Below are 57,671 nucleotides of genomic sequence, written 5' to 3'. Positions count from 1 at the left end.
TTTTAGTGTTAGACGAAGCAGATAAAATGATGGATATGGGCTTTATTGGCTCCATTCACAGGATTTTGGAAATCGTCCCTCGCAAGCGTCAAAACCTGCTTTTTTCTGCAACCATGAGCGAGTTGGTGCAAAAAATTGCAGGCGACTTTTTGAAACATCCAACTACAATCGAAGCTTCTGAACAAGCTACCCCGGCAAGTACCGTAACGCAGGTTTTGTATGAAGTGCCGAACTTTAAAACAAAAATAAACCTGTTACAACATTTGTTGAAGGATGATGAGGTTTTTAATAGGCTGATTATTTTCTGCAAAACAAAAGCAGTTGCCGATAATATTTACAGCTTTGTGGTGCGCAGATTTGGCGAAGAGGCAGTTAGGGTAATTCATGCAAATAAAGGACAGAATACACGTATAAATTCTATTAATAGTTTTAAGGAAGGAAATATTAGGGTTTTAGTTGCTACAGATGTGGCAAGTAGGGGTATCGACGTAAGCGATGTAAGCCATGTAATTAACTTTGATGTGCCGATTATTATTGAAGATTATGTGCACAGAATTGGTAGAACGGGTAGGGCATTTGCCACAGGCGATGCAATTACTTTTAGTACCGAGGCGGATAAATATTATGTGCGAAAGATTGAAAAATTAATCCGCCAGTATATTCCTGTTGAGCCAATTCCGGAAGGTGTGTTTATTGAAGAAACACCTTACAATGAAAAGCAACACATTGCTCGCGAAATTGATAACCAAAAGCGTAAAGAAGACCCGGATTTTAAAGGTGCTTTTCATGAGAAGAAAAACGCTAAACAAATTGAGGAGCGAGAACGCGAAAAGGCTAGGGCAAAGGCAAAAAAAACTAAGGTTTTTAAAAATAAAAAACGTTTCGATAAGAAGTAATGAAATTCAGACTTACGCCATTAAACATAGTTGCAGCGTTAGCGCTAGCATTTTTTGTGGTTTCTTTCTTTCAGTCAAACGCAACTAGGGGTCATGTAGATTTTAGCGTATTATACAAGGCTATTTTAGGAGCAACTGTTGTGGTTGCTTTTATAACTGATATGATTTTTAGATTTATTTTTAAAGATTTGAAGCGGATATGGTTGGTAGAAATGGTATTTATTGCGTTAACGGTTATCCTTTTTTTATTATTACAAAAGTAAAACTTTAGTGGCTGTAAATTGCTTGGTAAAATGAGCATATTTGCAACCAAAAAATCAGTGAATTCATTTTATGAGACAAGCAGAAATTAAAATTACGGTAGAATTAGACGATAAAAATATGCCAGAGAATATTCTTTGGGAAAGTACAGATGCTGAAACCAAAGATCAAGTGCCTGTAAAATCAATGATTCTGGCTTTGTGGGACCATAACTACAAAAACTCTATGCGTATAGATTTATGGACTAAAGATATGCCGGTTGATGAAATGAAACGTTTTTTCTACGAGACTTTGCAAACCATGGGCGATAGTTTTTTGAAAGCAACTGGCGAAGAAAACATTGTAGAAGACCTACGCGATTATTGCGCTCACTTTGCAGAAAAAATGGGTATCGATACTAGAAAATAATCCAGTTTTCAGTTGGCAATTTCAACTTGAAACTTACCACCTTTAAATAAAACTTTAAAAATGTTAATCGTAAGAAAAACGAACGCTTATATCGGGCTAATACTAACCGCAATTGCTATTTCTGTAGCGCCAATGCTTAAAGTGCCTTTAAAAGGCAATTGGGTTTTGTACCAAGCAGATCCGCGTTTGCTTTACATATCAATGGCGGTTTTGGGATTAACTACAATGATGCTTTTTGTAAGAGCGTTAAGAGCGTTTAAAATTATGGCAATTGTTACTCTAATTTGGAGTGCCCTAATGGCCGTTGCGGTATATTTTAAAGTAAATAACTATTTCGGTTCAAAATTTTTTGATAAGGTTTTAGCTAAAACCATCCATTTTCAATGGGGCTGGGTAGTGTTGTTGGTTGGTGTTTTGCTATTGGTTTCAAGCGTAAAAAAGGTTCAGTTAGAAACGAAAGCGTAAATTTTAATCGTTAAGCAGTAAGGATTTATGTGCTTTTTTACGTTTGTAATGACTTTGTCTTAAATTTTTTTCGCCACTAATGATGCTGATGTTTCCATCAACTTCAAACATGGCAAGCTTAACATCTTTGTAATGTTCAACGCCATGTTCACGCATGGCTTCTTTCAATTCATCATCGCTAATTCCTAAACGACTTAACTTATCAAAGTTTAAAATCCCGTTGTGGATTAGAACTTCTGGATGCTGAAAAATGAAATTGCTAATCTTTTTGCTTTTAAAAGTTACCTTCTTAAGAATGTAGTTGAGGATAAAAAGCACAGCTGCAGCTGCCAATCCGCCAAACAAGCTTGTGTTGCTGCCAACCATCGCATTTTGCACCGCATTGCTAATGAGTAAAATCAACACCACATCAATCGTATTTAATTGCGAAAGTTCTTTTTTGCCTGTAAGTCTTATTGCCACCAGCATAAATACGTATACCGATAAACTTCTTAATGCAATATCTAAATATGGATTCATTTTGTTTAAGATTTTAGATTGACGAATTACGATTTAGTATTGAATAATTTAAACTTAGGGGCTTCGAAACGGTCAAGTTTCCAACTATTTAAAACTTCAACTCAGTTTGGCCTTTCTGCACAACCTCTCTTTCGTGCTGTAACAACCACTTTTTTCGCCAAAGTTCTCCTGCATAACCAACAAGTTTGCCATTGCTGCCAATAACTCTATGGCAAGGAATGGCGATAGCTATATTGTTTTTTCCGTTTGCGGCGGCGATAGCTCTTATGGCTAAAGGTTTGTGTGCCGAAAATTTGGCATAAGAGGTTATCTCACCATAGGGGATTTTTAAAAGGTTTTGCCAAACTTGTTGCTGAAATTCTGTTCCGCTTTGCGAAATTGGAAAAGTGAAGGTTTGTAGCATTCCTTCGAAATATGCTTTTAATTCTTTGGCGGCTAATTGGCTAATTTCGTTCTCTGCTAAGCCCGTTGTATCCCTAGCATGAAAAGTGATTTCAGAAACTGCATTTTCATCAGCCATTATAACTACTTCTCCAATTGGCGAATTGATTATGCTACAATATTTTTCCATCTCAAATACAATATTACAACAATACAACAATTTTCAGTACAACAATTTAGCAATAAAACTATCTTTGCTCCCAATGCAGTTTGCTACTCAAATTAAAGAACTTATAAGAAAAGAAATGCTATTGGAATGGCGTTCTAAATACGCTTTAAATGGTGTATTGCTTTACGTTGTTTCAACTGTTTTTGTATGTTTTCTGTCATTTGTTAGTATCGAAAAACTAACTTGGAATGCATTATTTTGGATCATCATGTTATTTGCTTCTATAAATGCTGTGGCAAAAAGTTTTCTTCAGGAAAGTAAAGGCAGGCATTTATACATCTACACCTTGGTAAGCCCAATCTCGCTAATAATCGCAAAAACAATATACAACAGTTTGTTAATGATTGGCCTAACGCTTGTTGCATTAATGTTCTATAGTATGGTGTTCGATTTTCCGAAAGAAGCAGACGTGCTGATGTATTTAGTAGCAACTATTATGGGCAGTTTAAGCTTTGCAACAATATTTACCATGGTGTCGGCAATTGCATCTAAAGCGGGCAACGGTGGCATGTTAATGGCCATTTTAAGTTTCCCAATTATTATACCGGTGCTAATAGTACTAATTAAATTAGCGAAAAATGCCATAGATGGTTTGGATAGGAGCGTAAGTTTAGATGACGTTGGTCTTTTGGCATTAATTAATGTAATGGTTATGGCTGTTTCGTTGTTACTATTCCCTTATTTATGGAGAGATTAAAAATGAAAAAGGCAGCAATATTTATAATTCTTTTGTTTGCCATCACTTCGGCAAATGCGCAAAAACTAACTTTCGCAGAACTAACTAGCACATTTACTCAACCGTCGATAGAAAAGTTGGAGGCTTTTTTAGAAAATAAAGGCTTCGATTATTTTAGAAGGGATGTCACCTCCGGAGGCAACGATACTTCTCGTACTTACAGACCAATAGATCGTTCTAAATATGCATTTTTTGATTTTAAAACCTATAAAAGTGATAAAACTAAACGTGTTTATAACTACCGAGTTAAATATGTAGTGTTTAACATAGATGATTTTAAAAGTTTTGGAGAATTGCTCCTTACCGAAAAGTATAAAAAGGTAGAGGGTAAGGCACTATCTTTCGAGAACGATAAATACTTGGTGGATCTGGAAGTAGTTAAACCTTCGGCTTTAGCGAGAGCTTACGCTATAACCATTACCAATAAACAATTAGGAGCTGCGTTAGCAGAAATAGAGTTCGATAAATTGCTACGTAAAGCAACAAATTAAATTCTAAGCAGCTCAATTATTAATTTGTCATTTAAACCTTATTTCTTTCATTTAGCCATTTTTACTTTGCCGATTAATTATTTAAGACAAAAATAGATTGTTACCTTTGCCTGATAAAAATCAGGTAATACAAAACATGGCTAAATCTTGGTGGAAAATTTTATGCGCATTATTGGTAGTTTATTCGGCAATTGCCGGATTGTATTTTCCACTAAAACCCGGAGTTGAATCAATTAATCACGGTAAACTAAATCCAAATCAAAAGCTAACTGTAGATGTAAATGGTTATAACACCAGATTTAATCAAGAACAAAACCTAGCGTTTTATCTGCAGGATCACAAGCAACTATTAAAAGCAGATTCTATAATTGTTGTAAACGCAAGCGAAGCGAAAGCTGTTTTTGTTCTTCCAGAGGCATTTGGCAGCAATACTTTACATTTAATTGGTACGGGTGAGAAAGATGGTTTAATTGTTTTAACCGAAGCCATTATAGTAGATAATGCTATGGTTAACAAGATTTATGGACTGCGTAAAGATGCCTTGCCAAACCAAAATATAAAAGCAGATTATTTCGGATTTCCTTACCAACATAACCTTTACGAAACTTCTCGCAATCTTTATTTTCACGTGCCAATGTGGTTCGGTATGATTGTGTTGTTTTCGATTTCGGTTTTCTTTAGCATAAAGTCCTTACTAACAAGTAGCGCCCTAGATGATATAAAAGCCGTCGAAAGTGTAAATATTGGGGTAATATTTGGTACGCTTGGCATTGTAACTGGAGCTGTTTGGGCTAAATTTACCTGGGGTGCATTTTGGAGTTTCGATGTGAAACAGAACTTTGCAGCCATTTCACTTTTGCTTTATTTCGCTTATTTAATTCTTCGCAATGCGATAGATGAGGAGCAAAAGCGAGCTAAAATAGCCGCCATTTATAATATTTTCGCTTTCCCAATGATGGTGGTATTGCTCTTCGTACTACCTCGATTGTCAGACTCCCTACATCCCGGCAACGGTGGTAACCCTGGTTTTAACGCTTACGATTTAGACAGCCATATGCGTATGGTTTTTTACCCAGCTGTTTTAGGTTGGATATTAATTGGATATTGGATTTACACGCTGTTGGTAAGAGTTAGGGTGTTAGAACAAAATAATTTAAATCATGATTAAGAAATTATCAAGCACATTTTTAATGTTACTGTTTGTTAGCCAATTATTTGCGCAAACTCAAGAAGCATCAGTTATGCAAAGCATCCATAACAATGGTAAAATATACGTTGTAGTGGCCGTAGTGCTAATAATTTTAATTGGTTTGCTGGTATATCTGTTCGCAATAGACAAAAGAATAAAAATGTTAGAAAAAAAATCTAACATCAAAAACTAATTTTAAACGGCATAGCCCTAATCTTTTGATGATTTCGGCAGTGTGTTTATCTTACACTAAGCAAATTTATACTTGCATAAATGCATTAATTTAATGCAATTTTGCAGCGTACAAAGAAAAAACCCAATTTATAAAACAATAAGTAATGGCTAATACAGCAGAAACAAGTTTTTTTACAGATGTCTGTAATAACTTTGATAGTGCCGCAAAATTCACCTCGCATCCAGAAGGTTTATTGGCTCAAATAAAAGCATGTAACAGTGTGTATCGTTTCCAATTTCCAATTCGTAGAGGAAACGGTTTCGAAGTAATTGATGCATGGCGTGTAGAACACTCTCACCACATGAGCCCTACTAAAGGTGGTATTCGCTATAGCGAAATGGTAAATGAAGATGAAGTTATGGCGCTTGCCGCATTAATGACTTACAAATGTGCCATTGTAAACGTTCCATTTGGTGGTGCAAAAGGCGGTATTTGCATTAACCCAAAAAATTATACAGTTGCCGAGTTAGAAACAATAACTCGTCGTTATACAACAGAATTAATCAAAAAGAATTTTATTGGTCCTGGTATAGACGTACCTGCTCCAGATTACGGATCGGGCGAAAGAGAAATGAGTTGGATTGCTGATACTTACATGGCAATGAACCCTGGTTCTTTAGATGCTTTAGGCTGCGTAACTGGTAAACCCATCGCTCTACACGGTATTCGTGGTAGAAAAGAAGCAACTGGTCGTGGTGTGGCTTTCGCCGTTCGCGAGTGTGTAAGCTTTGCCGATGATATGGCCGCTTTAGGTTTAACAGCTGGTTTGGGTGATAAAAAAGTTATCGTTCAGGGTTTAGGTAACGTAGGTTATCACTCTGCTAAGTTCTTAGCAGAATTTGGAGCAACCATAGTTGGTGTTTGCGAGTACGAAGGTGCTATCTACAAAGCAAGTGGTTTAAATATCGATGAGGTTTTTGCTCACCGTAAAAATACAGGTTCAATTTTAGGCTTCCCAGGTGCTACAGATTTCAAAAACTCTTTGGAAGGGTTAGAGCAGGAATGTGATATCCTAGTTCCTGCAGCTTTAGAAAATCAAATTACAGGCGCTAACATCCGTAACATTAAAGCAAAAATTATTGCTGAAGGTGCAAATGGTCCATGTACGCCAGAGGCTGAAGAAATTTTTACAGAAATGGGCGGTATCATCATTCCTGATATGTACTGTAATGCTGGTGGTGTAACAGTATCTTATTTCGAATGGTTAAAAAATCTTTCGCACGTTGCGTTTGGCCGCATGGAAAAACGTTATGCAGAAAACTCAAATGCAAACTTAATTAATACTTTAGAAAGCTTAACTGGCAAAACTATTCCTGACGAAAATCGCTTAATGATTGTTAAAGGTGCGTCAGAAATGGAATTGGTAAACTCTGGTTTAGAAGATACGATGATTCACTCTTACCGTGAAATTAGAGAAACCCTAAAAAACAAACCAGAGGTGAAAACATTAAGAACAGCAGCGTTTGTAAATTCGATTGACAAAATTGCAATTTCTTACATGAACTTAGGTATCTGGCCATAATAGGTTGCAACACATTATACAGTCCTCGTCATTTATTTGGCGAGGATTTTTTTTGCAAAGCAAATTCAGCTTCACTTTTTTAGGGGCAGTCCTGCTTTTCATTTCAATTTTTTTGTTAATGTTTATGCCTAGCTTGATTAGGCACCGCTACAAAAAAGATTTCCATTGCAATCAGGTTTTAAGTCATCGGCTGTGCAAGGCGCTAAAAAATTAAAATTGTACTGTAATGACAAACCTGCAAAAACAAAACTGCTATTTCCTCGTATATTGTATTAAACTTGTCAATCATGAAAAGGATCTTAATTCTATTACTAAGCTTAACCATTGCAACATCTTGCAGCAGCAACGAAAAAACCAAAGCAGATTTACCCACACCAGGACCAAAACAAAAAGTTGCTGTTTTTGCTGCGGGATGTTTCTGGGGAATTCAAGAAGGTTTTTCGCAACTTAAGGGAGTTGTAAAAGCAACTAGTGGCTACACTGGCGGAACTACTAAAAATCCAACTTACGAGCAGGTAAATACCGATGAAACTGGTCATGCCGAAGCAGTACAAGTAATTTATGATCCATCGGTTATCAGCTTTGCGCAATTATTGGAAGCTTTTTTTGTAATGCATGATCCAACTCAATTAAATAGGCAAGGACCTGATGTAGGAACAAGTTACCGTTCTATGGCTTTCTATAGTGATGACGCAGAAAAGAAACAAATAGAAACCGTTATAAAAAGATTAAATAGTAAAAGTTTGGCGGGTTTGGTAGTTACCGAGGTTAAGCCAATTGCAACCTTTTATCCGGCAGAAAAATATCATCAAAACTATTATCGCCTAAATCCTAATAACAGTTATATTGTTAACGTTTGCGGACCAAAAGTTCAAAAACTACGTAAGGCATTTCCAGAGCTTATCCAAGAAAAATACAAATAAGTCTCTTTTTCTTTTCTTTATATAGAATCATTAAAAACAACTTGTTTTTTACGTGTCGAACTATCAATATATTGTCACGATATACATTAGAAAGCCACGCAATTTTTTCGCGTAATATTGTTTAATTATCTTTGTTGGGTAGATTTTTAATTTAACCAACATGAGAAAAAGCGCAATTATTGGTCTAATTACCATTGCTCTTTGCATTGGCTTCTTAGTTAGCTTAAATGCAGACACGCAGAGCTATTCTAACTTTGCCGAGGCAGCAACTTCTAATAGGGAAGAACATGTAATTGGTAATTGGGAAAAAAGTAAAGGTACCTATTACGATGCGGTTAAAGATCCTAATCATTTCGCTTTCCACATGAAAGATGAAAAAGGTTTAGTTAAAAAGGTGGTGCTTAACGGTACAAAACCCCAAGATTTTGAACGTTCAGAAAAATTAGTGCTAATTGGCGAAATGAAAAACGACACCTTTTATGCATCTAAAATATTAATGAAATGCCCGTCTAAATACAATGACAATATGGTTGAAGTTAACCAAGATGGCACTGTAACACAAGTTAACAAGTCTTAATGGATATTCAGTTTATTGGAGAAAACCTCCTGCCAGGTAAAATTGGCCAGTTCTTTATCGTGCTAGCTTTTGCAGCGTCTTTATTATCTACAATCTCATATTATTTCGCGGTAAAAAGCAGAAACCAAAGCGATACCTCTTGGACAAAGCTTGGTAGAATTGGTTTTTTCGTGAACATAATTAGTGTAATAGGAATAGGAACAACCTTATTCTATCTTATTCTAAACCACTACTACGAATATAATTACGTTTATCAGCATTCTTCAAAATCATTACCTGTATATTATATTGTTTCGGCATTTTGGGAAGGGCAGGAAGGCAGTTTCTGGCTTTGGGCATTTTGGCAATCGCTATTGGGAGCTATCTTAATTTGGAAAGCTAAAACTTGGGAGAATGGTGTAATGACTATCGTAGCGTTTTCTCAGGTGTTTTTAACTTCTATGCTTTTGGGTGTAGAAATTTTTGGCTATCGTTTGGGTAGCTCTCCTTTTATTCTTTTAAGAGAAGCGAGGGATTTAAAGGTGTTTGCACCTATGGTTTTTAACGATCCAGAGAATTTCAAAAACTATTTAAAATTTATTACAGATGGTAAAGGCTTAAATCCATTACTGCAAAATTATTGGATGGTTATACACCCGCCGACGTTGTTTTTAGGATTTGCAAGTATGATCGTACCTTTCGCGTATGGTGTAAGTGCACTATGGCAAAGAAGATATAAAGAATGGGTTAAACCTGTTTTACCTTGGGCATTATTCGCCGTAATGATTTTAGGAACAGGTATTATTATGGGTTCGTTCTGGGCTTACGAAGCATTAAATTTCGGTGGTTTTTGGGCTTGGGATCCGGTTGAAAATGCTTCCATTATCCCATGGTTAACCTTAATTGGTGGCGTACACGTTATCATCGTTTATAAAAATACAGGTCATGCTTATTTTACGGCAATGGCTTTAATATTGATAAGTTTTGTGTTGGTATTATACGCGTCCTTTTTAACAAGAAGCGGTATTTTGGGCGAAACCTCGGTTCACTCTTTTACCGATTTAGGAATGTTTGGTCATTTAATTGCCTATAATGTAATATTCTTATTTATTGCTGTCTATTTCGTAGCATCAAGGTGGAAAGAGTTGCCAATTACACATAAAGATGAAGAAACTTATTCGAGAGAGTTTTGGATGTTTATTGGAGCACTAGTGGTAACGGTTTCTTGTATACATATTATTTTTGCTACTTCAGTACCAGTATTTAATGTTGCCTTTGGTACAAACATAGCCCCAAGAAAAGATGTAATCGCTTTTTATAATAAGTGGCAAGCACCTTTTGCGGTATTAATTGCTTTGATATCCGGCTTTTCTCAGTTTTTGAAATACAAACGAACTGATCCTCGGAAATTTTATAGCAGTTTAGTTTCTTCGGTAGTTTTTGCTATGGTAATTACTGGAGGCTTTGCTTGGTTAACTGGTGTTTACACCAACTTAATGTACGTTATTTTAACTTTTAGCTGTGTATTTTCAGTTTTGGCGAATGCCAGGTTATTAACATCAGCTTTTAGCGGCAAAGGAACTAAGTTAGTTGGCTCTGCAGTTGCGCACATTGGTTTTGCTATTTTGTTAATCGGCGCTTTAGTTGCGGCGGCTACTAGTAAAGTTATATCTATAAATGCAACCAACGAAATTGCGGTTAAAGATTTTGAGAAAGGCGAAAAACCTGGCGAAAATATAATGCTGTATAAAAACGAGCCTAAAAAAATGGGTAGGTATACAGTTACTTATGTAAGCGATACAACAGTTTTGCCAAATACTTACTATAAGTTGAACTTTAAGGTTTTTGCTGAGGATGGTAAAATTAAAGAGGATTTTGATTTGAATCCAAGAATCCAAGAAAATGCTCAAATGGGTGGAGCAATTCCATCTCCAGATACAAAGCATTATTTAACAACTGATATTTATACCCACATAACCAGCGCAGCAGTAAGGCAAGAAGAGCATGAGCCTCACGAAGGACATACAGAAGAGGAAAACTACAAAGCTCCGAGAGTGGAGATGGTAAGTGTTGGCGATACAATCCATACTAGTAGCGGTATTTTAACGGTTAAACCAATAAATAGTAAACCAGTTGTTAAGGATTTAACCCTGGCGCCTGGCGATTTAGCAGTTAGTTTGCCTTTAGAAATTAACGTTAGTGGTAAGGTTTATATGTTAGAACCTTTATTTATGGTTAAGGGAAGTAATGTATTTGATTTTGCCAGAAAAAACGACGAGTTGGGGTTACGTGTTAGATTTACCAAAATTATTCCGGAGCAAAATAAATTTGAAATCCAGATTTTTGAGAAACCACAACAGGCTAAGGATTGGGTAGTGTTTAAATCTATTGAGTTCCCTTACATTAATTTGTATTGGGTAGGAACTATTGTAATGGTTATCGGTTTCGTTATTTCTATTTTTAGACGACAAAAAGAGTTAGTTGGACGTTAAAGTATGAAAGTTGTTATTGTTGGATCGGGAAACGTTGCTACACATCTAGCCTTGGCTTTTTTAGATGCTGATATAGAGGTTTCTCAAGTTTGGTCTAATAATTACGGCAATGCTTTAAACTTAGCAATAAAGGTTAGTGCACAGGCGATAGAGAGCTTGAATGAAGTAGATAATGATGCAGATTTGCTTGTAATTGCAATTAAAGATGATGCCATTGCAGAGACATTAGCAAGACTAGTACATTTTAAAGGCGCTATTGTGCATACAGCAGGGTCAGTTAACCTAAATGTTTTCGGAAATAAAATTAAAAACTACGGGGTGTTATATCCTCTGCAAACCTTTTCGAAAGATAAGACCCTAGACTTTAGAATTATTCCACTTTGTGTAGAAGCAAATAATTATGAAACTTTAGCCTTTATTAAGGCGGTAGCAATTAAGTTGAGTGATAAAGTAGAGGAAGTAGATAGCGAACGACGTAAAGTTCTGCATTTGTCGGCAGTTTTTGCCTGTAATTTTACAAACCATTTATACGCGTTAGCAGCAAATTTATTAGCTGAAAACGATTTGAAATTTGATTTAATTAAACCGCTGATTAAAGAAACAGCCAATAAAATATTAACTACAACGCCTAAAAATGCACAAACTGGTCCTGCGGTTAGAAATGATGAACAAACCTTAAAAAGTCATGAAGCGATGTTGGTAAAACAGCCAGCTTTATTAGAAATATATAAAACTCTAAGTAATAGTATTAAAAAACACAATTAATATCAATTTGTGCTTTTAGCTAGTTACTTTTGCAAATAATTATGAGTATTTTCAAACTAAAAATAAATTTTGAGGAGGACGGCAAAACTCCGTTAGAGTTGCCTATTGCGGCAGGTGAAGATGTTTTAGACGTTTGCCTGGATAATGGTATAGAATTGCAACACAACTGCGGTGGTGTATGCGGTTGCAGTACCTGCCACATTTACGTAACTAAAGGCATGGATAACATTCAAGAAATATCTGATAAGGAAGAAGATTTTATCGATAGAGCTGTTAGGCCAAAAATTACTTCGCGTTTAGCTTGCCAGTGTGTAATTATTGATGGAGATATTGAGGTAACTATACCTGATCAATCTTCATTTTTAGGGCACTAATTGCTTAGCAATTTATGGCTCAAATTTGAGCTTAAACATTTACCTTCAAACATTATAAAAAAGAGATGAACAACGATAAATTTGCACTACCTATACATTGGAACGACCACGAAGATATTGCCCAAGAGCTTTACGAGAAATTTGGCGATGATTTTAACGAAGCGAAAATCTACCGTATTCGTTTTACGGAATTAATTGAATGGGTATTAGAACTGCCAAACTTTAAAGGTACAAGAGAAGAAAGTAACGAAGGACATTTGGAGCAAATTCAATCTGCTTGGGTTTACGAGTGGAGAGACAACCAAGATTAAGCAAAATAAATTCTAAAAAATCATCCCCATGTTTTTACAGAACTTAAAAAATATTACCACTTTTATTTTTGATGTTGATGGCGTTTTAACCGACGGAACTGTTATCGCATCTGAATCTGGCGACTTATTACGTAAGTTTAATATTAAGGATGGTTATGCGCTACAATTAGCTCAAAAGCGTGGATTTAATATTTGTATAATATCGGGAGGGGGTGGTACAGCAACAGAAAAACGTTTTGAAAATTTAGAGTTGCAAGATGTTTTTCTTCGTGTAAATAATAAGGTTGCTGTATTTGAGGAATATTTAGCAAGTAAAGCCATTAAGCCAGAGCAAGTTTTATACATGGGCGATGATATGCCTGATTATTTTGTAATGCAATTGGTTGGTATAGCAACTTGTCCGGCAGACGCTGTAGACGAAATTAAGTTGGTTTCTCATTATATTTCACCTAAAAACGGTGGCGATGCCGCGGTTAGAGATGTAATTGAAAAAGTGTTAAAAGTTCAAAAAAAGTGGTTCGATCTGAACCCGGATGCTGCAGAGGCTAGTAAATAGCTTAAAGTGTAATTGTTTCTTTTTCAATGTTTTAGAATGGTATCAATTTAGTTACTAAAATTGATTAAACTATTTATGAATTGTGATGCTCTAACAACCATAAAATATAAACAAAACATGAAAAAATTATTAATTATCTGCGGGTTATTATTTAGTGTAGTAACCTTTGCAAATGCACAACAAGGTGGTGGCAGACCAGGCGGTGGCCGTATGAATGCTACACCAGAAGAGAGAGTTAAACAGTTGGATGAGAAAGTTAAATTAACTGATGAGCAGAAAACTAAAGTAACGGCTGTTTACACGGAAGCGGCAGAAGCGCAGAAAAAAATGCGTGAAGAAATGCAAGCTGGTGGTGGAGATAGAGAAGCAATGATGGCAAAATTTCAAAAAATGTCTGCTGATACCGACACAAAATTAAACGCGATTTTTACTGCTGAGCAAAAAACCGCTTACAAAGCTTGGCAAGACGAGCAAAAAGCCGCTAGAGAGAAAATGATGAAAGAAAGACAAGGTGGCGGTAAATAATTTGAACCACAAAAAAATAATAACAAAAGCGACTTACCGGTCGCTTTTGTTATTTTAGACGAAATTTATAAAATATTAGCTATGTACATACAAAATCAACCCATCATTTTAGCTTCTAAATCACCTCGCAGACAAGAGCTGTTACAACTATTGGGTTTCGATTTTTCGGTAGAGTTGAAAGATGTTGATGAAAGTTATCCTTCAAACCTATCGCCATCTGAAATTTCAGTGTACATAGCAAAGAAGAAAGCAGAGGCTTTTGGTAATGTGCAAGGCAAAATCGTGATCACCGCTGATACGATTGTAGCGTTAAATGGTGAGATTTTAGGTAAGCCACAGGATGCATCGCATGCGCAAGAAATGTTACAGAAATTAAGTGGTAGCGTACATGAAGTTTATACAGGCGTGTCTATTCTAACAGATGATAAAACAGTTTCTTTTTTCGACTCATCTGAAGTTTCGTGTAGAAAAGTAAGCCTAAGCGAAATAAACTATTACATAGAAAATTTTAAGCCATTTGATAAAGCTGGCAGTTACGGCATACAAGACTGGTGGGGCCTAGCTGTAGTAGAATACATTAAAGGCTCTTATACTAACGTAATGGGCTTGCCAACAGAGAAACTTTATAAAACTTTAAGTAATTTATAAGTCCCTTATGGAATTAATTTAGTTTTTCCATCATCTATCCAAATTGAGACAGATGAAAACTAAAGCCATATCCGTACAAATTGCAGAACCTTGCACCCAAAATTGGGAGCTAATGGAAGATAGAAGTAAAGGGCGTTTTTGCGAAGCTTGCCAAAAATGCGTAGTAGATTTCTCTAACCATAGCAATGCAGAAATTGTTAAAATTATAGCTAGTTCAAATGAAAGTATTTGCGGTAGACTTTCAGTTACACAACTTAATCAGCTTAATTATTATTTTATAGCCGCTCCATCTAATAAAAATTGGCTTAAATATTTAAGCGTATTAGCAATAGGCGCAAGTTTGTTTGTTAATGAGGCAAAAGCAATTGGAATAAGTGAGCCAATTGAAATTGTATCTGGCTCGGAAAAGGCACCTATTGATGTTAAACCAAACAAGCTGAAGAAAATCTATGGTTATGTTTTCGACGAAAATAATAAGCCGTTAGCTGGCATCAGAGTTGTGATAGCGAATACTAAATTGTTTTCGAAAACGGATGAAAATGGCAGGTATGAAATTGTTTTTAAGAACAGTTTGGTTAACGAAAATAGTATAATTAAAGTCGAGTCGATTCGTTTCGAGGGATCTACTAAACTCAATTATTTAAAAGAAAAGCAGGTAGACTTAAAACTGGCTGAAGTTTACATGATTATGGGCAAAATTGCAATGGTAAATAAAACCTAAGATTTTAAACTTTGTAAAACACCCATCTTTAAATCATAAGTAGATAGTTTAATTTCTGTTAGCTCAAAGGTCTGTACAACATAGTTTGTAAGTAAACTCGCCATAACAATCATATCAACCCGTAATGGAATTAAATTAGGCATTGCTTCTCGTTCAGCATGTGTAGAAGAAATTAATTTGTTAGATAGGGATAAGTAGTCTTTCAAGTAAATATCAGCTGTGCTAGTTTCGGCTATGTTCAACGATGGATTGATCATACTGGCGAAAGTTTCGAATGCACCTGCAGAGCCAATTAATGTTTTTGGCTGGTACTCTTCGACAATAACTTTTAGTGCTTTTAGCTCGCTTGCAATATGTTCATTGATTTGATCTATTTCAGTTTTACTAATAGGATCTGTTTTAAAGAACTTTTGCATTAACCTTGCCGCACCTATATTGTAGCTTTTTTTCCAAATCAGATTTTCCTCATCACATAAAATGAATTCGGTGCTACCGCCACCAATATCCATAATTAATGATTTTCCGGTGATTGCGCCACTTAATTTTACACCTTCGTAAATCAGCTCTGCTTCTTCATCCCCGTCAATAATTTCAATATCAATATCGGCAGCTTGTTTAACGGCATCCACAAAGTTTTGTCCATTAGAAGCACTTCTTACAGCTGAGGTGGCGGTTGCTTTAACTAACGTAACATCATGTATTAAAAGGCTATTTTTAAATTCCTTTAGGCAGTTTATTCCCCGCTCAAACGCTACAGGAATTATACAGTTATCTTTTGTAATATCTTCGCCCAGCTTAACAGGCTGATTAGTTTTATAAACTATTTGTAACTCGTTAGCATTTTGCTCGGCTATTATTAAATGAAAAGTATTGGTTCCTAAATCTATTGCTGCTATCCTCATGTACTTATTTAACGGCTAATTTTTTAATGTATTATTTTGCACCTTGCACTTAGGCTAATCGATGTTTTGTACTTAAATACCTGAGGTACCTAAACTGTTATAGCTAATCCTCTAAGATCGAAGGGTGAATGAGATTAACCTATTTCAGCAGTTATAGTCTGTTAGTTTTTATAAGTGAACCATTTAAACATTTCTTTAAAAGTGGTTTTTTTACCATACATTAAAATTCCAACGCGATAAATTCTGCTGGCAACCCAAACAGTTAGCACAAAACCAGCAACCAAAATTGCCATTGAAAGTGCAAGTTCCCAAGCTGGAACACCGTATGGCAAACGCACAACCATTGCAATAGGAGAGGTAAATGGAATCATAGAAATCCAAAAAGCTATATCGCCATACGGATCATTAGTAACAACGCTTAACGACAAAGCATAACCTAGCAACAACGGCATCATTACCGGCATCATAAATTGCTGTGTTTCTGTTTCGCTATCTACAGCCGATCCAATGGCAGCGTACAATGCACTGTAGAAAAGATATCCGCCTAGAAAGAAAAAGATAAAAACTGTAACTATTTTACCAACTTCTAAGCCTGCCAAACTTTTTTGTATGTCGGCCAATGGGCCTTGTGCTGTGCTAACAGCATCGGTTCCCGTAGCAAGTTCATTTTTAGCAGTAGCAGTGTTTGCTACTTTTTTAACATCTTCTTTATCAATAAACACCGTGGCCACCACTGTACTTATGGTAAATGTTAACACAATCCAAAGTACAAACTGCGTTAAACCAACTAAAGCAATACCAATAATTTTGCCCATCATTAACTGAAAAGGTTTTACAGACGAAATCATCACTTCAATAATCCTACTCGTTTTTTCTTCGATAACGCCACGCATAACTTGTATACCGTAAAGCATAATGAACATAAACATTAGTACACCTGCAATAAATGCAATAATTGTACTTGCACCGGCACTACTAGACTCTTCTTTGCCGGTGTCTGCTGTAATTTTTTTCGTTTCAATGTCTACGTTTGTTTTCAGCTTATCCAAATCGCCCTGCGAGATACCAGATTCCTGAAGTTTTTGATTTCTAATAATCTCCTCTAAGTCATCAGAAATTCTGCGGTTTATAGAAAGTCCGGCTTGCTTTTTTCCAAACAACTCAATGCCTTTTGGCTCATTTAGCGTAAACTCTGGCAGGTAAAGTATATAATCGTAATCTTCTTTAGCTAAAGCAAGTTTTGCGTCATCTAGCGATTGGTTAAGATATTTATAATCTACATTTTTGCTAGATGTAAGTTTAGTTGTTAGCGTTTTGTTGGCACTTACAACTCCAATTTTATCATGGGTATCCTTAATTCCGGTATAAGTAAAATAACCTATCAAACCATATATTCCTGCTATAAGCAGTGGTGTCAAAAAAGTCATCACAATAAATGATTTTTTCTTTACCCTCGAAAAATACTCTCGTTTTATAATGAGTAAAATTTTATTCATGGTGCTTTCCTTTAACTTTGTCAATAAAAATGTCGTTCATGGTTGGTATAACTTCATCTAAACGATGAATGTTTACATACGGTAGGAGCGCTTCTAATACATTGTTTGCGCTTTTGCCGGGTTGCAGTGTAATTTTAACTTGATTTACACCCTTGGCAACTTCATGCTGTAAAACACTAAAAATATCCGCTTTGGCATTTAGGTCGAAATCACCTTCGTAGGCAATCCAATATGTATTGTTGCGGTAGCTGGCTTTAATCTCATCTACACTACCATCTAAAATTTTTTTCGATTTGTTAATCAGGGCAATACTATCACATAATTCCTCTACACTTTCCATTCTATGGGTAGAAAATATAAAAGTTGCACCCTGTTTGTTTAAATCAAGTATCTCATTTTTAATAATATCGGCGTTAACTGGGTCGAAACCAGAGAAAGGCTCATCTAAAATAATAAGCTCTGGTTGGTGCAAAACGGTAGCTACAAACTGTACTTTTTGTTGCATACCCTTACTTAAATCTTCCACTTTTTTATTCCACCAATCGGCCATTTCTAGCTTTTCGAACCAAAACTTTATCCGTTTCGTTGCATCAGCAGTATTTAAGCCCTTCAATTTAGAAAGATAGAGAACCTGCTCGCCAATTTCCATTTTTTTGTAAAGGCCACGCTCTTCTGGCAAATAGCCAATCTGAGAAATATGGTCAGAATTTAATCTCTGGCCATTAAAAATTACTTCACCACTGTCTGGTGCGGTAATTTGTGTTATAATTCTAATTAAAGAAGTTTTGCCTGCGCCGTTTGGTCCTAAAAGACCAAAAATTTTACCCCTTTCAATTTCAATACTTACGTCATCAAGGGCACGGTGTTTGGCGTATTCTTTAATAATGTTTTTTACGCTTAGCATCTCGAAATAGTTTAGTTGTCTATTGGATGCAAAATACCATCTTTTGTTACTTTTTAACAAAAACAATGTCATTTTCTTGTCGCAACGGTAGTCCCGTTTTCCATTTTACTTCGCTTTGCTCGGGCCCATTACAAGCGGGTTTATTTTTCAAAGCCACTAGTTCTTCTGAAAATTCTCCAAGCACATCTGTTATAATCAAATGAGAAAAAGGGGCTTAATATTTATTGGGTTTTTAATTAGGTAAATAATAATTAGAGTATAATTAGGGAAATCGTTCTACATGAAGTAAATAGCATAGCTACGTTTTTCCTGTTTGCAAGTGCATTTAGGTACTATAAGGCAGTTTATAACATTTGGTTTACGATTTGATAAAACTTAAAAGTTAATCGTATCAAAATGAAAAACATTATCAAAGTTTTGCTTTTTGGAAGTGCGTTTTTTGTTGCCTGCCAAAAAAATACCAAGCAAATGGTAACTACAAATACTACCGCTATCACTGCGTATAGCGAGGCAGTTACAGAACTTGCCAATGACCATACAGCTTACCTAGAAAGATTAGAAAATAGTTTAAAAACCATAAAGATAGATTTGCAAAGACCCGCCGAGTCAAAAGCATTCGAAGAAGTTAAACCTATCTTTAGCACGCCTAATTTAATTAAGGCAGCGGCAAATCCGCACAATCCACCTTTAGCGTTGGAAATAAGAGATAGAATGTTCTTTAAAAATTCGATTGCATTGCTCAATAAAGATTTCGAAATCATAAATGAAGTTTACACCGCGTTAACCGATTACATTACAACAAGTGAATTTAAAAACGATGAAGGTGAAAAAGGCAATCAGTTAGTAGATTCCTTAACTAAACTGCGTAGTGAATATTTAGCTAAGCAGGCTTTGATATTGAAAAAATTAGCCGAATTGAACAAAGCAATGAAGTTAGATGCTAAAACTAAACCGGTACAAGCAACATTTTTCCCTAAGAGAGCTAAAATAATTGTTGATGCTACAGTTCAAGCTAAAGTTATTGCAGATGAGCTTACATTAAAAGGCGACACAAAATCTGTTCAACCAATTTACGGTTACGATAAGATGGGAGATAGTTCAAAGAAAATAAAAGAAACTGCTAAGGAGCTTGTAATGCTAGCTGAACAAGAAACAAAGTTGCGAGAAGCATTTAGAAATTTTGCTGATTAGTTTTTACTGAAGCGAATTCGGATAATTAATTTTGCTTTCTTGCAATCGAAAAAATCATATACAAGGTGGCTTATTCTATTTAGTTAAGTAGTATAAAAATAGCCAAAAAAAAGCCCCGATTTATCGGGGCTTTTTTTTATTCGAAATACTCTTTCATCTTATCGAAAAAGCTTTTATCATTTTTACCTGGTTGAGGCTTGAAATTAGGAGATTCTCTCAACTTCTCTAAAATCGCCCTTTCCTCACTACTTAGAGCTTTTGGTGTCCAAATATTAACATGTATAATTTGGTCGCCACGGTGGTAAGAATTTACTTCTGGAATACCTTTGCCTTTTAAGCGTAATAATTTTCCGCTTTGTGTACCAGCTTCTATTTTAATTTTCGCTTTACCGTCTATTGTAGGAACTTCAGCACTGTAACCTAAAGCTGCATCAACAATACTCACATGTAAATCGTAAACGATGTTGTTACCTTCACGTTTTAATGTGTCGTGAGGTAATTCTTCTATTAGTATGATCAGATCTCCAGGTACGCCACCATTAGGTGCTGCATTACCTTTGCCAGCCATACTTAACTGCATGCCTTCACTAACGCCAGCAGGAATATTTATCGTAATTGTTTCTTCCCCACGAACAGTACCTTCGCCATGGCAAGCACCGCATTTTGCAGTAATTTGCTGCCCGCTACCATGACAAGTAGGGCAGGTTGCGGTAGTTTGCATTTGCCCTAAAATAGTATTGGTAACCCTACGTACTGCACCACTGCCACCGCAAGTTTTACAAGTGCTTACAGAACCTTTGTCTTTTGCGCCAGAACCATCGCAGGTTTTACAAGTGATTTGTTTGTTAACCTTAATTTTCTTCTCTGCACCATTAGCAATTTCTTCAAGCGTTAACTTAACTTTTATACGTAAATTACTTCCTTTGGCAACTCTTCTGCCACCGCCACCACGAGATTGGCCACCGCCAAAAAAGCTATCGAATGGGCTTCCACCGCCACCACCAAAAATATCTCCGAACTGGCTAAAGATATCTTCCATGTTCATTCCGCCGCCGCCGTATCCACCGCCACCGCTTGCTCCACCTACGCCTGCATGTCCATACTGATCGTATCGTTGCTTTTTCTCAGCGTTGCTTAAAATTTCGTAAGCTTCTGCAGCTTCCTTAAATTTATCTTCCGCCGATTTGTCGTCAGGGTTTTTGTCTGGGTGATATTTAATAGCAAGCTTACGGTAAGCTTTTTTAATCTCATCCGCCGATGCGCTTTTAGTTACGCCAAGTATATCGTAATAATCTCTTTTGCTCATGTTTATTTTTAATGTGATAATTTGTGAATTCGCCTAATAGCTTATCCACCAATAATCAAATCATATTTATGCTCCAACAACCACTTTAGCAAAGCGAATTACTTTGTCATTTAGCGTGTATCCTTTTTCAAGTTCGTCTACAACCTTACCTTTTAAATCATCAGTAGGCGCAGGTATTTTGGTAATTGCTTCGTGTAAATCCGTGTCAAAAACAGTATTTACGCTTTCAACCTCTTTCAAACCTTTTTGCGTTAAAATGCTTTTTAGTTTAGTTTGCACCAACATTATTCCATCGCGTATAGCACTAACCTCTGTAGCATTTTCCGTTGCTTTTAAAGCACGTTCAAAATCGTCTAAAACAGGTAATAAAGAAACTACAACATCTTTACCGGCAGTTTGCAATAATTCTACACGCTCTTTTTGGGTTCTGCGTTTATAGTTGTCAAACTCAGCAAATAAGCGTAAGTATTTATCGTTTAAAGCGCTGTTTTCATGTTGCAGTTTTTCCTCAGCGGTTAATTCTACAACAGGTTCTGCAACTGTTTCTTCATTCTCGTTAGCATTTTCTGTTTGCACATCAGCTACTTCCTGCTCAGCTGCATTATTTTCCGTAATCGGCTCTTCTTCCTTTTTTTTCTTATTAAACATGTTTTGTATGCGTGTTTTTGTCTTTAAACTCAAAAGTTTTGCCAATAGCAAAAATCAGCCATGCTGTCAGTTTTAAACGCGTTAAAAACAACAGAATGACTGATAAACTGACAATGGCTTGATTTACAATCTTAGATTTTCGAATTACAATTTGTAGAACTGTTTCAAATCGTTAGACAAAAATCGTGTTTTATTAGGCTATTTGCGCATCTTCATGTACTACACCACCTTCGCATTTAATAATCCGCGAAGGGAAAGTACGGATGATATGGTAATCGTGCGTAGCCATTAAAACGGCTGTACCACTTTGGCTAATTTGCTTTAGCAATAATACAATCTCTTCGGATGTATCTGGATCTAAGTTTCCAGTAGGTTCATCGGCCAAAATAATTTCTGGATTGTTTAACAGGGCACGTGCAATAACCACACGTTGTTGTTCGCCACCAGACATTTCATGGGGCATTTTTTTAATTTTAGAACGTAACCCAACTTTATCCAACACATCCTTAATGCGCTCGTTGATTAGGTTTTTATCGTCCCAGCCAGTAGCTTTTAAAACAAACTCTAAATTTTGTTCAATTGTTCTATCACTTAGTAACTGAAAATCTTGAAAAACAATTCCCAATTTTCTGCGCAAGTAAGGTACTTCTTTATCGGTTAAGTTTTTTAAATCGAAACCAGCAACAGCGCCATTGCCATTACCAATATGAAGATCGCCATAGATAATTTTAAGCAAACTACTTTTACCCGATCCTGTTTGACCGATTAAAAAGACAAATTCGCCTTTGGCTATATTTAAATTTACGTTAGATAATACTAGATGTTTTTGCTGAAAAACATCAACGTTTTGTAGGTTAATAACTATATTTTCTGCCATGCTAAATCTCTAATTTGGTAACCTGCCCAAAGGGCAAATCATTAATAATACTCATAATGTAGGCTTGTTTATCACCAAAGCCTAGCTTCTCTAAAGATTTGTCGGGCCTATCAACCCTAAAGTACGCTAATAACGTAAACTTCTCATCCCTTAGTTGTACGTAATCTGGAATTTTGGCGATGCCTTTTACTTTGATGATATACATTTGTCCAAAAATAGCATTTTCAATCTGATAAAGAATTGAAAATTCTTATTTATCTGGTTAATAAAACCCAACCAGAAAATTTTTGAGCCGTGTCGCCGAGGTAAAGTATATAAAAATAGGTGCCTACAGGTAAATCATTGCCCTTAAATTTTCCATCCCAAGATTTGAAACTGTTAGCTTCGAACACTTTTTCGCCATAACGTGTCATTACTTCGAGTTTAATTTTTTCGAATCTTTCTATTGCTGGAATTATCCATGTATCATTAACTCCATCGCCATTTGGTGTAAAAGTATTGGCAATGTCTACTTTGGGAAAAACTCTTATAAAAACATCATCGGTAACCGTATTACAATCAGAACTTATGGTCAACGTGTAAGTTATGTCTGCAGGTGGTGTTGCAATAGGGTTTAATATTGTCGGATCATCTAAATAGTCCGTCGGACTCCAACTAAACTTAGCGTTGCTGCCTGTTGCAGTTCCATCTAGCTGAACAGATTGCCCGGCAAGAATTCTTCTATCTGCGCCGGCGTTTCCTGTTGTTTTAGGGTTTACTGTTACCGTTATGTTTTTGGTATCAAGACAAGCTCCTACGCCTACCGTTACCGAATAGGTGGTTGTTTTTTTAGGCGATGCGATTGGCGTAGCAGTATTCGGATCGTTAAGGTTTTCGGACGGCAACCATTTAAATGTATCACCGCCACTCGCTTCAAGTCTAATAACATCGCCTTCGCAAATGGTAATGTCGTTAAAAGTAGTAGAGGCAATTACTTTAGGCGTTACTTTAACCTCAGTTTGAGTAGTGCTAGTGCAACCATTTATTTTAACTGTTAAAAAATAGGTTCCTTCATGCACTAAGTTAGCGTTGCTGATGATGGGATCTCTATCTGCCGAGCTAAAATTTGGGCCGGTCCACTTATAGGTTACATCATCACCTGGTAACAGATTGATATTATTGGTTAAAAGTCTAATTTGTCCATCAAAGCAGACGGGCGAATTTGAAGTTGCAGCCGCATTAGGTTGTTGTGTTACCCTTATAGTTAATACCGCTGAAAAAACGCCACAAAGTGGAGAGCCAATATTTTCTCGCTCTGCTACATTTAATCTATATTGATACAAACCCGCAGTAGCATTTAGGAAAGTTCGGGTTGTTTGGGTAGATGTCTCTCCGTCAAGATTGGTCCATACTCCATTTTTATTTTCCTGCCATTGGTAAACTGGATTTTCGTAACCGGTGCCAACATTAGCCTTCAACACATAGGTTTCACTTTCGCCCGAACACAAATCTGCTTTAGTGCCAACATTGTTTATAGAACTTATAATTTCGGGCCCACAAGCGCTAAAAGTAATGTCATCAATTGCTAGGTCATTTCCATTTTGACCACTGCCGTTATTCACAATTTTTAAAACAATATCCGTTTCGTTGGAAGTAGTAAAAGTCGTTGAATATCTTTTCCATGTTGAAACAGTACTTTCTAAAATATCGTTAGTATCATACTTACTTAAAAGTATCCCGTCGTTTGTTTCTATAAGGAAAGTTACATTAGGTTTGATTCCGGAATAATTTAGAATATTATTAATCCAAGCAGCAAACTCATATGTAGTCTTAGGGCACAAATTATTAATACTTGTCTGGTAAAAAACACCTGGATTAAGAGCTGCGTCAATTACCATCATGTAACCATCAGTATCATTAGGAGTTCTATTAATGATTTGATGCCAGCCTCTTTCTGAATTGTGCATGCCAAATGTATTTTTCGTAATCACATATTGCCCAGCATTTGGAGTGCCTGCATTATAGATATAATCCGTTTGATTAGAAAGTAGGGGTGGTCCAAATTGATTGCTCCCTCTACCAAAGTCGATATTAATTACGGGATCTCCTAAAGCGCCGGTACATACTTGAGCATTAATTTCCGTTTGGAAAAAAATGAAGATTACAAATAAGCTAAATAATTTATAGAAGCGTTTCAAATTTTGACTAATAAGCTACAAAATAGCGATTAGTTTGGCTTCTACAAATTTTGCAAAAACTTGATGGTGTTTACATTATCTGCATAGTCCCAAAGTTTAGGATGCTGACTGCAACCAAAACCAAAAATATCCTTATCAATATTTAGAGGAAGATTACTTACAATACATTGAATTTGCTCGGTTTGTTGATTTAGGATTTGTTCTATTTCCTGAATATTTTCATATTCTTGGTAAAATAAAACAGCTAATGGCGACACAAAATTTTCATCTTCCTTAACCAATAAAAAGCCATTGTCGAAATGTTTTACTCCATTAACAAGGTAGATGGATTTGTTATAATCGTAGTTGTTGTTATATTTAAAATGGTTGATGATTGGCTGAAAAACCTCAATTGGCTCAAAAAGATGTTTCAAATCATATCCCTTCGGAACATAAATTTTAGAAACATTTCGGCAACCTAAACCAAAATAATCGAAAATATCATTTCCTAAGCTATTTATTTCTTCAACGGTTTCTTGCCCGTTTAATACAGCAACACTATTTCTGTTTTTTCTGATGATATTAGGTTTCTTGCCAAAATAGTATTCAAAGTAACGAGAAGTATTATTACTGCCAGTAGCAATGATGGCATCAAAATCTTTTAATCGTTCTACGTAAACTATACGGTCTGCAAATAAAGGTTCTATAGCAATAAGTTCATTTAAAAGTGCGGGTAACAACTTGTCGTCTGACGAAGACATTTTAATTAGAGCTATATTTCCAGTAGCTAAAACAGATAGAACATCATGAAAACCAACTAGAGGAATGTTCCCGGCTAAAATTAGCCCGATTTTTTTTGGCGTCTCTACTAGCGTAACGTCAGCTAGCCAAGTATGTAAATCATTTTCATTTAACATCTGGTTTAACGCCGAAATTGCTTTTTTTACCTCAGATTCGATAAACCAGCCATTGCTATTTTGTGCGCTGTTTATAATATGTTCAAACGACTGACTAGGATTTTGCAGGAAAATACTCAGTTTTTGTAGTGCAACGATAATTTTCTCTTTAGTAAGTGATGACATATTTAGAACTATTATAAATGGATTATGTTATATATTTGCATCGCAAAGTTAAACTTAGCAAAAGAATTACACGAACACATGGCAATTAAAATAACAGACGAGTGCATTAATTGTGGAGCATGCGAGCCAGAATGCCCAAATAATGCAATTTATGACGCAGGCACAGCCTGGAGATTTTCTGATGGTACCTCTTTAGATGGTATTATTGATTTTGGCGGAGATCAAGTTGATGCAGGAGCATCACAAGATGCTGTTTCTGATGAAGTGTATTATATCGTTTCTGATAAATGTACAGAATGTAAAGGTTTCCACGATGAGCCACAATGTGCAGCGGTTTGTCCAGTAGATTGCTGTGTAGATGATGAGGATATTCGTGAAACTGAAGAGGAACTGTTGGCCAAAAAAGCTTGGTTACATCAAGAAGGATAGGTGGTTATAGTCTAAAGTCTTGAGTCCAAAGTCTAAAGTTAAGTCTTTAATATAAAAAATAAAAAAAAGAGATACTATTGTATCTCTTTTTTTGTGATCTTTATTCCTTGTTCTTTGATCTTTTATCCTTGCTCTTTTATCCTTGTTCTTTGTTCTTTCATCCTTGTTCGTTCAATCTTCATCCTTATTAGGAATAATCAAAACAGGGCAGGCAGCTTTTCTTGCCACGTGTTCTGCAACGCTCCCCATTAAAAAATGATATAAGCCACTACGACCATGTGTTCCAATCACAATCAAATCAGCATTCCACTCTTCGGCCTGTTTAACAATTCCGTTTGACGCAGTATCTAAAACAGATAGATAGGTCGTCGGTATACCTTTGCTATGTTTAGTTTCTATTTCTTTCAATAATAGGTGACTATTCTCTTCACTATTATCGTACACTTCCATAAACACAGGTGCTAAGGTAAAATCAGGATTTACCGTAGCAGGTGCGGGTTCGATAATATTTACCAGTGCAACTTCCGCATCAAATTTTGAAGCTAGGCTATATCCAGAGATTGCAGCTTTTTCAGCACAAATACTATTATCTACGGCAATTAAAATTCTTTTGTAATTCATGGCTCAAGCATTTAGATTAATATAGAATACAACAAAATAAATAATATAAATGTTTGCATATGAGCCTTATTCGCTATTTTTATCGCATATATTTTTGTAATGAAAAACTACCACCTTTGCAAGCTTGCCATAGCGCCATTAAGAAAAGAACCATCGGATAGAAGCGAAATTGTTTCTCAGTTATTATTTGGAGATAGAGTTGAAGTGCTGGAGAAGACAGAAAAATGGTGCTTAGTGAAAACTCTGCACGATAATTATGAAGGTTGGATGGATTACAAGCAATTGCAGATAATTGCTGACGTGCAATATAACGATGAACAAGCCTACCAGTATTTAACACCACTGCAACTAGATAACACGCTGATTGCTAGTAATGGAACAAAATATTATCTTAGTCCGGGATGTACTTTGCCTTACTATAGAGATGGTTTTTGTTTTATAGGGGATGAAAAATTTGAGGTGACTTCAACTCCTGTAGTGCCCAATGGCTTAAATTTTAAAAGTAACGTAGAGGCAACAGCTAAATTTTTCGAAAACACTCCGTATTTGTGGGGGGGGAGAACTTTGTTTGGTATAGATTGCTCTGGCTTTGTGCAAACCGTTTATAAATTAAATGGAATTGTTCTTAGAAGAGATGCTTCGCAACAAGCTGAGGACGGTGTTTTAGTTGATTTTTTAGCATCTGCACAGCTCGGAGACTTAGCGTTTTTCGATAATGAAAATGGTAAAATTACACATGTAGGTATGATGTTAAGTAACGACACCATTATCCATTCTGCAGGAAAAGTTAGAATTGACGCGATTGACGATCAAGGTATTTACAATGCAGAACTGGGCAAATACACACACAAATTACGTATTATAAAGCGTTTCGTTTAAAAATTATATTGCAAAATGCTGTTTTTCATCGGCTAATGTAGGCTTCTTAAAACATTATATTTGTGTATGCAACCAGTAATTTTTTTTGATGGCGTTTGTAATCTCTGTAATGCTGCGGTACAGTTTACTATTGAAAGGGATAAAAATAATTTATTCCGCTTCGCATCCTTACAAAGTGATTATGCTACAGAAAAGCTTGCTCCCTTTAATATCGAACCTGCCAAAGGTGATAGTTTTATCCTGCTAGAAAATGGAAAAATTCACCAACGCTCAACAGCGGCTTTGCGTGTTGCTAAAAAGTTAAACGGTTTATGGCCTTTGCTTTATGGTTTTATTATAGTGCCAAGATTTATTAGAGATGCAGTTTACAACTACATTGCAAAAAATCGGTACAAATGGTACGGCAAGCAAGAAAGTTGCTGGGTACCAACGCCAGCTTTAAAAGAGAAATTTTTGGACTAAATTTTAAAGAGTTTTACTTTTGCAATAGCATAACCGAATAAGTCCTCTCTACCAATTCATCAGTTTTGCTACGGACTTGCTCTTTGTGATGTGTAGTAGAAACTAATTTAAAAGCCGTTTGTGTTACCAAACTAGCGAGCTTTTCATCATCATAAAGATTAAAGCCATATTTTGTAAAAGGAAGAGTTTCCATAAATTGCTTATGAGCAAAGGCTATAGCTAATAATCCATCAGTTTTTAAAACCCGGTAGATTTCGTTTAATAATTTTACAGGTTCTCGCCAAAAGTAAATCGTGTTTACCGTCATTGCTTTTGTAAAGCTATTTTCTTGAAAAGGGATGATTACACCGTCATACAAAACAAATGAAACACGTTGCAACATTTGAGACTCGGCTTCCAATTTCATCAAATCAGAAATTTCTAACCCTGTATAAGTTAAGTTTTTTCCTCCGCCTAAAACTTCATGTACATGTTTGCCATTACCGTGTCCAAGTTCTAAAACACTATCTTCATCAGTCAAATTTAAAGTACTATAGGTACTTCTAGTCATCCCTATATTGCTGTCGTGCATCATATTTGCCACGCTAATTCCATGCTCGCCGTTCGGCTTGCTCAATTGTTGGGCTAGTGTTTTTATTTGCTCGTCGGTTAAAGGCATTTTACGAATTTGGTAGATTTCTGTTCTTTGGTTTCCATAACCAAAGCGATAAAAATACAAGCGGTAATGTTATGCTTAAAGCAATTACAATTAAAATTGGTCTTTTAGCAATAACCTCAGCGTTATCGCTTATAAAAATTATAACAGTTTCTTTAATTGCGTATAAGGTAATTAAGGTGCAGATAATGGCAAATACTTTTCTCATCTTGATAAAATCAGCTCAAATATTGCATTAATTTACGGAATGTGAGAAAAGATATAAAAAGATATTTGATTTGAGCAATTGAATTATTCTCCCTCTCTTTTAATCGGCGTCAGGTTCTCTAGTTCCTCAGCAGTAAAAAGCGTGTAATGTATTTTAAATGTTTTTCCCAAAGGTGTTTCTAATGAAAAACCACCCACGCCAAAACCATCAAGAACATCTAATTTAAAATGAGAATACTTCCAATATTCGAATAAATCCTTATCGACCCAAAACTCGCTACCATCAATTTCGCCTATACAAACATCGTTCATACGTAAATAGTAACCGCCTTTTTCAAAACATTGTGGCTGTGTTCCTTCGCAACATCCACCAGCTTGGTAAAACATTAATTCGCCATGTAATTCTTTTAATTTTTTAATTAAATCGATAGCTTTTTCCGTTGCATCTAATCTCTTTATCATCGTTTATATTTGTTGATTATTTAACGTTAAAGGTTTTACTTAATAATATTGATGCTTTAGGATTAATGTCAGTTTGAGCGTAATCTAAGACTTTTGCTTAATCCTCCGACTACGCCCAAAGTGAAAATAGGCCTGGATTAGAAGAAACCTAATTTATTTTTATCGTATGAAATAAGCATGTTTTTGGTTTGGCGATAATGACCTAACATCATTTTATGATTTTCTCTACCAACACCAGATTGTTTATAGCCTCCAAATGGAGCTCCGGCAGGGTAGGCATGGTATTGGTTTACCCAAACTCGGCCAGCTTGTATAGCACGTGGTACTTGATAAAGCTGATGTGCATCTCTAGTCCAAACGCCTGCACCTAAACCATAAAGCGTGTCGTTGGCAATTTCGATAGCTTCTTCTACGGTTTTAAAAGTAGTAACTGCCAACACCGGACCAAAAATCTCTTCTTGGAATATGCGCATTTTATTATGGCCTTTAAATAATGTTGGTTTTATGTAGTAGCCCTCAGCTAAATCGCCTTCTAATTTATTTACATCGCCACCAGTTAATACTTCTGCACCCTCTTCTTTTCCTAATTTAATATAGGAAGCAATTTTGTCGTACTGAATTTTTGAAGCTTGTGCGCCCATCATTACTGTTTTATCTAGAGGACTACCAACCTTTATAGCTTCAGTTCTCTCGATTACTTTGGCAATAAACTTTTCGTAAATATCCTCTTGTATTAATAATCTTGATGGAGCAGTGCAAATCTCCCCCTGGTTGAAAGCAAATAAAACAGCCCCTTCAATGGCTTTATCTAAAAATGCATCATCTTCGTCCATTACAGAGCTAAAGAATATATTAGGCGATTTGCCACCAAGTTCTAAAGTTACTGGAATAATGTTTTCTGTAGCATATTGCATTACCAATCGACCTGTAGGGGTAGAGCCCGTAAAAGCAGCCTTAGCCACTTTTGGATTGGTAACTAAGTGCCTACCTAGCTCTGCGCCAAAACCGTTTACAATATTTACAACTCCAGGAGGCAGTAAGTCGCCAATTAATTCAATTAGCACCAATATTGAAGTAGGTGTGCTTTCTGCAGGTTTTAAAACCACACAGTTGCCGGCAGCTAAAGCTGGTGCAAGTTTCCAAATTGCCATTAGTAACGGAAAATTCCAAGGAATAATTTGAGCTACAACGCCAATTGGTTCGTGGACAATCAGTGAAACAGTATTTTCATCTAATTCGGTTACCGAACCTTCTTCTGCACGGATAACTCCTGCAAAATACCTGAAGTGATCAACACCAAGCGGAATGTCGGCATTTAGTGTTTCCCTAATAGCTTTGCCATTATCAATAGTTTCTACGGTTGCAAGGTATTCTAAATTGTCTTCAATACGCTGTGCTATTTTATTAAGGATGATACTTCTTTCTGTAGCTGAAGTTTTGCTCCAAGTTTTAAAGGCTTCGTGTGCCGCGTTTACCGCTAATTCTAAATCTTCTTTTGATGAATGCGCTGCTTTTGTAAATACTTTTCCATCAATAGGAGAGATGTTATCGAAATATTTACCATTAATAGGTGCTACAAATTCTCCGTTGATGTAATTATCATAATGAGATTTGAATTCTGGTCTTTTTACTAAATTTTCCATTTTATTAAGATTTGGTTATTACAAACCTAATGCAAAGCAGATATGTTAGATAGTATAATTGTTGCAACAAGTAGCATTATCGTTGCAGCAATTGTAACCTTTACGAAATAAAGTTATATTTGATATAGTACGTTAATAGCAAACCAAATTATATTAATGATGCAACATATATTGAACTCTATAAGTTTAAGCGCTCCAAAAACTTTGCAAACACTAGTAGAAAACAGGACAGCTTACACTTTGGCGCATTGCGAACTAAATGTTTTCGAAACCTATGCAAGTTCTTACCAAGTGCCTTTAACATTTAACGATTTTGTTGTTACCAGTATGCTTAGAGGAAAAAAAGTGATGCATTTGTTCGATAAACAAGGGTTTGATTATTTACCTGGGCAAACGGTTATTGTACCGGCGGATGTTACCATGAAAATAGATTTTCCCGAAGCTAGTGATACGAACCCAGCGCAGTGCATTGCTTTGGCTATAGACCAACAGCAAATTAACCAAACTTTAGGCTATTTAAATGAATTTTTTCCGAAAGAAGATGCTAATAGTAAATGGATCTTAAATTACGATGAGTATCACTTCTATAATAACGAGGAGATAGCACAATTGATTAACAAAATTATTAAGGTTTGCGCCGAGCCCTCTAGAGAAAAAGATGTGTTAGCAGATTTAACTTTGAAAGAATTGTTGATTAGAATTATGCAAAGTCAGAATTTAAAATTGGTTAACGATGATTTTGCGACTTTAAATCAAAACCCTCTTGCTTACGTAATAGGATACATTAAAGCGAATCTAAACGAAAAAATAAGTATTGACAGTTTGAGCAACAAAGCCTGCATGAGTAAGGCTACCTTTTACAGATTGTTTAAGCGTGAGTTAGGTATTAGTCCGAATGAGTATATTTTGGCTGCAAAGATGGATAAAGCAAAAGAATTATTAGCTAAGCCTGAAAATAAAATCGCGTCTATCAGTTACGAGCTAGGCTTTACTGATGCGAATTATTTTATTAGAGCGTTTAAAAAGATTGTGGGCGTTACACCAGGTGCTTTTCAAATTCGGGTAGCACATAAATTAGCATATTAGAACAGATCTCCGTAATTGTAAATTTCGAATAGGCAAGCTGTTAAATTGAAAAAGAAATGCATAATTACCCCGTACCAAATTGTCTTTGTTTTAATTCTTACATAAGCAAGTATCAGACCTAGAGGTAACATCCAAAAGAAGGAAAATATACTCAGATGAATGAAAAAGAATAAAATAGAAGTGATATAAATTGTTTCTTTTTCGTCTACTACTTTTAGCAAACGCTCCATTAAAAAACCTCTGTAGGCAAGTTCTTCAAACAAGGCCGGAAACAGTGCAATGGACACAATCATAATAGATTTTCCATAGGGATGAAAAATATAATTTAAATAGAATGATGAATTTTCTTTAAACACTAGTTGATTTAAATTCGCTACCAAAAATTGCACTATTAGCGATGCCAAGATTGTCGCGATTACAAGTCCGGCTATGTTTTTTAAAGAAAAATTTGGCCATTTTAATATCAATTTGTTTTCTTGCCAGTTGATACTAAAAAAGCAAATAGCTATTATAGCCATTAAGCCATCGTAAAATAAAGTTAAGGTTAGACTATGATTTTCTATTAGTAAAGCTGAAAGACAAATAATTAACTCAATTCCAAAAAAAGCTGCTATTTGGTGTAGGTTTTGCTTTTTATCTGGTTGAGATGCAATCTCTGAATGGTTTCTTGCTTGTCCGCAGTGATTACAAAAATTACTTTTGCCTGTTAACTCATTTTTGCAATTCGTGCATAAAATGAGTTCGTTTTCTCGAAGCTCCAATTATTTGATAAATAGCTCTTTTTTTATCTTTTCGCTTTCCAACACTGCCATAATACCTTTAACCAAATAGCCAATAATTAGGATTTTAAAAATTATGCCTTTTAGTATAGAAGTAGGATCTACCATCAAATTTAGAAGCTGAACGATAATGTATAATGATAGTCCAGATATTAGAGCTGTAACTGGTTTTGTTTTACTCCAGACTGCAAAAGCTAAGAATGCGCCGACTAAAATTACTGTAGTTATAAGAAATACAGTAATGTCATCATTTTCAGCTAATGTAAAATAACTTATTAAACTAGAAAATGCCATAATTCCCGCAATCCAATACAAAGATTGACTTGCTGCTTTAACTTTCTTATCTAATTCTATTAGATCTACTTCTTTTATTGATCTATTTGCAATATGATTTCTTTGCGCATCTTCGTTACCTTGCAGGGGATAACCACAATTAGTGCAAAAGGTGTCTACAGGTTGGTAGGTATTCGTGCAGCAAGCGCACAAATTAAGTTCTTGATTTTCCATTTTAGAAAGCGTTATTTAATATCTAAATATATCATTGAAAACTTAAATCTCAAAACATTTTTTAATTCCCTAAATATCTTTTACTGTAGGTAATTCCCATTAAATCATAGCGTTTAAACTGTGTCTTTAACCGGTTTAAAAAATCCGGATAATTTTTTTGATTTTTTGGCGACCATAGAATTTCGGAAAGTGCATCCATACGCGGGAAAAGCATGTATTCTATTTTGGCAGGGTTTGCAATATATTCTGACCATAAATTACCTTGTGCACCCCAAATGTATTTAGCTTCTTCGGCATTCAGCTCTGCTGGCACAGGTTCGTAATTATAGACCGTCTCTAATGGCAAAAATTTATTAGCAGCTAAGCTATCATCTTTCATAAACTGCTTATGGTTTAGGTAAAGCTTTTCTTCTGGTGTCATGATTACTTTTTGTTTCACCTTTGCTGCTGCTATACCACCTTTTTCGCCTCGCCAGCTCATCACTACAGCGTTAGGGGCAAGGCCACCATCTAAAATTTCGTCCCAACCGATAATGGTTTTGCCTTTGCTGTTCACAAACTTCTCTATACGATGTAAAAATAGCTCTGTAGTGCACTTTCGTCTTTTAAGTTGTTTACCTTCATCATTTGTTGGGTGGCCACAGACTTTCTCCACCAAATTTTTGAAGCCTCATCTCCACCAATGTGTATGTATTGCGAGGGGAATAGATCCATCACTTCGGTTAAAATATCTTCCAAGAATTTAAATGTTTTCTCAGTAGGCGCAAATACGTTATTGTATTTGTTCATCATACCCCAAGTTTCTGCAACTTTGTATTTTTTATTGGGTTCTGTACCAAACTCTGGGTACGCCGCTAAAGCCGCCATGCTATGCGCTGGCATCTCTATTTCAGGAATAATGGTAACGTATCTTTTAGCTGCATAATCGATTACATCTTTTATTTCTTCCTGCGTGTAAAAACCACCATGTTTTATGTTATCTGTTTTTATTACCGCATTTGCAGGTGTTATTTTCACGTCGTTTGGTAATACCTGATATTTTATTTGTTCGTTGCCTTTGCCTGGCCACAAACCTATAATACTACCATTACGCCAAGCGCCAATTTCTGTAAGTTTAGGATACTTTTTTATTTCTATTCTCCAACCATGGTCATCTGTTAAATGCCAATGGAAATAGTTCATCTTATGCAGGGCGAGATAATCGATGTATTTTTTTACGGTTGCTACATCAAAAAAATGGCGACTTACATCTAAGTGCATGCCTCGATAGGCGAAGCGGGCGTAATCATTAATCATAACCGAAGGAACTTTTAAATGATTGCTTTTTTCGGTTGGTAAAAGTTGTATTAAAGTTTGTATGCCGTTGAAAATCAACTCGGCACTGTGAGAAGTAATATTAACCGAACCTTTGAAGCTTTGCAGGTAATACGTAGAATAATAGTCAAAGGCAGGTTCACCATTAGATGGCTTTGTTAGGTACAATGCAATTCTGCTTTTATCATTTGTATCTAGCTTTGTTTTAACCTGAAGTGTTAGATCATAATTTGTCTTGAGGTAGTCTGTTAGAAATAATACAGAAGAATTTAACGCTGAATCTGGACTGTAAATTACAGTTTCACTGGTTAATATAAAAGCATCTTCTTGATTACCCACGCGTAACTCAACTGGTTTAGGAATAATATTTATTTCTTGAGCAGAAAGATTAAAGCTCAAAGCAAAAAGTACAGCGCAGTAAATAAATTTCTTCATATTTGGATAAGTTTGATTTTCAAAAGTAGGAAAAATAAACCTCACCCTGCTAAAGCTGTTAGTCAAACGTAGTTCCTTTGTTTCCCTGTCCTTTAGGAGAAGGATTTGGAGGTGGTAGAAGCCAAAACACAAAACTTTGAAAGGGTGATGTTGGCAAATAGTACATACTTAAAATGTAAACCCGATTGTAGCGAAAATACTTTTTGTTTTGCAAACAGAAAAAATAGCTTCGGGTTTTGTTCTCTTAAAAAGCAGGTGCTTTTAGCAGAGTTACTTATCAAAAAGATTGAAGCGAAAAGCGGGGCAGGAGTAAGCGATGAGCTATGGCATTCGTTTTCTTATAAGCTTTGCGAATGAGATTGCTTCGTGCCTCGCAATGACGAGTTCTGTGAAACAAAAAATCCCGATAAGCGTTGCTTACCGGGATTTAATTTATTAGCGTTTAAAAAGCTTATTTTTTGTTTTTTTCTTCGCCTTCCATTTGCTCTTTTAATTGAGCAAGAACGCTAAGATCACCTAATGTAGATTTCTCTACAGAATCTTTCACTTTTTTAACTGCGCTTACAGAAGCTTTAGCTTCTTTCTTTTTAGTAGCTCTTTCTTCAGCAGCAACTTCAGCTTTAGCCTCTTCCCAGATACGGGCGTGAGACACAACGATACGTTTAGCATCTTTGTTAAACTCAATGATTCTAAATTCATTAGTTTCTTCAGCTTTGATTACAGAACCATCTTCTTTAGCCATGTGCTTAGTTGGTACGAAACCTTCTACACCGTAAGGTAAAGAAATAACAGCGCCTTTATCAGTTACTTTAACTACTGTACCTGTATGAACTGAATCAAGGGTAAAGATAGTTTCGAAAGTATCCCAAGGGTTTTCCTCTAACTGTTTGTGACCTAAAGATAATTTGCGGTTTTCAACATCAAGTTCTAAAACTACAACGTCTAATGTATCGCCAACTTTAGTAAACTCGTTAGGGTGGTTAACTTTTTTGCTCCAAGAAAGATCAGAAATGTGGATTAATCCGTCAATTCCTTCTTCAATTTCAACAAATACACCAAAGTTAGTCATGTTTTTAACAACAGCTTGGTGCTTGCTTCCAATTTGATATCTTTCAGCAACGTTTTGCCAAGGATCTTGAGTTAATTGTTTGATACCTAAGCTCATTTTGCGCTCGTCTCTGTCTAAAGTTAAAACTTCAGCCTCGATTTCATCGCCAACTTTCAAGAACTCTTGAGGTGAACGTAAGTTTTGTGACCAGCTCATTTCTGAAACGTGGATTAAACCTTCAACACCTGGAATGATTTCTAAGAAAGCACCGTAATCTGCTACAGTAACAATTTTACCTTTTACTTTAGAGCCAACAGCTAAGTTAGCATCTAAATTCTCCCAAGGGTGAGGAGTTAATTGTTTTAAGCCTAATGCAATACGTTTTTTCTCATCATCAAAGTCTAAAACAACAACGTTGATTTTCTCGTCTAATGATAATACTTCTTTTGGATGCTCTATGCGGCCCCAAGAAATATCAGTAATGTGCAATAAACCGTCTACACCGCCTAAATCGATGAACACACCAAAGTCAGTAATGTTTTTAACAGTACCTTCTAATACTTGTCCTTTTTCTAATTTAGAAACGATTTCAACTTTTTGCGACTCTAAATCGTCTTCAATTAAGATTTTGTGTGAAACTACAACGTTTTTAAATTCGTGGTTGATTTTTACAACTTTGAATTCCATTGTTTTACCAACGTAAACATCGTAATCACGGATAGGTTTGATATCAATTTGAGAACCTGGCAAGAATGCCTCAACACCCATAATGTCAACAATTAAACCACCTTTAGTACGGCTCTTCACAAAACCATTAATGATCGTGTCATTGTCTAAGGCAGCGTTAATAGTTTCCCATGAACGTTGTGTTTTTGCTCTCTTACGAGATAAAATCAACTGACCATTCGCATCCTCTGGAGCTTCTACGAAAACATCCACTGAATCGCCAATTTTCAAATCAGGCGTATCTCTAAACTCAGATGTAGATACTAAACCGTCAGATTTAAAGCCAACATTTAATACAACGTCTTTGTTGTTGATAGATACAACGATACCACTAATGATCTCGCCTTGAGTGATTTGGTTGAAAGTATCGGTGTACATTTCTTCAAACTTTTTACGGTCTGCATCATTGTAGTTACCAAATACTTTATCATCTGCATCCCAATCAAAATCTTGATCTGGTGTTGCTAAAGATGACTTGATTTGTTCGATAGAAACCGAATCAGCTTCTGACTCAATTGTTTCTTTCTCGGTCAGACGAGCGTCTGCACCTTGTAGTTCGGCTTTTTTAGCCTCTAGTTCTTTTTCTGCTACTTGTTTTTTAGCCATTAATTAAATATCTCCTTTGTTCCCTATTTAGGGACTGCAAAGGTAGAAATTTCTTTTTTAAAAGAAAAGATTTTTTTAATAAATGTTGCTGATAATTAAGGATATAGTCAAAATAGTAACACTTATTGCAAATTGCTTATCGCAAATAAGTCAAAATAGCTTTGTGCGTTTCGCTTTTAACTTTCAGCTTTTTTTAGTTCGAAAAGCAAATACAAAGCTCTTTTTAACGCCAGTCCCGTTTTTCGCTTTACTTGCTTCGTTCCTCAGCTTCGTGTTCGCTGCAACCGGGTTTATTAATTTGCAGTTGTGCTAAAAAATAACAACACGGTGTGGTTCAAAAGATAGGAGATAACCGGCTCGATTTTCTAAGGCCAATTACATTCCCGGCCAGTACAAAAAGTTAAATTTATGACCATCCGGATCTGAAAAACCAAATGTATATCCCTTTTGGAAATCCTCTGGTCCTGAAAATACAGTGCCACCAGCATCTGTTACGATTTTCGTCCAATCGTCAACCTCTGTTCTGCTATCGGCAGATAACGAAAATATAACTTCATTACCTAACTTTAAATCAGCTATCTCCATGTGGGTGCCAGCTTTTAAACGGCTTTCTGTAAAGAAATTTATGATAAAATTATCATTTCCGAAAGCAAAACTTACCAACTCATCCGATTCATTTGATCCATTAGCCTCAAATCCCAATGCTGTATAAAATTTAGTTGTTCTTTCTAAATCGGCCACCGCCAAATTAGCCCAAATCATTCTAGTTTTCATAAAAGAATTTTAATAATACGTTAATAAATAACAATTTAAAATTCCTTGAGTTTTGTAAAGCCTGTGTTAGATTGATATTGGTGCTGTTCCAGATTTGTAGCCAAAATATTGCGGTTCGACTAGTTATTAGGTTTGGTATTCGTATAAGGATTGATCTCAAAAAACAATGTGATTCCTTTCCCCGATTTTACCTTTATTCGATTTAATCGGCCCTTCCAATCTACCTCATTCGTAAAATACGTCTTATAGTGCTTTATCAGTTTCTGTTGTTCTTTAGTTAGGCACTTTATATGCAAAGGTTTGCCTTCATGGTCTAGTTTTACTTTTACAATACTGTAATTATTTGCGAGTTCCGGATCGTAAATTTGTTTGAAATCATAAGGGTATAACGCAGCGTCGTTAGAGACACTAATTCGGTGGTTTTTTGCTGCAGCTTTAAGTAGCCTAAGTTTTTGAGCTACTTTATTATCCTCGTATCCCACACTTAAAGGCTTGTAATATGATGTGCAAAGATAAGTTGAAATCGAACCATCTTTTTCAAGGTTGCCAAAAATCAGTCTTATTTCTCCAACGTTAATAAATGTGCCACATGAATTGTACATATTGTTTCCGTTGCTTCCAAGTACAGAAATGCGTTTTACCTTTTTTCCTTTATAAAGTTCAATTATTTCTATGTCAGATTTGTAGTATTCATTACTTTCCGGAGTGTTTTTATAGTTTTTTAAAATTTTTATGGAAGCTACAAAATCAGCGGTTTGGTATTGGTAAGTTACTGTTGATAGAATTGAGCAGTTGCAAGCCCTAGATGCATTTAATAATGTGAAAAATAAGAAGAAAAGGATGTATAACGCTTTTTTCATCAATTAAATTTAAACTGATTTTATTGTTGCTGTTACAGTTTGTATTTGGAACTTGTTAATACGGTAAGGCTTCGAGATTGCAAATCTCGAAGAGTAGTAGAGCCGTTGGTAGGAGCAGTTGTTTTGTTCGCCTATATTGGAAAATATATTTTATCTAATTCTTATTAAAAATGCCTCTAGTAAAACCTTCGCCAATTAAGGTTTTTTCATCTCTGATAATTAGTAAAATAATGTTCTCTTGTTGTTTAAGCTTAATCACATCGCCATCTATTGTATAATGTGCAGTAAAAACAGAATCGGCATAAACATCTTTTACTACTACAGAATCTTTTCCTTTAAAGTTGAACGTTTGGTATTGCGTATCGCTATCGCTGGTAAATAAACCACTTACATGGTGTTGTTTAATAAAAGAGACATAGCTCATGTAGCAAATAGCCAATAAGCCAATAGCCGAAAATGCACCTAAAAACTTATGATTGCCCAGATATTTAAAAATTAAATACAAAGCTATAGCCATTACTAAGCCAGCAACTACAAAAAAGATAAGCTGCTTATTGTTAGTAGATGATGTAACAGGTGAAGTTGTTTTTGTCGCAACAGTAGCATTCGGTTTCGCCGGAGCTTTAGAAATTCTAGTTAAAAATTCGCTACTTACCCAACCTTCGCCATTGCTAACTTTAATTTTAAAGTACTTGGCATTGCTAGAGTCTAGCACCATTACGTTCTCGTTTTGAGGCACGAAACCAATAATTTTGCTCTGTTTGTCGTTTGTAGCTCTAACATTAAGTTTGTCGGCAGTAACCTTGTACATATCTTGTGCATGTAGGCCAACTGCAGCAAAAAATAAAAAGGCAAGGGTAGTAAAAAATTTTATCATCATAATTATTTATAATAAGCATTAACGATTTTTAATGCTCAACATCTTAAAAGATGTAGGGAGTGTTAACGGCACAAAGGTATAAAATGCATACGCTCCATTACATCAATTTTTAAAATAACTAAGAAATAAACTTTTTGTTTTACAAGTTACCAGCTACCACCGGCACCACCACCACCGCTTCGGCCGCCGCCAAAACTGCCGCTACTGCTTGAAGAAGAGCCTCCGCCAGACGAAGAAGAGCTAGAAGAGCTTGACTTTACCAACTTGGCCAGCGTAATATTTCTTATAAATTCCTCATAATCGCAGAACTTACACTCTTTAATTTCTTTTGCCTCTCCGGTAGAACTATATGTTGCAGCTCTTATGGTTTGCTGTATTGGCTTGCTGAAGGTTTTATAGTTGCAAGTAGGACACTCTGTATAATCGTCGTAATTTTCTGCAGGCCAGGCTTTAATACTTATTTCCTCTTTGTCGGTGCTTTCCCAAATGTCGTAGTCATAAACTTTTATAAGTTCTTCTTCACGCTGACCCGGATCTAAAAACGGTTTGCCTTCGAAATTAATATCTCGATCCACCCTTACCATGTCATTTCCGTGGCTATCTTTTAACGGAGTAAAGCGTGGCTCACTTTTCCTACTTTTAATTATTTGGTTAATGAGTGGAATGAGTATTAATGGCGAGAATAATATCGTCCAAAAGTTTCTTTGGTTAAATTTATTGGTTGCCTTTAAAAAGTTCTCATCATCCTGGTGGAATTTTCTTAATCGGCTAATAGAACTGATGTATCTAAAAAATAGTGCGATGGATAGGGTAACAAATAAAATAATTGGAATATCTGTTAACCTAATTTTCTCTAGCCAACCGAAACCAGTAATAAATGCGAATACAAATATGGATAAAAAACAGCCGAAAAAGAGCACAGCACAACCAATGCCCACAAATTTGTCGTAACCATTGTCTGCAAATTTGTCTTTTTTAACTAGTTTAGGTAGCTGTGAGTTTAATATTTTAAAAATCCCTAAAAAGGCTAGCAAAACTGCAAGTGCATAACCTAAGCTAAATTTCCATTCGTTGTCTTTACGTTCGCTTTCAGAAATTAAATACTGTATGTCTGCTTGTTTCTTTGGATTTGTTAATATGTTATATATCTCGTTTGTAGCATCTAAAACACCGCCGTCGTAATCACCTTCTCTAAATGCAGGTACTAGAAATTTTTCCCCAACTTGTTTTAAAACCACATCAGGTAGTAAGCCTTCTGTGCCATATCCAGAAATAAAACGGTAATTTCTTCTGTCGGTAGCTATAAAAAGCAAAAGACCATTGTCTGCGTCTTTCTTCCCAATTCCCCATAAATTGAATAGCTTTAACGCGAAATCGAAATCGTTTTCGTCTTCCTTAAAGTCTTTAACAACCGCAATAGCAAACTCTATCTTGGTTTCTTTTTCAAGCCGTATTAATAAGTTATTTAGCGTATCAGCGTTGCTTAAAACGCCATCAGGATTGGCAACAAAGTAATCTTGCCCTTGTTGTTTGGGGTTCGGAATTTCGCCAACACCGTAATATTTCTGCGCATTAGCTACCATGCCCGAGCAAAGCAAGAGTAGAAGCAACAGTTTAAGTCTCTTCATTAAACAAAAAATAGGTAAAGGTAAAAATAGAAAATTATAGCAAATTATTATCTGCCCAGCAAAATTTAATTTAATTGTGTGTTGATTGGAAATAAACTTTCCAGAAAGCTAATCGTATAAAATTATGTTTACCACACTCTCAAGATCTTTTTCGTGAATATCCTTAGCTTCTTTTTTAACGACATCAATTTTAGCCTTCTTCAATGTGGCTATTCGCTCAGGTAAATTTCGATCTAAAGAAAGTTCGAATTTTTTGATGAGATAATTGATATAATCGCCTAGTTTTTTCGAATCGAAATCATCTTTGTGAATATAGCTAAGTATCTTATCTATTTCTAAATTGATGTTTCTAATGTTTAATCGTAACCGATTTATGTGTTTTGTATATTTACTGCTGATAAAAGTAAAGGTGTCTGTAGAAAATAAGATCGAAGAATCGGTTATGATTTTCATCTTTTCAAAATGTAAATCTGATGGTTTGCCTTTTTCTAAATCTATAATTTTCAAAATTGCAAGATTGATATAGCAATGGCGCATTAAATCTTCAATCTCACTAATCAATAATTTTAGCTGACGTTTATGTTTTAGTTTTTTCTCTTTTTTTCTAATCCAGAATACAACTGCATATTGTCCGGCAGATGTGGCAATAGCAGTTAAAATTACCGCTACAACTATTGTTGTAATGTTCCCATCATTTGCTATATCATTTGAATTCCCTGTTTGAGAAAAAGCAAAATTTAAATTTAAAAGTAGGAGTGAGAGCGTTAACTTTTGTTTGAGCATTTTTAATGAATTAAATTAATTCTAAGTTATTCATTTTAAGTTACTAGTCCTTTAATTTCTCCAATATTTTATCTAATTTCTTTTTGTCGGTAGCGTAAGGTTGCAAATCAAAAAGCTGTACCGATTTAAACTCTATCGGATGGCTTTCGCTCTGCAAAGAGATATAACCAGCAGTTAATGGTTGTCCATCTTTTTTTACTTTAGGGTCGAAGTTTGTGACATTGCCACCACCAATTTTTGGTTTGGTGTAAACCAGAACCGTGTCTTTATTTACGATGTGCTTAATTACTGAATCGCCGAGTACTAAAAACTCTGCCGTAACCCATTGTTCGCCATGATAGGTTTTAGATGTTGAGTTTAAACAATGTGTAGTAAATAGTTTGTTGTCCAACTCAATAGTTGTTCCCGGTGTACAAACATTTCCTGTCGGGCGATCGGCTTTTCCATCTCCACCTAAAAGTTGTGCTTCTATTGAAATCGGAAAATCTTGATCTTTTAACATTGTTTTAGGATCCTGTCCGTGTAACATTGCGCCACTATTTCTAGTTGCCCAAGCTTCGCCTCCTTTAGCTTGCTCGCCAACAAAACGGTATTCAACCTTTAGTAAATAGTAAGAAAATGGTTTGTTGTAAAATATATGCCCAAATTGGTTGTCAAAATTATCATAGCCGTCATAGCTTACCTTCATTTTCCCATCCTCAACTCTAAAAGTATTGGCAAAATTGTCGCCAACTTCGTGTTTTGATATTTTTACGGTCCAATCTTTTAAGTCTTTTCCGTTAAAAAGATTTATCCAGCCTTTTTTTTGTGCATTAGCATTTGTGCCGAGAAATAATAGGGTAGCAACGGCAATAGATTTTAGGGTAATGAGCTTCATATTTCTGTTTATATGAACCTAAAGTAGCAAATTATTTAAAACCTGCTCTTAAAAAATAGAAATTTGAGCTTGGCTCTCTAAAAAAGGATTTACTTTTTCGACAGCAAACTGTAGTTGCTCAGCTTGCGTTAAGTTGGTGTTGTCTAGTATAATGGCATCGTCGGCACGTGTAAGCGGACTTTCTTTTCTTGTTGTATCAGCATAATCGCGATGTGCTAGGTTTTCAAACACTTCTTCTAGTGTAGTCTTGTCGTCACCCTTAGAGATCAATTCCTTGTGTCTTCGTTCTGCTCTAATTTTCGGATCTGCTGTCATAAAAAACTTTACTTGTGCATCTTCAAAAACTGCAGTGCCAATATCTCTACCGTCCATTACAATATTTTTAGATTTGCCCATGCGTTGTTGCTGCTTCACCATATCTTTTCGAACAAGCTTTATAGCAGATATTTCGCTTACCAGCTCCGAAACTGGCATTTGTCTAATTTCTTCAGAAACTTCCTCGCCATTTAACAGAATGTGAGATTCATAATCGCGAGAATGAAAATTTAGTTCGATATGCTGTAAGGCATCTTTTACGGCATCTTCATTGGTAACATCAACTTTGTTGCGCAAAAAATAAAGCGTTACCGCACGGTACATGGCACCGCTGTCAATGTAGATAAAACCCAATTTCTTAGCCAAAGCTTTCGCCAATGTACTTTTTCCGCAAGATGAGTAGCCATCTATTGCAACAACTAGGTTTTTTCTCATAGAACACAAAGATAATACTTTGAATTAGTATTTGTTTATTTTTGCAACATGATACCGTCTAAAGAAGAGCTAATTAAGGAGTGTGTTTTTAAAACATCGCGAAGCGGAGGAAAAGGAGGGCAGAATGTAAATAAGGTTTCTAGCAAGGTTGAGCTTGTTTTTAATCCTCAAAGTTCTCTGCTATTTACTGATGAAGAAAAAGCTTTATTAGCAGAGCGACTAGAAAATAGGTTAGACAGTGAAGGGAATTTGCATATTGTTTCGCAAGAGGATAGGAGCCAGTTGATGAACAAACAGCGTACCGTTATAAAACTATCAGATTTGCTGGCTAAATGTTTACAAGTGCAGAAAAAAAGAAAGCCTACAAAAATACCTAAAGGTGTAATTAAAAAAAGGCTCGATGATAAAGCGGTGATATCTACAAAGAAAGAAAATAGAAAGAAGCCAATGTTTGACTAGTTAAGTAGCTAGTTTAGAGTAATTTGCAATTTAATTAAACCTATAAAACATGCTTATTGCACCATACTGGTGCGCTTTGGCTGAACTTTTAATTTCTTTGGACTTGAAAATAATGCTATAATCAAATGTGAAACGCGGCGTGCTATAATTAAAACCTAATTGTTGCGCAAATACTAATGGCTTAGTTTTAAACGTTATCGGACTATCATCATCAAATAAACTGCCTTGTACGGTAGCATCATAAGCCACAAAGTTTAACTGCGGTTTAGCGTAAAAAAACAATTCGTTTTTGGCAATTTTTTCAACTTTACTATTGTTAGAAATTATAGCGTTTGTTGATGCCGAATTAAATAAATGATTGATGTTTCCTGCTCTAAATAAAATCCCTGCTCCAGCGCCAGAAAATGTAGTGCCTAAATTTGCATAACCGTCAAAAGAAAAATCTACGGTTTTTGCCGCAGAGCGATGAAGTAACTGCGTGTATTGTGCATTTAAATTTACGGCAAACTGGTTTTTTATCTGATACTGCCATCCTTCTATTTCGTAAAATCCAACCAAATCATGTAATAGCTGCTGTGCTTCTTTTCCCAATGCAGCCGGACCAACAACACCTACTTCTAAGCCTGTTTTTAAAACGCTTTCATTTTTATAAAATAAGCTCACGTTTCCGCCAGCATAAAGATAGCCTGCAAAGGGTCTGTCTTGTTTAGCCGGGTCTGGACTAAAGCCAGAAACCGGATTATACATTTTTTGTCCCGCAGAAATTTCGTAGGTAAGTTTTTCTAATTTTTTCAACTTTTGCTCGTCAACAGCATGCCTAAAATAAATGAACAAGCCGTTAGTATAGTAACGGTCTTGTCCGTAAAATAAATAAGCATCGTTTTCGCTTTTAAAGCCAAATTCGTTTTTAAAAGATTGTGCAAATGCGCCAAATCCCGTTAAAAGCAATAAGAATAGAAGAAAACCTTTAATGCGCATACTAAGCTGTTAAAACTGGTTTTTTATAGCTTAAATCCTGCGCATTTTTTACTTTATCTTTAGTTAAAGCCAAATCAATTACTTCACGCATCTCTGTAACGTAATGAAATTTTAGGTCTTTAATGTAATCCTCTTTAATTTCAAGGATGTCTTTTTGGTTTGATTTACAAAGAATAATTTCTTTAATATTAGCACGTTTTGCAGCTAAAATTTTCTCTTTAATTCCACCTACTGGGAGTACTTTTCCGCGTAACGTAATTTCACCTGTCATTGCTAAATTCGATTTTACCTTACGTTGAGTAAATGCCGAAGTTAAAGCGGTTAACATGGTAATACCCGCCGAAGGACCATCTTTAGGTGTAGCACCTGCTGGAACATGAACATGTATATCGAAATTATCAAAAAGCTCATTTTCTATACCGAATAGAGCAGAATGCGCTCTTAAATAAGCTAATGCGATAACTGCAGATTCTTTCATCACATCGCCCAAATTACCCGTTAAAGTTAATTTACCCTTTCCTGGGCTTAAGCTAGCTTCAATAAACAAAATATCACCACCTACCGAAGTCCAGGCCAACCCGGTAACAACACCTGCAACTTCATTGCCTTCGTAAGCATCTTTATCAAAAATAGGGGCACCTAAAATACGTTCAACGTCAGCATTGGTTAAATTTGGTTCGTATTCTTCTTCCATTGCAATTTTTGTAGCAATACCACGAACTAAAGAACCTATTTTTTTCTCTAAACCACGCACACCACTTTCACGTGTGTAATCTTCAATTACTTTTTCTATAAGAGCATTTTTAACGTTAATTGCATTAGCTTTTAGCCCATGTTGCTCTTTTTGTTTAGGCAAAAGGTATTTTTTTGCAATCTCGATTTTCTCCTCAATAGTGTAGCCATTAACTTCGATAATCTCCATACGATCTAAAAGTGCAGGCTGTATTGTACTTAATGAATTTGCTGTAGCGATAAACAAAACGTTAGAAAGATCATAATCTGCCTCCACATAATGGTCGTTAAATGCATTGTTTTGCTCGGGGTCTAAAACTTCAAGCAAAGCTGATGAAGGATCTCCTCTAAAATCAGAACCTACTTTGTCAATTTCATCTAATACAAAAACAGGGTTTGCAGCGCCAGCTTTTTTAATAGACTGTATAATTCTTCCAGGCATTGCACCGATGTATGTTTTTCTATGTCCACGAACCTCTGCCTCATCTCTAACACCACCTAGAGCAATACGTACATATTTACGATTTATAGCTTTTGCAATAGATTTTCCCAACGATGTTTTACCAACTCCTGGAGGGCCAACTAAACATAAAATTGGCGCCTTCATATCGCGTTTTAATTTTAATACGGCTAAATACTCAATAATACGTTGTTTAACTTTTTCTAAGCCGAAATGATCTTTATCTAAAACTTTTTGTGCTCTTTTTAAATCGAAATTATCTTTAGTGAAATCGTTCCAAGGAAGGTCTAGCAAAAGTTCCAGATAATTCATTTGTATAGAATAATCTGGCGCTTGAGGATTCATTCTGCCTAATTTTTCTAACTCTTTGCTAAAATGATCTGCAACAGGTTTCTCCCATTTTTTCTTTTTGGCACGAGTACGTAATGCTTCATATTCTAAATCTGTAGAGTTGCCACCTAATTCTTCTTGAATGGTCTTTAACTGTGCATTTAGGAAATAATCGCGTTGTTGCTTGTCTAAATCAGTACGAACTTTAGATTGGATTTGGTTTTTAAGCTCCAACATTTGTAGTTCAGACGTAAGCAATTCCATAACCATCTCAGCACGTTTACGCAAGTTAGGCATTTCAAGCATTTTCTGTTTGTCGGCCACATCTGCATTCATGTTAGATGAGATGAAGTTTATCAAAAACGAAGTGCTTTCGATATTTTTAAGGGCGATACCGGCCTCGCTAGGTATGTTTGGCGAAAGCTGTATAATTTGCGAAGACATTTCTTTAATTGACGCCACAAGCGTCTTAAATTCCTTGTCGGCACGGTGTTTTGCTTCGTGAAACTTGGCAATAACAACTTTAATGTAAGGTTCAGATTGAACTTCAGAAACCAACTGAAATCGTTGCTTACCCTGGATAATAACAGTTGTGTTTCCATCTGGCATCTGTAGCATTTTTATAATGTGCGCAACAGTTCCCACGTTATTCAGCTCCTCAAAAGTCGGATCTTCCACAGAAACGTCACGTTGAGAAACTACCCCAATAATCTTATCGCCTTTGTAGGCTTCTTTTATCAGTTTAATAGATTTATCTCTGCCAACAGTAATTGGAATAACAACACCCGGAAACAGTACAGTATTTCTAAGCGGTAAAATTGCTAATATTTCTGGTGTTTCCTCGTTGTTCATATCGTCTTCGTCCTGCTGAGACATTAACGGAAAAAACTCGGTGTCTTCGTTTATTATTGGTAGGGCTTGGCTAAAATCAAATTGATCTTGTATACTCATTAAGTGGCTTCTTTAAATATATGTAAAAGACAATATGACAGCATTGCCTTAAAAAAGTATTAATTATGTGTTAAGGGATATAAATTCAACTCTTGTGCCAAAGGCGAAAACGGTTTGCGGTACTGTTAAAAAGTCAGTAGTAAAAAAAATGCTAGTCGATATCATAATTAAACTAATTTAGCGTTTAACTTAGTATTTACAAACGATTAATAATTGTATATTTAATTAATTTGCAATTCTTAAACCAGGCCACGTTGTAAACTCAATTAATTAAGAACGCTTAAATGAATTATCTAAAAAACACATTTTTATTCCTTTTTACTGTTTCTATTTCGTCAGCTTCTTTTGCGCAGAGCAATTTTGAAAAGATGGGCACCCAGGCATATATGAAAAGTGACTATAAGGGAGCGGTAGCACAATTAGAAAAGGCAAGTTCAGGTGATCCGAATAACGCCAAAGTTTTAAAGATGTTGGGTTATTCTTATTTTCAATGCGCAGATTACGAAAGTGCTATTGATGCCTATAGCAGACTTATTACCGTGAAACCAGACGATTTTTCTGCATATTATTACAGAGGAAAAGCCAGACTTAACATCGCGAATGCGCCTAAAGAATCGCTGAACCAAATGAGGGAGAGCTTTTATCTTTCGGCTATAAAAGATTTTACAAAGGCGCTAAGTTTTAGCGGAGAAGAAGAAGTGCAGATTTTACAAAATAGGGGTATAGCTTATAAAGACTACGCTATTTTTAAATCGTATAAAATTAAAAAAGGTCCGGAGAAAACAGCTTGTGTGGCACTTTTTAATAATGCAACAGCAGATTTTCAGAAAGTGTTAACCGTTTATCCACTAAAAAAGGACATCATTGCATTAGTTGATTATGTAAAGGCTCAGGTAACGAGTTTAAAATAATTTATAGATTTAGATTAAAATCCGTTGAGTTAATTTAGTTCAGGGGATTTATTGTGTTGAATAAATTACTTATCCTTAACCAAAAAGTGAGGCATAATCTTCACTATATTTTTTCCGTAAGCGATGTTTTGCTTTTTTAACAGCGTCTAAGGTTAAGCCGAGTATTCTTGCTATTTCAATATTGCTCATTTCCAATTTCGAAAGAAAAATAATTCGAAGATGAGAATCTGTTAAGCCGATGAAATTTTTTGTAAGATGTTGGTAGTATTGAGGATAACTTTGAATAAAAGAGGTTTTAAAAGCTGTCCAAGATTCACTATCCATTAAATGAGAATTCAACAGTTCTTGTATTTTACCCTGATAGTTATCTGAATAAGCTGAGGAAGTTTGTTTTATCTTGGCAATTTCATCTTCAAGTTCCTTAATCTGTTCGTTTTTTTCGATAAGGAAGGTTTTGTAAGATTGTAAGGTTTGATGGTTTATAATTAATTTCTGCTCTGAAGTTTCCTTGTCCAAACTTAACTTTGATATTTTCTCGTCGTATTCCGTTTTCTCTATTATAATTTTAGTTCTGAAACGTTTAACTACAAAAAATATCACTACTAAAAGTAGGAAGCAACTAATTAATGCAATTACCTTGGCAAAGGTTTCGCGTTCGCGTTTAGCTTTTTCATCTTCAATGCCAAATTGGAGTTTTTGCTTTTCCATTGCCCAACGTACTTTGCCTATTACATCTTGCCCATCCATTTCGGCAAGTGTTTCTTTTAATGCTTCCAAGTTCCTTCTAGAACTTAGCTCTTCTTTGGTATTTCCTGTCTGTTTGGCTATTTGTAAAATAAGTGAGCTTATTTCGTAATCTGAACTTTTTAAATAGGTTTTAGATTGCGCATAAGTTTCAGCCTCATGCAGTAGCTCATTTGCTTTGGAAATATTTCCTTGGGCTAAATAAACTTTGCCTAATAAAACCATTGCATAAATGGTATTCTTAGTATTATCTAGTTTTTTGGAGATTAGAATATCGCTATTTAAAAGTTTAATAGCTTCATTATGTTTTTTTTGTGCAAGCTTAATTTCGGCAATATTGCCCAACGCTTTAGCGTAAGTGAGCTGATCTTTGCTTGCGGTGGCTACAGCTATAGTTTCGTTAAAATATTTCTCTGCGATTGCTAATTTTTTAGTTTTTAAATTAACCATCCCGAGATTATTTAAGATACTGGCAAGTTCGCTGCTGTTTTGCGAAACGTATTTTTTGGCTGCCAACAAGTAGTTGTTTGCGGTTTCGTAATCACCAACGGTCATTAAAAAGAACCCTATTTTTTTGTAGGTTTCACAGGGACTAATAATAAGTGTCGTATCAATTCTATCTAGGTTACGAATACTAAATATGAAGAACGGAAAAGATGCTTCATATTTTCTATAGGTGTACAAGTAAAATGCGTATTGTGTTGTCGTCCACAACTCTAAATCTGCTCTGTTTGCCTGCTTAGTTTGTTGGAGCGCCTCTTTAAAAAGACTATCGCTTGTAGAGTTTAGCTCATCCTTAATGTCTGCTGTAAAATTAGCCGTGAATACGTTAGTTAAGATAATAGATGATTTATTATCTAGTATTGACAACTCTTTTTTTAGCTCCAAGCTTAGTTCATTAGTATCCTTAATATTTGAATAACGTTTAGCCAATCGCTCAATAACAGTTTTTTCTGATTGAACGTCAGACAAACTTATTTGAGCGGTAATGGAACTAGGTAACAACAAAAACAAAAACAGGAGCAACTTCATATAGGTAATCTCCGCAGAGATGTGGTTTGGTAACTTGCTTGCAAATTAATAAAAGCAGTGCGAAATCTGCTTAAAAAAAGCAAAAACACTATTTTTTACAGAGAAAATGTTGTTAATGACGCTTGGTTTTGTAGTTTTTGCAAAAATCCATGTAGATAAATGATGTGTAAATATTTGTAATTCAGTTAATTGTATTTGTCCCCCTATTTGTCCACCCTCTAAAACAATAAGTAATTTACTATAGACCTTAATTTCGGCTCTAAAGTAAAATGGCATAAGACAAATAGCAAGCTTAGCCTAAAAAATGATTCCATTTTTAAAGCGCTTTACAAATTTAAATTAACCATGAACAAGTTTTCTTTATTTTTCTACATCACATTAATGTTATTGTCATGGTTCTTATTAAAATCAGCAAGCGATAAAATTTGGCTATTTCAATTCACTAAAAAAATAAACACCAAAGCTAATTACAACATCATATGAACGTTTCTCATACTCTTATTGCACAGTTGCGTGCATTTGCAATCTGTGTGTTCACTTTTTTGATAAGGATATTGCTGTCCACTATGGGTTTGGCTATTGCTAGAGTCCGCTATTCTTTTTGGACAATACTCATTGTAGGCAGTTTGTTTGCGATGACTTCAATTAATGTAAATGCACAAAATCGTTCCTTTGATTTCACAACAAACGATAACGTTACGCTCACTAATGCGGCTGCTGCGCTATCGAACCGGACGACATTTACACTCGAGTTTTGGGCGAAATTTACCAGTGTAAGTGGAACCATTAATTTGGTGGATTTCACTGGCGGTGCCGATGCTGGTGGCCTCATATTGAACTCAGGTAAACTAACCGTCGATTTGTCCTGTGATTTTGGTTGCTTGACGGAAAGTAATGCGCTGTCCTTAAGTGCGGGAACTTGGTATCACATTGCAGTAGTATTTGATAACGGGACTTGGGATTTTTATGTCAATGGCGTAGCACAGGGTACCAATGTTCTCGATCAGGGGGCGCACACTAGTGTTCCTGATTATGCTACATTGTCGGTGACTAACCTGATTTTTGGTCGTCAAAATCATAGCTCTATTAATGATTTTGTAGGTAGTATTGATGACATACGCTTGTGGAGTAGCGTACGTACTTCAACTCAAATTCAAAATAATCGCAGTAGCGAGTTGATAGGTAACGAATCTGGTTTGCTGGGTTATTGGAAGTTGAATGAAACCAGCGGAACTACAGTCAGCGATAGTCAGACTAATAGCTCTCTGTTAACAGGTACCAGCAGCGGTATTGGGTATAACGCAACGGGTGCATTTGTTGCGGATGTTACCCCACCCACAATTACTTCAGTAAATTCAAGCACCGTTAACGGTACTTATAAAGTAGGTGATCCAATCAGCATACAGCTTAATTTTAATGAAGCGGTAAACGTAAACACGGGAGGTGGCACACCCGCTTTAACCTTAGAAACTGGTACTACCGATAGAATAGCTAACTATTTTGGCGGAAGTGGTACTTCTACTCTGACATTTAGTTATACCGTACAGGCTGGCGATGCCAGTGCTGATTTAGATTATATTTCGACCACTGCCCTGGCTTTGAACGGCGGTACTATTCGTGATGCGGTGGGTAACAATGCCATTCTAACATTGGCCACACCAGGCGCTGCGAATTCATTGGGCAACAATAAAGCCTTGGTCATTGATGGTGTAGCACCCTCGGTATCCAGCATTGTGGTTGGCGGTAGTCCAACTGCGGCTGCTACCAGTGTGAATTTCAATGTAACCTTTAGTGAATCGGTGACCGGCGTTTCTACCGATGATTTTGCCTTAGGTATTACTGGTGCTGCTAATGGTACGATCAGCAGTCTATCAGGATCCGGTACCAGTTTTACTGTCACTGTGAGTGGCATTATTGGTAACGGCACGATTAAAGTAAATCTTATTTCCTCTACAGATATTGCCGATGCGGCAGGTAATGCTGGTCCGGTGGCTTATACCAGTGGCTCAACCCATACCGTTGCCATTAACACAGCGCCTACCATTGCTAACCTCAGCAACGACAGTGTGGCTTGGGCGGGTGAGGGCAATACAGTAACATTAGATGCTGGTGGGAATGCGACTGTTACTGATGCAGATTTCGATGCCAGTAACTGGAACGGCGCCAGTCTAACTTTACAGCGTGTAAATACCCCGCTTGTGTCAGATATATTTGGTTTTAACGCATCAGGCTATAGCGTTAGTGGCGGTAACCTGCAAACGGGTGGCTCAACTACCTTTGCCACTTTCACTAATGCCAATGGTGTACTTACTATAAATTTTAATGCCAATGCCACCAATACTTTGGTACGTGATGTTGTACGAGGTATCCAATACCGCAATGATACACCTGCTGGTGATGCCACCATCCGTTTCACATTAAGCGACGGCAACTCGAATGTCACTGCCGACGTGAACGTGACCACCGATTTCATTTACGTGACCACCGCTACCGATACACAAATCATCAACCTTGTTGATGGTGTGAGTTTTAGCGAAGCCATAGCGATTGCAGCAGGAGACCTCACCGGTAGCCAGACTATTGTGATCGCTCCCAGTTTGGCAAATCAGACGGTATCGACCTTTGTTGCCAACTCGCTGAACGAGAATCTGACCCTGAACCTTAATTCCGCCAGCGGCGTGACCTTGAGTGGTGGATCACTGGCTATCGCGCCGGGCGTTGCCTTGACTGTCACGAATGGTGCGACTGATACGACAACTTTTACGACCGTCCTGACTGGCCCGGGGTCGTTCACCAAACTGGGGGTCGGCACTCTGGTGTTAAACGGTACCAGCACGACTTATACGGGTTCAGTTACTGTTGGTCAGGGCGTATTAACTGTCGCCCACAACAATGCGTTGGGTACCACTGGCGGTGGCGTGACGGTTAGCAGCGGTGCCAGTCTGCGTGTAGCTAATGGAATTACCATCGCTGATGCACTGAATCTGAGTGGCGCTGGTGACAATGCGTCCGGAGCGCTCCAACTTGCCTCCGGTGCAGCCACAGTGAGTGGCAATATTAATTTGTCGACAACCGTTGTCAGCATCAATTCGGCAGGGGCACTCAGCCTGTCGGGTGTCATCGGTGGCACCAATTTAGTCTCAACTGGCACTGGCACCCTGATCCTGTCTGGCACTAACTCCTATGGGAATACCATGGTATCCGCAGGTACGCTGTCTATCGCCAGTGATAATCATCTTGGTTTTAATCCGATTACGCTAGCCGGTGGTACTACGCTGGCGGTAACGGGTGCAACCACTATCGATAACGGCATTACGCTGACGGGCGCAGCGGCCATCAGCAACACTGCCAATGCCACCATCGACGGTGTGATCAGCGGTGGTCACAACCTTACCAAGGCCGGAGCAGGTGTACTGACGCTGGCAAGAGATAATACCTACGCAGCCACCAATGTTGATGCCGGTATCCTCAGTGTTTCAAGTGATAGCAACCTCGGCTCTGGTGCTATCACCCTGGCCGCCGGTACAACACTGGCGATTAACGGTGCGACTACCATTGATAACGCCATTGCGCTGATGGGTGCAGCGACGATCAGTAGTACCGCTAATGCCACCATAGATGGCGTTATCAGCGGTGCGCATAACCTTACCAAGACTGGAGCTGCCACATTAACCTTAGTGGCAAACAATACTTATAGCGGTAACACTATCGTATCAGCAGGTGGATTGACCTTAACCGGCGGCTCATCTATTGGCGACGGCAGTGCCGTATCAGTAGCCAGCGGAGCCACCTTAACCTTGGGCGGTGGTAGCGAAACTATAGGTTCACTTTTAGGCGATGGAAATGTAGTACTGGGCTACAACCTTACAACGGGTGGTAATAACGCCAGTACAACTTTCTCTGGTGTCATTTCAGGTACAGGCAATGGCATTACCAAAATTGGGAGTGGTACATTCACATTATCTGGCAGCAATACCTATACTGGTAGTACCACTGTTAGTGCCGGTACTTTAGCACTCAGTGGTGAAAATGCAATTAGTGATGTCAGTGCAGTTATCGTTTCAAGTGGAGCTACACTCTCTTTAAACGCAAGCGAGACTTTGGGCTCATTAGCCGGCGCAGGAAATGTTTCTTTAAATGGCTTCACGCTTTCATCTGGCGGTAACAACACCAGTACCACCTTATCTGGACAACTCAACGGTAGTGGTGGCTTTACTAAAACAGGCAGCGGGACTTTAACGCTGTCGGGTAGCAACAGCGGTAGCTTTACTGGTGGCACTACCGTTTCTGGCGGCGGTACCTTAAGTGTGACTAACGATAATAATTTGGGATCGGGAACGCTTAGTATCAACAACAGTACGTTTGGCATCACCGGTGCCACCACTATTGATAACAGCATCGCTCTCACCAACGGCGCTACTATCAGTAACACTGCAGCGGCAACCTTATCGGGTGCGATCAGCGGTAGCGGTAGTCTTACTAAAGCTGGCAATGGGCAGCTTTCTTTAACTGGAACGAGCAATTACGGGGGTAGTACCACTGTTTCGGCTGGTACTTTAGCTGTAAACGGTGCATTAAACGGTACTTCGGCTGTATCTGTCAGCTCTGGTGCTACGCTTAGGGGTTCAGGCAGTGTAACCAATCTTGTTATTAGCAGTGGCGGAACATTATCACCTGGTAATGCTACGGGGGCGTTTACCGTGAATGGCAATTTACAAATGAACTCTGGCAGTACCCTAGCTGTGGAAATTAATGGAGCAACCGCTGGTACAGGGTATGATCAAGTTGTTGTTAACGGCATAGTGAGCCTTGCGGGCACCTTAGTAGTAAATCATGGTTACACAGCGGGACAGGGCGATAGTTATACGATTATTACCAACGATATTGCTGATGCAATTATGGGTACCTTTAGTGGTTTACCTGAAGGCGCAACCCTCACTGCTGGTGGAAATGGCACGGTATTAACTGCCAGTTATATTGGCGGCACAGGCAATGATTTTACACTAACAGCACCTCTTAACGCTGCTCCTGTAATTACTAACCTAAATGGTGATAGCGTTTCATTTTTAGAAGATGCAACTCATACATTACTGGATGCAGGGTTTAACGCAACGGTTACCGACGGAGATTCTATGGATTTTGATGGGGGCAATGTTACGGTGTCTATTGTAAACAACCGGGTTAATACCGAGGATGTACTCTCTATCAGAAATCAAGGTACGGCTGCTGGGCAAATCGGTACATCAGGACTGAATATTACTTATGGCGGAACTTTAATTGGTACACGTACGGCTACCGGTGGTACTGGTACAAATGATTTGATAATTACCCTAAATAGCGCTGCAACTCCGGCAATCGTTCAAGCCCTAATTCGTAATCTAATTTATATCAATACCAATATAACGGAACCTACTACTACGACTCGTACAATAAGGGTAACCGTTAACGATGGAGATGGTGGCAATAGTACCAGTGCTGCAGCTAATATTTCTGTAGTTGTGATCGCTGTAAATGATGCACCTACGTTAACTGCCACAGGGGCAACCCCAACTTTTACAGAAGGTGGGTCTGCGGTTGCGCTGTTTAGTGGAAGTAATATTAGTACAGTAGAAAGTGGACAGCTAATTAATTCACTAGTATTTACGGTTACGAACTTAGGCAATGGCAATAGTGAGCAAATGACGATTGATGGTACAGTTGTGGCTCTAGTGAATGGAATATCAACAACGGCGACTAATGCATTGTCAGTTAATGTAGCAATAGTTGGCACTACGGCTACTGTTACCATTAGCAAGGCTGGAGGAATTGATGTAGCAACCGCTCAAACCATAATTAATGGTTTCAAGTACGCCAACACGAGTTTAAGTCCTAGTATTGCTAATCGTGTTGTTACGCTAACTTCGATCCAAGATAATGGCGGTACAGCAAACGGTGGTGTTGATACCAGTGTTTTGAGTATATCAGCTACTGTTACTATTTTGGCAGTTAATGATGCGCCAACAATCGGTGGTACGCCAGCAACTAGTGTCAATCAAGATGCCGCATATAGCTTCATTCCAACAGCATCTGATGTGGATGTAAGTGATGTCCTGACTTTCAGCATTACCAATAAACCGATATGGGCAAGTTTTGATACGGCAACAGGTGCATTAACTGGTACACCAACTAATGCAAATGTGGGTACTACAACTGGCATTGTGATTAGTGTGAGTGATGGTACTTCTAGTACAAATCTTTTGGCATTTAACCTAGAGGTTACCACCTTAACCTTCTCAGGAATTTCATTGTCAAATGATAGTTTTGTATATGATGGTTCAGCAAAATCGTTAGAAATCGCAGGCGTACTACCTGCGGGTGCTGTTATAAATTATCTAGATAACAGCCGTATAGATGTAGGGAACCAAAACGTAAAAGCAACAGTGTCTGGTACGGGATATACGACTTTGTTACTCAGCGCAGACTTGATCATTACCGAAGCATTAATTTCGGGCATCACATTTACCGCTAACAGTTTTGTTTATGATGGAACAGCAAAATTCCTAGCGATAACTGGAAACTTACCAAGCGGTACGAGCGTAACTTATACCAACAACAGCTTAACCAATGTTGGAGTAGAAGAGGTTACGGCTACTATTTCAGGCAGTAATTATCAAGATTTGGTGTTGAAAGCCGACTTAACCATTACCAAAGCATTAATTTCGGGCATCACGTTTACCGCTAACAGTTTTGTTTATGATGGAACAGCAAAATTCCTAGCGATAACTGGAAACTTACCAAGCGGTACGAGCGTAACTTATACCAACAACAGCTTAACCAATGTTGGAGTAGAAGAGGTTACGGCTACTATTTCAGGCAGTAATTATCAAGATTTGGTGTTGAAAGCCGACTTAACCATTAC

55 protein-coding genes and 3 pseudogenes (1 of these 58 running past the window's edge) are annotated in these 57,671 nt (G+C 36.7%); 28 read left to right on the top strand and 30 right to left on the bottom strand.

The window, feature by feature from the left end; translation table 11 throughout:
- The 4 genes from DUT69_RS14195 to DUT69_RS14180 form a co-directional block, all read left to right on the top strand.
- A protein-coding gene (locus DUT69_RS14195) for a DEAD/DEAH box helicase (protein WP_113653901.1) crosses the window boundary here: on the top strand, positions 1-896 show its 3' portion. It extends 445 nt beyond the left edge of the window; only the last 896 of its 1,341 coding nucleotides appear in the window; its start codon lies beyond the left edge, outside the window; the stop codon is at positions 894-896.
- Positions 896-1,159, top strand: coding sequence for a hypothetical protein (locus DUT69_RS14190; RefSeq protein ID WP_113653900.1), 264 nt, complete (start codon positions 896-898; stop codon positions 1,157-1,159). The genes DUT69_RS14195 and DUT69_RS14190 overlap by 1 nt, the downstream gene beginning before the upstream one ends.
- A 70-nt stretch (positions 1,160-1,229) precedes the next feature.
- A complete protein-coding gene (gene gldC, locus DUT69_RS14185; protein ID WP_113653899.1) occupies positions 1,230-1,565 on the top strand; it encodes a gliding motility protein GldC in 336 nt (111 codons plus the stop codon).
- A gap of 60 nt (positions 1,566-1,625) precedes the next feature.
- Positions 1,626-2,030 carry a hypothetical protein gene (locus DUT69_RS14180; RefSeq protein WP_113653898.1) on the top strand — a complete coding sequence of 135 codons (405 nt, stop codon included), beginning with the start codon at positions 1,626-1,628 and terminating at the stop codon, positions 2,028-2,030.
- A 3-nt stretch (positions 2,031-2,033) separates the two neighbouring features.
- Here the strand turns inward: DUT69_RS14180 and DUT69_RS14175 are convergent, their stop codons facing one another.
- Both DUT69_RS14175 and DUT69_RS14170 read right to left on the bottom strand, forming a co-directional pair.
- The gene (locus DUT69_RS14175) at positions 2,034-2,549 is read right to left on the bottom strand and encodes a DUF421 domain-containing protein (protein WP_113653897.1); all 516 of its coding nucleotides are present in this window, start codon (positions 2,547-2,549) and stop codon (positions 2,034-2,036) included.
- Between the two features lie 88 nt (positions 2,550-2,637).
- On the bottom strand, positions 2,638-3,120 hold the full coding sequence (locus tag DUT69_RS14170) for a methylated-DNA--[protein]-cysteine S-methyltransferase (protein WP_113653896.1): 483 nt from the start codon (positions 3,118-3,120) through the stop codon (positions 2,638-2,640).
- Between the two features lie 73 nt (positions 3,121-3,193).
- Between DUT69_RS14170 and DUT69_RS14165 the strand changes: the two genes are divergently transcribed.
- The 15 genes and pseudogenes from DUT69_RS14165 (at position 3,194) to DUT69_RS14095 (ending at position 15,203) form a co-directional block, all read left to right on the top strand.
- Positions 3,194-3,856: a heme exporter protein CcmB gene (locus DUT69_RS14165; RefSeq protein WP_113653895.1), complete on the top strand. Its 663-nt coding sequence runs from the start codon at positions 3,194-3,196 to the stop codon at positions 3,854-3,856.
- Positions 3,857-3,858: 2 nt separating this feature from the next.
- Positions 3,859-4,386 carry a hypothetical protein gene (locus tag DUT69_RS14160; protein ID WP_113653894.1) on the top strand — a complete coding sequence of 176 codons (528 nt, stop codon included), beginning with the start codon at positions 3,859-3,861 and terminating at the stop codon, positions 4,384-4,386.
- A gap of 595 nt (positions 4,387-4,981) precedes the next feature.
- Positions 4,982-5,554: pseudogene (locus DUT69_RS14155) on the top strand (cytochrome c biogenesis protein); the annotation flags it as partial.
- Positions 5,547-5,768 (top strand): CcmD family protein, encoded by a 222-nt coding sequence (locus DUT69_RS14150; RefSeq protein WP_240186726.1) that lies wholly within the window; start codon positions 5,547-5,549, stop codon positions 5,766-5,768. The pseudogene DUT69_RS14155 and the gene DUT69_RS14150, both read left to right, overlap by 8 nt.
- Positions 5,769-5,913: 145 nt before the next feature.
- Positions 5,914-7,332, top strand: coding sequence for a Glu/Leu/Phe/Val family dehydrogenase (locus DUT69_RS14145; protein ID WP_113653893.1), 1,419 nt, complete (start codon positions 5,914-5,916; stop codon positions 7,330-7,332).
- A gap of 287 nt (positions 7,333-7,619) precedes the next feature.
- On the top strand, positions 7,620-8,255 hold the full coding sequence (msrA, locus tag DUT69_RS14140) for a peptide-methionine (S)-S-oxide reductase MsrA (RefSeq protein WP_113653892.1): 636 nt from the start codon (positions 7,620-7,622) through the stop codon (positions 8,253-8,255).
- A gap of 160 nt (positions 8,256-8,415) precedes the next feature.
- On the top strand, positions 8,416-8,832 hold the full coding sequence (locus DUT69_RS14135; protein WP_113653891.1) for a cytochrome c maturation protein CcmE domain-containing protein: 417 nt from the start codon (positions 8,416-8,418) through the stop codon (positions 8,830-8,832).
- Positions 8,832-11,303 carry a heme lyase CcmF/NrfE family subunit gene (locus tag DUT69_RS14130; protein ID WP_113653890.1) on the top strand — a complete coding sequence of 824 codons (2,472 nt, stop codon included), beginning with the start codon at positions 8,832-8,834 and terminating at the stop codon, positions 11,301-11,303. The genes DUT69_RS14135 and DUT69_RS14130 overlap by 1 nt, the downstream gene beginning before the upstream one ends.
- 3 nt (positions 11,304-11,306) lie before the next feature.
- On the top strand, positions 11,307-12,068 hold the full coding sequence (locus DUT69_RS14125; protein WP_113653889.1) for a Rossmann-like and DUF2520 domain-containing protein: 762 nt from the start codon (positions 11,307-11,309) through the stop codon (positions 12,066-12,068).
- A gap of 41 nt (positions 12,069-12,109) precedes the next feature.
- Positions 12,110-12,442, top strand: coding sequence for a 2Fe-2S iron-sulfur cluster-binding protein (locus tag DUT69_RS14120; RefSeq protein ID WP_113653888.1), 333 nt, complete (start codon positions 12,110-12,112; stop codon positions 12,440-12,442).
- Positions 12,443-12,507: 65 nt separating this feature from the next.
- Entirely contained in the window at positions 12,508-12,753 is a 246-nt protein-coding gene (gene iscX / locus DUT69_RS14115; RefSeq protein WP_113653887.1) for a Fe-S cluster assembly protein IscX, read from the top strand.
- Positions 12,754-12,781: 28 nt separating this feature from the next.
- The gene (locus DUT69_RS14110) at positions 12,782-13,309 is read left to right on the top strand and encodes a KdsC family phosphatase (RefSeq protein WP_205314276.1); all 528 of its coding nucleotides are present in this window, start codon (positions 12,782-12,784) and stop codon (positions 13,307-13,309) included.
- 117 nt (positions 13,310-13,426) lie between these two features.
- Positions 13,427-13,834 carry a Spy/CpxP family protein refolding chaperone gene (locus DUT69_RS14105; RefSeq protein WP_113654193.1) on the top strand — a complete coding sequence of 136 codons (408 nt, stop codon included), beginning with the start codon at positions 13,427-13,429 and terminating at the stop codon, positions 13,832-13,834.
- Between the two features lie 81 nt (positions 13,835-13,915).
- The gene (locus DUT69_RS14100; protein ID WP_113653885.1) at positions 13,916-14,482 is read left to right on the top strand and encodes a Maf family nucleotide pyrophosphatase; all 567 of its coding nucleotides are present in this window, start codon (positions 13,916-13,918) and stop codon (positions 14,480-14,482) included.
- Between the two features lie 52 nt (positions 14,483-14,534).
- Complete coding sequence (locus DUT69_RS14095; RefSeq protein ID WP_113653884.1) at positions 14,535-15,203, top strand: carboxypeptidase-like regulatory domain-containing protein; 669 nt, start codon at positions 14,535-14,537, stop codon at positions 15,201-15,203.
- Here DUT69_RS14095 and DUT69_RS14090 read toward each other — a convergent pair.
- The 3 genes from DUT69_RS14090 to DUT69_RS14080 all read right to left on the bottom strand — a co-directional run bounded on the left by DUT69_RS14090 (position 15,200) and on the right by DUT69_RS14080 (position 18,505).
- Positions 15,200-16,105 carry a Ppx/GppA phosphatase family protein gene (locus DUT69_RS14090; RefSeq protein WP_113653883.1) on the bottom strand — a complete coding sequence of 302 codons (906 nt, stop codon included), beginning with the start codon at positions 16,103-16,105 and terminating at the stop codon, positions 15,200-15,202. The genes DUT69_RS14095 and DUT69_RS14090 overlap by 4 nt on opposite strands.
- A gap of 161 nt (positions 16,106-16,266) precedes the next feature.
- Positions 16,267-17,601 carry an ABC transporter permease gene (locus DUT69_RS14085; protein ID WP_113653882.1) on the bottom strand — a complete coding sequence of 445 codons (1,335 nt, stop codon included), beginning with the start codon at positions 17,599-17,601 and terminating at the stop codon, positions 16,267-16,269.
- A complete protein-coding gene (locus tag DUT69_RS14080) occupies positions 17,594-18,505 on the bottom strand; it encodes an ABC transporter ATP-binding protein (RefSeq protein WP_113654192.1) in 912 nt (303 codons plus the stop codon). Before DUT69_RS14080 ends, DUT69_RS14085 begins: the two co-directional genes overlap by 8 nt.
- A gap of 396 nt (positions 18,506-18,901) precedes the next feature.
- On the opposite strand from DUT69_RS14080, the gene DUT69_RS14075 reads away from it, so the two are divergent.
- On the top strand, positions 18,902-19,696 hold the full coding sequence (locus DUT69_RS14075) for a hypothetical protein (RefSeq protein WP_113653881.1): 795 nt from the start codon (positions 18,902-18,904) through the stop codon (positions 19,694-19,696).
- Between the two features lie 136 nt (positions 19,697-19,832).
- On the opposite strand, the gene dnaJ is transcribed toward DUT69_RS14075, so the two are convergent.
- From dnaJ to DUT69_RS14045, 6 genes are all read right to left on the bottom strand, one after another.
- Positions 19,833-21,002 (bottom strand): molecular chaperone DnaJ, encoded by a 1,170-nt coding sequence (dnaJ, locus tag DUT69_RS14070; protein ID WP_113653880.1) that lies wholly within the window; start codon positions 21,000-21,002, stop codon positions 19,833-19,835.
- A 66-nt stretch (positions 21,003-21,068) separates the two neighbouring features.
- Positions 21,069-21,650: a nucleotide exchange factor GrpE gene (locus tag DUT69_RS14065; RefSeq protein ID WP_113653879.1), complete on the bottom strand. Its 582-nt coding sequence runs from the start codon at positions 21,648-21,650 to the stop codon at positions 21,069-21,071.
- Between the two features lie 193 nt (positions 21,651-21,843).
- Positions 21,844-22,527, bottom strand: a complete 684-nt coding sequence (locus DUT69_RS14060; RefSeq protein ID WP_113653878.1) for a cell division ATP-binding protein FtsE — start codon at positions 22,525-22,527, stop codon at positions 21,844-21,846.
- A gap of 1 nt (position 22,528) precedes the next feature.
- Positions 22,529-22,732, bottom strand: coding sequence for a fructose-6-phosphate aldolase (locus DUT69_RS14055; RefSeq protein ID WP_113653877.1), 204 nt, complete (start codon positions 22,730-22,732; stop codon positions 22,529-22,531).
- 49 nt (positions 22,733-22,781) lie between these two features.
- Positions 22,782-24,704 carry a gliding motility-associated C-terminal domain-containing protein gene (locus tag DUT69_RS14050; protein ID WP_113653876.1) on the bottom strand — a complete coding sequence of 641 codons (1,923 nt, stop codon included), beginning with the start codon at positions 24,702-24,704 and terminating at the stop codon, positions 22,782-22,784.
- 41 nt (positions 24,705-24,745) lie between these two features.
- A complete protein-coding gene (locus DUT69_RS14045; RefSeq protein ID WP_113653875.1) occupies positions 24,746-25,765 on the bottom strand; it encodes an acyl-CoA reductase in 1,020 nt (339 codons plus the stop codon).
- A 78-nt stretch (positions 25,766-25,843) separates the two neighbouring features.
- Between DUT69_RS14045 and DUT69_RS14040 the strand changes: the two genes are divergently transcribed.
- Positions 25,844-26,194, top strand: coding sequence for a 4Fe-4S dicluster domain-containing protein (locus DUT69_RS14040; RefSeq protein WP_113654191.1), 351 nt, complete (start codon positions 25,844-25,846; stop codon positions 26,192-26,194).
- 171 nt (positions 26,195-26,365) lie between these two features.
- Here the strand turns inward: DUT69_RS14040 and DUT69_RS14035 are convergent, their stop codons facing one another.
- Complete coding sequence (locus DUT69_RS14035; protein WP_113653874.1) at positions 26,366-26,815, bottom strand: universal stress protein; 450 nt, start codon at positions 26,813-26,815, stop codon at positions 26,366-26,368.
- 99 nt (positions 26,816-26,914) lie between these two features.
- Between DUT69_RS14035 and DUT69_RS14030 the strand changes: the two genes are divergently transcribed.
- Both DUT69_RS14030 and DUT69_RS14025 read left to right on the top strand, forming a co-directional pair.
- A complete protein-coding gene (locus tag DUT69_RS14030; RefSeq protein WP_113653873.1) occupies positions 26,915-27,694 on the top strand; it encodes a C40 family peptidase in 780 nt (259 codons plus the stop codon).
- A gap of 66 nt (positions 27,695-27,760) precedes the next feature.
- Entirely contained in the window at positions 27,761-28,156 is a 396-nt protein-coding gene (locus DUT69_RS14025; protein ID WP_113653872.1) for a thiol-disulfide oxidoreductase DCC family protein, read from the top strand.
- A gap of 13 nt (positions 28,157-28,169) precedes the next feature.
- Here the strand turns inward: DUT69_RS14025 and DUT69_RS14020 are convergent, their stop codons facing one another.
- The 4 genes from DUT69_RS14020 to DUT69_RS14005 all read right to left on the bottom strand — a co-directional run bounded on the left by DUT69_RS14020 (position 28,170) and on the right by DUT69_RS14005 (position 31,123).
- The gene (locus DUT69_RS14020) at positions 28,170-28,814 is read right to left on the bottom strand and encodes a class I SAM-dependent methyltransferase (RefSeq protein WP_113653871.1); all 645 of its coding nucleotides are present in this window, start codon (positions 28,812-28,814) and stop codon (positions 28,170-28,172) included.
- A 1-nt stretch (position 28,815) separates the two neighbouring features.
- The gene (locus tag DUT69_RS14015) at positions 28,816-29,019 is read right to left on the bottom strand and encodes a hypothetical protein (protein ID WP_113653870.1); all 204 of its coding nucleotides are present in this window, start codon (positions 29,017-29,019) and stop codon (positions 28,816-28,818) included.
- 83 nt (positions 29,020-29,102) lie between these two features.
- Positions 29,103-29,480, bottom strand: a complete 378-nt coding sequence (locus tag DUT69_RS14010; protein ID WP_113653869.1) for a DUF779 domain-containing protein — start codon at positions 29,478-29,480, stop codon at positions 29,103-29,105.
- Positions 29,481-29,617: 137 nt separating this feature from the next.
- Positions 29,618-31,123, bottom strand: coding sequence for an aldehyde dehydrogenase family protein (locus tag DUT69_RS14005; protein WP_113653868.1), 1,506 nt, complete (start codon positions 31,121-31,123; stop codon positions 29,618-29,620).
- Positions 31,124-31,279: 156 nt separating this feature from the next.
- On the opposite strand from DUT69_RS14005, the gene DUT69_RS14000 reads away from it, so the two are divergent.
- The gene (locus tag DUT69_RS14000; RefSeq protein ID WP_113653867.1) at positions 31,280-32,209 is read left to right on the top strand and encodes an AraC family transcriptional regulator; all 930 of its coding nucleotides are present in this window, start codon (positions 31,280-31,282) and stop codon (positions 32,207-32,209) included.
- On the opposite strand, the gene DUT69_RS19295 is transcribed toward DUT69_RS14000, so the two are convergent.
- The 11 genes and pseudogenes from DUT69_RS19295 to cmk form a co-directional block, all read right to left on the bottom strand.
- Positions 32,206-32,613, bottom strand: a complete 408-nt coding sequence (locus DUT69_RS19295; RefSeq protein WP_162796319.1) for a CPBP family intramembrane glutamic endopeptidase — start codon at positions 32,611-32,613, stop codon at positions 32,206-32,208. The genes DUT69_RS14000 and DUT69_RS19295 overlap by 4 nt on opposite strands.
- A gap of 357 nt (positions 32,614-32,970) precedes the next feature.
- The gene (locus DUT69_RS13990) at positions 32,971-33,495 is read right to left on the bottom strand and encodes a zinc ribbon domain-containing protein (protein ID WP_113653865.1); all 525 of its coding nucleotides are present in this window, start codon (positions 33,493-33,495) and stop codon (positions 32,971-32,973) included.
- 61 nt (positions 33,496-33,556) lie between these two features.
- Positions 33,557-35,244: pseudogene (locus tag DUT69_RS13985) on the bottom strand (beta-N-acetylhexosaminidase).
- A gap of 451 nt (positions 35,245-35,695) precedes the next feature.
- The gene (rpsA, locus tag DUT69_RS13975) at positions 35,696-37,624 is read right to left on the bottom strand and encodes a 30S ribosomal protein S1 (protein WP_113653863.1); all 1,929 of its coding nucleotides are present in this window, start codon (positions 37,622-37,624) and stop codon (positions 35,696-35,698) included.
- 375 nt (positions 37,625-37,999) lie between these two features.
- Positions 38,000-38,398: a VOC family protein gene (locus DUT69_RS13970; protein WP_113653862.1), complete on the bottom strand. Its 399-nt coding sequence runs from the start codon at positions 38,396-38,398 to the stop codon at positions 38,000-38,002.
- Positions 38,399-38,517: 119 nt separating this feature from the next.
- On the bottom strand, positions 38,518-39,258 hold the full coding sequence (locus DUT69_RS13965) for a hypothetical protein (protein ID WP_113653861.1): 741 nt from the start codon (positions 39,256-39,258) through the stop codon (positions 38,518-38,520).
- A gap of 154 nt (positions 39,259-39,412) precedes the next feature.
- A complete protein-coding gene (locus DUT69_RS13960) occupies positions 39,413-40,138 on the bottom strand; it encodes an SH3 domain-containing protein (RefSeq protein ID WP_113653860.1) in 726 nt (241 codons plus the stop codon).
- A 146-nt stretch (positions 40,139-40,284) separates the two neighbouring features.
- Positions 40,285-41,766, bottom strand: a complete 1,482-nt coding sequence (locus DUT69_RS13955; protein WP_113653859.1) for a TPM domain-containing protein — start codon at positions 41,764-41,766, stop codon at positions 40,285-40,287.
- 108 nt (positions 41,767-41,874) lie between these two features.
- Positions 41,875-42,549: a hypothetical protein gene (locus DUT69_RS13950; protein WP_113653858.1), complete on the bottom strand. Its 675-nt coding sequence runs from the start codon at positions 42,547-42,549 to the stop codon at positions 41,875-41,877.
- 43 nt (positions 42,550-42,592) lie between these two features.
- Positions 42,593-43,426, bottom strand: coding sequence for a 3-keto-disaccharide hydrolase (locus tag DUT69_RS13945; RefSeq protein ID WP_113653857.1), 834 nt, complete (start codon positions 43,424-43,426; stop codon positions 42,593-42,595).
- Between the two features lie 48 nt (positions 43,427-43,474).
- Positions 43,475-44,176 (bottom strand): (d)CMP kinase, encoded by a 702-nt coding sequence (cmk, locus tag DUT69_RS13940; protein ID WP_113653856.1) that lies wholly within the window; start codon positions 44,174-44,176, stop codon positions 43,475-43,477.
- Positions 44,177-44,224: 48 nt separating this feature from the next.
- Between cmk and arfB the strand changes: the two genes are divergently transcribed.
- Entirely contained in the window at positions 44,225-44,635 is a 411-nt protein-coding gene (arfB, locus tag DUT69_RS13935; protein WP_113653855.1) for an alternative ribosome rescue aminoacyl-tRNA hydrolase ArfB, read from the top strand.
- Between the two features lie 30 nt (positions 44,636-44,665).
- Here the strand turns inward: arfB and DUT69_RS13930 are convergent, their stop codons facing one another.
- Both DUT69_RS13930 and lon read right to left on the bottom strand, forming a co-directional pair.
- On the bottom strand, positions 44,666-45,613 hold the full coding sequence (locus tag DUT69_RS13930) for a lipid A deacylase LpxR family protein (protein ID WP_113653854.1): 948 nt from the start codon (positions 45,611-45,613) through the stop codon (positions 44,666-44,668).
- Position 45,614: 1 nt separating this feature from the next.
- On the bottom strand, positions 45,615-48,086 hold the full coding sequence (gene lon / locus DUT69_RS13925) for an endopeptidase La (protein ID WP_113653853.1): 2,472 nt from the start codon (positions 48,084-48,086) through the stop codon (positions 45,615-45,617).
- 284 nt (positions 48,087-48,370) lie between these two features.
- Between lon and DUT69_RS13920 the strand changes: the two genes are divergently transcribed.
- On the top strand, positions 48,371-48,997 hold the full coding sequence (locus DUT69_RS13920) for a tetratricopeptide repeat protein (protein WP_113653852.1): 627 nt from the start codon (positions 48,371-48,373) through the stop codon (positions 48,995-48,997).
- Positions 48,998-49,072: 75 nt separating this feature from the next.
- On the opposite strand, the gene DUT69_RS13915 is transcribed toward DUT69_RS13920, so the two are convergent.
- Positions 49,073-50,773 carry a tetratricopeptide repeat protein gene (locus DUT69_RS13915; protein ID WP_113653851.1) on the bottom strand — a complete coding sequence of 567 codons (1,701 nt, stop codon included), beginning with the start codon at positions 50,771-50,773 and terminating at the stop codon, positions 49,073-49,075.
- A gap of 479 nt (positions 50,774-51,252) precedes the next feature.
- On the opposite strand from DUT69_RS13915, the pseudogene DUT69_RS19580 reads away from it, so the two are divergent.
- Together DUT69_RS19580 and DUT69_RS13905 are read left to right on the top strand one after the other, a co-directional pair.
- Positions 51,253-51,870, top strand: a pseudogene (locus DUT69_RS19580) (LamG domain-containing protein); the annotation flags it as partial.
- 24 nt (positions 51,871-51,894) lie between these two features.
- Positions 51,895-57,671, top strand: a 5,777-nt coding sequence (locus tag DUT69_RS13905) for a beta strand repeat-containing protein (RefSeq protein ID WP_240186724.1), incomplete at its 3' end; no start/stop codon positions are given.

This window comes from Pedobacter namyangjuensis (assembly GCF_003313325.1).
GTDB classification, from domain to species: domain Bacteria; phylum Bacteroidota; class Bacteroidia; order Sphingobacteriales; family Sphingobacteriaceae; genus Pedobacter; species Pedobacter namyangjuensis.
Note: the sequence above shows the minus strand (reverse complement) of the source record. Positions and strands in the feature narration are given on the sequence as shown.

Bases quoted from the DNA above. Each gene is read 5' to 3' on its own strand.
- DUT69_RS14035 (WP_113653874.1), bottom strand. From the start codon at position 26,815: ATGAATTACAAAAGAATTTTAATTGCCGTAGATAATAGTATTTGTGCT.
- DUT69_RS13970 (WP_113653862.1), bottom strand. From the start codon at position 38,398: ATGAAAACTAGAATGATTTGGGCTAATTTGGCGGTGGCCGATTTAGAA.
- DUT69_RS14080 (WP_113654192.1), bottom strand. From the start codon at position 18,505: ATGCTAAGCGTAAAAAACATTATTAAAGAATACGCCAAACACCGTGCC.
- DUT69_RS13920 (WP_113653852.1), top strand. From the start codon at position 48,371: ATGAATTATCTAAAAAACACATTTTTATTCCTTTTTACTGTTTCTATT.
- DUT69_RS14125 (WP_113653889.1), top strand. From the start codon at position 11,307: ATGAAAGTTGTTATTGTTGGATCGGGAAACGTTGCTACACATCTAGCC.
- DUT69_RS14000 (WP_113653867.1), top strand. From the start codon at position 31,280: ATGATGCAACATATATTGAACTCTATAAGTTTAAGCGCTCCAAAAACT.
- DUT69_RS13915 (WP_113653851.1), bottom strand. From the start codon at position 50,773: ATGAAGTTGCTCCTGTTTTTGTTTTTGTTGTTACCTAGTTCCATTACC.
- DUT69_RS13955 (WP_113653859.1), bottom strand. From the start codon at position 41,766: ATGAAGAGACTTAAACTGTTGCTTCTACTCTTGCTTTGCTCGGGCATG.
- DUT69_RS14060 (WP_113653878.1), bottom strand. From the start codon at position 22,527: ATGGCAGAAAATATAGTTATTAACCTACAAAACGTTGATGTTTTTCAG.
- arfB (WP_113653855.1), top strand. From the start codon at position 44,225: ATGATACCGTCTAAAGAAGAGCTAATTAAGGAGTGTGTTTTTAAAACA.
- DUT69_RS14170 (WP_113653896.1), bottom strand. From the start codon at position 3,120: ATGGAAAAATATTGTAGCATAATCAATTCGCCAATTGGAGAAGTAGTT.
- iscX (WP_113653887.1), top strand. From the start codon at position 12,508: ATGAACAACGATAAATTTGCACTACCTATACATTGGAACGACCACGAA.
- DUT69_RS14020 (WP_113653871.1), bottom strand. From the start codon at position 28,814: ATGCCTTTAACCGACGAGCAAATAAAAACACTAGCCCAACAATTGAGC.
- lon (WP_113653853.1), bottom strand. From the start codon at position 48,086: ATGAGTATACAAGATCAATTTGATTTTAGCCAAGCCCTACCAATAATA.
- DUT69_RS14165 (WP_113653895.1), top strand. From the start codon at position 3,194: ATGCAGTTTGCTACTCAAATTAAAGAACTTATAAGAAAAGAAATGCTA.
- DUT69_RS14025 (WP_113653872.1), top strand. From the start codon at position 27,761: ATGCAACCAGTAATTTTTTTTGATGGCGTTTGTAATCTCTGTAATGCT.
- DUT69_RS13945 (WP_113653857.1), bottom strand. From the start codon at position 43,426: ATGAAGCTCATTACCCTAAAATCTATTGCCGTTGCTACCCTATTATTT.
- DUT69_RS14160 (WP_113653894.1), top strand. From the start codon at position 3,859: ATGAAAAAGGCAGCAATATTTATAATTCTTTTGTTTGCCATCACTTCG.
- DUT69_RS14190 (WP_113653900.1), top strand. From the start codon at position 896: ATGAAATTCAGACTTACGCCATTAAACATAGTTGCAGCGTTAGCGCTA.
- DUT69_RS14040 (WP_113654191.1), top strand. From the start codon at position 25,844: ATGGCAATTAAAATAACAGACGAGTGCATTAATTGTGGAGCATGCGAG.
- DUT69_RS13960 (WP_113653860.1), bottom strand. From the start codon at position 40,138: ATGATGATAAAATTTTTTACTACCCTTGCCTTTTTATTTTTTGCTGCA.
- DUT69_RS14090 (WP_113653883.1), bottom strand. From the start codon at position 16,105: ATGAGGATAGCAGCAATAGATTTAGGAACCAATACTTTTCATTTAATA.
- DUT69_RS13950 (WP_113653858.1), bottom strand. From the start codon at position 42,549: ATGCTCAAACAAAAGTTAACGCTCTCACTCCTACTTTTAAATTTAAAT.
- DUT69_RS14005 (WP_113653868.1), bottom strand. From the start codon at position 31,123: ATGGAAAATTTAGTAAAAAGACCAGAATTCAAATCTCATTATGATAAT.
- DUT69_RS14085 (WP_113653882.1), bottom strand. From the start codon at position 17,601: ATGAATAAAATTTTACTCATTATAAAACGAGAGTATTTTTCGAGGGTA.
- DUT69_RS14135 (WP_113653891.1), top strand. From the start codon at position 8,416: ATGAGAAAAAGCGCAATTATTGGTCTAATTACCATTGCTCTTTGCATT.
- DUT69_RS14030 (WP_113653873.1), top strand. From the start codon at position 26,915: ATGAAAAACTACCACCTTTGCAAGCTTGCCATAGCGCCATTAAGAAAA.
- DUT69_RS14010 (WP_113653869.1), bottom strand. From the start codon at position 29,480: ATGATAAAGAGATTAGATGCAACGGAAAAAGCTATCGATTTAATTAAA.
- DUT69_RS14045 (WP_113653875.1), bottom strand. From the start codon at position 25,765: ATGTCATCACTTACTAAAGAGAAAATTATCGTTGCACTACAAAAACTG.
- DUT69_RS14055 (WP_113653877.1), bottom strand. From the start codon at position 22,732: ATGTATATCATCAAAGTAAAAGGCATCGCCAAAATTCCAGATTACGTA.
- cmk (WP_113653856.1), bottom strand. From the start codon at position 44,176: ATGAGAAAAAACCTAGTTGTTGCAATAGATGGCTACTCATCTTGCGGA.
- DUT69_RS14065 (WP_113653879.1), bottom strand. From the start codon at position 21,650: ATGTTTAATAAGAAAAAAAAGGAAGAAGAGCCGATTACGGAAAATAAT.
- DUT69_RS14130 (WP_113653890.1), top strand. From the start codon at position 8,832: ATGGATATTCAGTTTATTGGAGAAAACCTCCTGCCAGGTAAAATTGGC.
- DUT69_RS14100 (WP_113653885.1), top strand. From the start codon at position 13,916: ATGTACATACAAAATCAACCCATCATTTTAGCTTCTAAATCACCTCGC.
- DUT69_RS13990 (WP_113653865.1), bottom strand. From the start codon at position 33,495: ATGGAAAATCAAGAACTTAATTTGTGCGCTTGCTGCACGAATACCTAC.
- DUT69_RS14015 (WP_113653870.1), bottom strand. From the start codon at position 29,019: ATGAGAAAAGTATTTGCCATTATCTGCACCTTAATTACCTTATACGCA.
- DUT69_RS14095 (WP_113653884.1), top strand. From the start codon at position 14,535: ATGAAAACTAAAGCCATATCCGTACAAATTGCAGAACCTTGCACCCAA.
- DUT69_RS14105 (WP_113654193.1), top strand. From the start codon at position 13,427: ATGAAAAAATTATTAATTATCTGCGGGTTATTATTTAGTGTAGTAACC.
- DUT69_RS14145 (WP_113653893.1), top strand. From the start codon at position 5,914: ATGGCTAATACAGCAGAAACAAGTTTTTTTACAGATGTCTGTAATAAC.
- DUT69_RS14180 (WP_113653898.1), top strand. From the start codon at position 1,626: ATGTTAATCGTAAGAAAAACGAACGCTTATATCGGGCTAATACTAACC.
- DUT69_RS14120 (WP_113653888.1), top strand. From the start codon at position 12,110: ATGAGTATTTTCAAACTAAAAATAAATTTTGAGGAGGACGGCAAAACT.
- DUT69_RS14150 (WP_240186726.1), top strand. From the start codon at position 5,547: ATGATTAAGAAATTATCAAGCACATTTTTAATGTTACTGTTTGTTAGC.
- msrA (WP_113653892.1), top strand. From the start codon at position 7,620: ATGAAAAGGATCTTAATTCTATTACTAAGCTTAACCATTGCAACATCT.
- gldC (WP_113653899.1), top strand. From the start codon at position 1,230: ATGAGACAAGCAGAAATTAAAATTACGGTAGAATTAGACGATAAAAAT.
- DUT69_RS14175 (WP_113653897.1), bottom strand. From the start codon at position 2,549: ATGAATCCATATTTAGATATTGCATTAAGAAGTTTATCGGTATACGTA.
- rpsA (WP_113653863.1), bottom strand. From the start codon at position 37,624: ATGGCTAAAAAACAAGTAGCAGAAAAAGAACTAGAGGCTAAAAAAGCC.
- dnaJ (WP_113653880.1), bottom strand. From the start codon at position 21,002: ATGAGCAAAAGAGATTATTACGATATACTTGGCGTAACTAAAAGCGCA.
- DUT69_RS14110 (WP_205314276.1), top strand. From the start codon at position 12,782: ATGTTTTTACAGAACTTAAAAAATATTACCACTTTTATTTTTGATGTT.
- DUT69_RS14075 (WP_113653881.1), top strand. From the start codon at position 18,902: ATGAAAAACATTATCAAAGTTTTGCTTTTTGGAAGTGCGTTTTTTGTT.
- DUT69_RS13965 (WP_113653861.1), bottom strand. From the start codon at position 39,258: ATGAAAAAAGCGTTATACATCCTTTTCTTCTTATTTTTCACATTATTA.
- DUT69_RS13930 (WP_113653854.1), bottom strand. From the start codon at position 45,613: ATGCGCATTAAAGGTTTTCTTCTATTCTTATTGCTTTTAACGGGATTT.